Origin of the sequence: Streptomyces camelliae (assembly GCF_027625935.1) — a bacterium.
Lineage (GTDB): Bacteria > Actinomycetota > Actinomycetes > Streptomycetales > Streptomycetaceae > Streptomyces > Streptomyces camelliae.
The window spans coordinates 6,893,811-6,951,481 of sequence record NZ_CP115300.1 but is presented as its reverse complement, the minus strand read 5'-3'; the positions used below and the strand labels follow the sequence as shown (position 1 = coordinate 6,951,481).

Annotated in this window: 48 protein-coding genes (1 of these 48 only partly in view); 19 read left to right on the top strand and 29 right to left on the bottom strand. The window is 71.2% G+C overall.

Annotation, left to right across the window (positions count from 1 at the left end):
- The 3 genes in view from zwf to pgl are tightly spaced (each overlapping or abutting the next) and all read left to right on the top strand, a layout consistent with a single transcriptional unit that may run on beyond the window.
- A protein-coding gene (zwf, locus tag O1G22_RS31805) for a glucose-6-phosphate dehydrogenase (RefSeq protein ID WP_270084461.1) crosses the window boundary here: on the top strand, positions 1-297 show its 3' portion. It extends 1,242 nt beyond the left edge of the window; 297 of the gene's 1,539 nt are visible here — the last part of the coding sequence; its start codon lies off the left edge, out of view; the stop codon is at positions 295-297.
- Positions 294-1,349, top strand: coding sequence for a glucose-6-phosphate dehydrogenase assembly protein OpcA (opcA, locus tag O1G22_RS31800; RefSeq protein ID WP_270084460.1), 1,056 nt, complete (start codon positions 294-296; stop codon positions 1,347-1,349). The genes zwf and opcA overlap by 4 nt, the downstream gene beginning before the upstream one ends.
- A complete protein-coding gene (pgl, locus tag O1G22_RS31795; protein WP_225096493.1) occupies positions 1,346-2,128 on the top strand; it encodes a 6-phosphogluconolactonase in 783 nt (260 codons plus the stop codon). Before opcA ends, pgl begins: the two co-directional genes overlap by 4 nt.
- Before the next feature lie 83 nt (positions 2,129-2,211).
- Here the strand turns inward: pgl and O1G22_RS31790 are convergent, their stop codons facing one another.
- The 6 genes from O1G22_RS31790 to O1G22_RS31765 all read right to left on the bottom strand — a co-directional run bounded on the left by O1G22_RS31790 (position 2,212) and on the right by O1G22_RS31765 (position 13,867).
- Entirely contained in the window at positions 2,212-7,113 is a 4,902-nt protein-coding gene (locus O1G22_RS31790; RefSeq protein ID WP_270084459.1) for a DUF3320 domain-containing protein, read from the bottom strand.
- Positions 7,114-7,274: 161 nt separating this feature from the next.
- Positions 7,275-8,114: a carbohydrate ABC transporter permease gene (locus O1G22_RS31785; protein WP_270084458.1), complete on the bottom strand. Its 840-nt coding sequence runs from the start codon at positions 8,112-8,114 to the stop codon at positions 7,275-7,277.
- Positions 8,111-9,463, bottom strand: coding sequence for an ABC transporter permease subunit (locus tag O1G22_RS31780; protein WP_270084457.1), 1,353 nt, complete (start codon positions 9,461-9,463; stop codon positions 8,111-8,113). Before O1G22_RS31780 ends, O1G22_RS31785 begins: the two co-directional genes overlap by 4 nt.
- Positions 9,464-9,474: 11 nt before the next feature.
- Positions 9,475-10,800 (bottom strand): ABC transporter substrate-binding protein, encoded by a 1,326-nt coding sequence (locus tag O1G22_RS31775; protein WP_270084456.1) that lies wholly within the window; start codon positions 10,798-10,800, stop codon positions 9,475-9,477.
- 28 nt (positions 10,801-10,828) lie between these two features.
- Positions 10,829-12,439, bottom strand: coding sequence for a glycoside hydrolase family 13 protein (locus O1G22_RS31770; protein WP_270084455.1), 1,611 nt, complete (start codon positions 12,437-12,439; stop codon positions 10,829-10,831).
- 156 nt (positions 12,440-12,595) lie between these two features.
- Positions 12,596-13,867, bottom strand: coding sequence for an ABC transporter substrate-binding protein (locus O1G22_RS31765; protein WP_270084454.1), 1,272 nt, complete (start codon positions 13,865-13,867; stop codon positions 12,596-12,598).
- Between the two features lie 123 nt (positions 13,868-13,990).
- Here O1G22_RS31765 and O1G22_RS31760 point away from each other — a divergent pair, with 123 nt between their 5' ends.
- Genes O1G22_RS31760 through O1G22_RS31750 form a run of 3 tightly spaced genes read left to right on the top strand, consistent with a single transcriptional unit; the run spans position 13,991 to position 17,546 of the window.
- Positions 13,991-14,497, top strand: a complete 507-nt coding sequence (locus O1G22_RS31760) for a PadR family transcriptional regulator (protein WP_270084453.1) — start codon at positions 13,991-13,993, stop codon at positions 14,495-14,497.
- Positions 14,494-15,243, top strand: coding sequence for an ABC transporter ATP-binding protein (locus O1G22_RS31755; protein WP_270084452.1), 750 nt, complete (start codon positions 14,494-14,496; stop codon positions 15,241-15,243). The genes O1G22_RS31760 and O1G22_RS31755 overlap by 4 nt, the downstream gene beginning before the upstream one ends.
- Positions 15,244-15,263: 20 nt before the next feature.
- Positions 15,264-17,546, top strand: a complete 2,283-nt coding sequence (locus O1G22_RS31750; RefSeq protein WP_270086606.1) for an FtsX-like permease family protein — start codon at positions 15,264-15,266, stop codon at positions 17,544-17,546.
- 75 nt (positions 17,547-17,621) lie between these two features.
- On the opposite strand, the gene pgi is transcribed toward O1G22_RS31750, so the two are convergent.
- The 12 genes from pgi to O1G22_RS31690 form a co-directional block, all read right to left on the bottom strand.
- The gene (gene pgi, locus O1G22_RS31745) at positions 17,622-19,274 is read right to left on the bottom strand and encodes a glucose-6-phosphate isomerase (protein WP_270084451.1); all 1,653 of its coding nucleotides are present in this window, start codon (positions 19,272-19,274) and stop codon (positions 17,622-17,624) included.
- 179 nt (positions 19,275-19,453) lie between these two features.
- On the bottom strand, positions 19,454-19,789 hold the full coding sequence (locus O1G22_RS31740) for an RNA polymerase-binding protein RbpA (protein ID WP_003957010.1): 336 nt from the start codon (positions 19,787-19,789) through the stop codon (positions 19,454-19,456).
- A gap of 217 nt (positions 19,790-20,006) precedes the next feature.
- Positions 20,007-20,237, bottom strand: a complete 231-nt coding sequence (gene secG / locus O1G22_RS31735; protein ID WP_225096816.1) for a preprotein translocase subunit SecG — start codon at positions 20,235-20,237, stop codon at positions 20,007-20,009.
- A 114-nt stretch (positions 20,238-20,351) separates the two neighbouring features.
- Positions 20,352-21,128 (bottom strand): triose-phosphate isomerase, encoded by a 777-nt coding sequence (gene tpiA, locus O1G22_RS31730; RefSeq protein WP_270084450.1) that lies wholly within the window; start codon positions 21,126-21,128, stop codon positions 20,352-20,354.
- 6 nt (positions 21,129-21,134) lie between these two features.
- Entirely contained in the window at positions 21,135-22,346 is a 1,212-nt protein-coding gene (locus tag O1G22_RS31725; RefSeq protein ID WP_270084449.1) for a phosphoglycerate kinase, read from the bottom strand.
- Between the two features lie 134 nt (positions 22,347-22,480).
- Positions 22,481-23,488 carry a type I glyceraldehyde-3-phosphate dehydrogenase gene (gap, locus tag O1G22_RS31720; RefSeq protein ID WP_270084448.1) on the bottom strand — a complete coding sequence of 336 codons (1,008 nt, stop codon included), beginning with the start codon at positions 23,486-23,488 and terminating at the stop codon, positions 22,481-22,483.
- Between the two features lie 546 nt (positions 23,489-24,034).
- Entirely contained in the window at positions 24,035-24,268 is a 234-nt protein-coding gene (locus O1G22_RS44945) for a hypothetical protein (protein ID WP_428986421.1), read from the bottom strand.
- A 551-nt stretch (positions 24,269-24,819) separates the two neighbouring features.
- Positions 24,820-25,809: a DNA-binding protein WhiA gene (gene whiA / locus O1G22_RS31710; protein ID WP_225096507.1), complete on the bottom strand. Its 990-nt coding sequence runs from the start codon at positions 25,807-25,809 to the stop codon at positions 24,820-24,822.
- A complete protein-coding gene (locus tag O1G22_RS31705; protein WP_225096508.1) occupies positions 25,800-26,867 on the bottom strand; it encodes a gluconeogenesis factor YvcK family protein in 1,068 nt (355 codons plus the stop codon). Before O1G22_RS31705 ends, whiA begins: the two co-directional genes overlap by 10 nt.
- Positions 26,864-27,883, bottom strand: coding sequence for an RNase adapter RapZ (gene rapZ / locus O1G22_RS31700; protein ID WP_270084447.1), 1,020 nt, complete (start codon positions 27,881-27,883; stop codon positions 26,864-26,866). The genes O1G22_RS31705 and rapZ overlap by 4 nt, the downstream gene beginning before the upstream one ends.
- Complete coding sequence (uvrC, locus tag O1G22_RS31695) at positions 27,880-29,967, bottom strand: excinuclease ABC subunit UvrC (protein WP_270084446.1); 2,088 nt, start codon at positions 29,965-29,967, stop codon at positions 27,880-27,882. The genes rapZ and uvrC overlap by 4 nt, the downstream gene beginning before the upstream one ends.
- A gap of 67 nt (positions 29,968-30,034) precedes the next feature.
- Positions 30,035-30,262, bottom strand: coding sequence for a hypothetical protein (locus tag O1G22_RS31690; protein WP_270084445.1), 228 nt, complete (start codon positions 30,260-30,262; stop codon positions 30,035-30,037).
- Between the two features lie 250 nt (positions 30,263-30,512).
- Between O1G22_RS31690 and O1G22_RS31685 the strand changes: the two genes are divergently transcribed.
- On the top strand, positions 30,513-31,460 hold the full coding sequence (locus O1G22_RS31685) for a hypothetical protein (RefSeq protein WP_270084444.1): 948 nt from the start codon (positions 30,513-30,515) through the stop codon (positions 31,458-31,460).
- Positions 31,461-31,524: 64 nt separating this feature from the next.
- Here O1G22_RS31685 and O1G22_RS31680 read toward each other — a convergent pair whose 3' ends face one another.
- Positions 31,525-31,950 carry a QcrA and Rieske domain-containing protein gene (locus O1G22_RS31680; protein ID WP_270084443.1) on the bottom strand — a complete coding sequence of 142 codons (426 nt, stop codon included), beginning with the start codon at positions 31,948-31,950 and terminating at the stop codon, positions 31,525-31,527.
- Between the two features lie 391 nt (positions 31,951-32,341).
- Here O1G22_RS31680 and O1G22_RS31675 point away from each other — a divergent pair, with 391 nt between their 5' ends.
- The gene (locus O1G22_RS31675; protein WP_270084442.1) at positions 32,342-33,472 is read left to right on the top strand and encodes a LacI family DNA-binding transcriptional regulator; all 1,131 of its coding nucleotides are present in this window, start codon (positions 32,342-32,344) and stop codon (positions 33,470-33,472) included.
- Entirely contained in the window at positions 33,469-34,380 is a 912-nt protein-coding gene (locus tag O1G22_RS31670; RefSeq protein WP_270084441.1) for a carbohydrate kinase family protein, read from the top strand. The genes O1G22_RS31675 and O1G22_RS31670 overlap by 4 nt, the downstream gene beginning before the upstream one ends.
- A gap of 170 nt (positions 34,381-34,550) precedes the next feature.
- On the opposite strand, the gene uvrA is transcribed toward O1G22_RS31670, so the two are convergent.
- Positions 34,551-37,577 carry an excinuclease ABC subunit UvrA gene (gene uvrA / locus O1G22_RS31665; RefSeq protein ID WP_270084440.1) on the bottom strand — a complete coding sequence of 1,009 codons (3,027 nt, stop codon included), beginning with the start codon at positions 37,575-37,577 and terminating at the stop codon, positions 34,551-34,553.
- Positions 37,578-37,801: 224 nt separating this feature from the next.
- On the opposite strand from uvrA, the gene O1G22_RS31660 reads away from it, so the two are divergent.
- The 5 genes from O1G22_RS31660 (at position 37,802) to O1G22_RS31640 (ending at position 42,082) form a co-directional block, all read left to right on the top strand.
- Positions 37,802-38,485: a maleylpyruvate isomerase family mycothiol-dependent enzyme gene (locus O1G22_RS31660; protein ID WP_270084439.1), complete on the top strand. Its 684-nt coding sequence runs from the start codon at positions 37,802-37,804 to the stop codon at positions 38,483-38,485.
- A 45-nt stretch (positions 38,486-38,530) separates the two neighbouring features.
- Positions 38,531-39,187, top strand: a complete 657-nt coding sequence (locus O1G22_RS31655) for an MBL fold metallo-hydrolase (RefSeq protein ID WP_270084438.1) — start codon at positions 38,531-38,533, stop codon at positions 39,185-39,187.
- Between the two features lie 347 nt (positions 39,188-39,534).
- Positions 39,535-40,419 carry an ABC transporter substrate-binding protein gene (locus O1G22_RS31650; protein WP_270084437.1) on the top strand — a complete coding sequence of 295 codons (885 nt, stop codon included), beginning with the start codon at positions 39,535-39,537 and terminating at the stop codon, positions 40,417-40,419.
- On the top strand, positions 40,416-41,333 hold the full coding sequence (locus O1G22_RS31645; protein ID WP_270084436.1) for an amino acid ABC transporter permease: 918 nt from the start codon (positions 40,416-40,418) through the stop codon (positions 41,331-41,333). Before O1G22_RS31650 ends, O1G22_RS31645 begins: the two co-directional genes overlap by 4 nt.
- The gene (locus O1G22_RS31640) at positions 41,330-42,082 is read left to right on the top strand and encodes an amino acid ABC transporter ATP-binding protein (protein WP_270084435.1); all 753 of its coding nucleotides are present in this window, start codon (positions 41,330-41,332) and stop codon (positions 42,080-42,082) included. The genes O1G22_RS31645 and O1G22_RS31640 overlap by 4 nt, the downstream gene beginning before the upstream one ends.
- Here O1G22_RS31640 and aroQ read toward each other — a convergent pair whose 3' ends face one another.
- Positions 42,083-42,556 (bottom strand): type II 3-dehydroquinate dehydratase, encoded by a 474-nt coding sequence (gene aroQ / locus O1G22_RS31635; protein WP_270084434.1) that lies wholly within the window; start codon positions 42,554-42,556, stop codon positions 42,083-42,085.
- 209 nt (positions 42,557-42,765) lie between these two features.
- On the opposite strand from aroQ, the gene O1G22_RS31630 reads away from it, so the two are divergent.
- Positions 42,766-44,037, top strand: a complete 1,272-nt coding sequence (locus tag O1G22_RS31630) for an MFS transporter (protein WP_270084433.1) — start codon at positions 42,766-42,768, stop codon at positions 44,035-44,037.
- On the opposite strand, the gene O1G22_RS31625 is transcribed toward O1G22_RS31630, so the two are convergent.
- The 6 genes from O1G22_RS31625 to O1G22_RS31600 all read right to left on the bottom strand — a co-directional run bounded on the left by O1G22_RS31625 (position 44,027) and on the right by O1G22_RS31600 (position 52,220).
- Positions 44,027-45,127, bottom strand: coding sequence for a calcium:cation antiporter (locus O1G22_RS31625; RefSeq protein ID WP_270084432.1), 1,101 nt, complete (start codon positions 45,125-45,127; stop codon positions 44,027-44,029). The two genes, O1G22_RS31630 and O1G22_RS31625, sit on opposite strands and share 11 nt — an antisense overlap.
- A 135-nt stretch (positions 45,128-45,262) precedes the next feature.
- Complete coding sequence (locus O1G22_RS31620) at positions 45,263-46,279, bottom strand: TerC family protein (protein WP_270084431.1); 1,017 nt, start codon at positions 46,277-46,279, stop codon at positions 45,263-45,265.
- A 223-nt stretch (positions 46,280-46,502) separates the two neighbouring features.
- Positions 46,503-48,383, bottom strand: coding sequence for a TerD family protein (locus tag O1G22_RS31615; protein WP_270084430.1), 1,881 nt, complete (start codon positions 48,381-48,383; stop codon positions 46,503-46,505).
- Positions 48,384-48,440: 57 nt separating this feature from the next.
- On the bottom strand, positions 48,441-49,019 hold the full coding sequence (locus O1G22_RS31610) for a TerD family protein (RefSeq protein WP_225096527.1): 579 nt from the start codon (positions 49,017-49,019) through the stop codon (positions 48,441-48,443).
- A 155-nt stretch (positions 49,020-49,174) separates the two neighbouring features.
- Complete coding sequence (gene uvrB, locus O1G22_RS31605; protein ID WP_270084429.1) at positions 49,175-51,313, bottom strand: excinuclease ABC subunit UvrB; 2,139 nt, start codon at positions 51,311-51,313, stop codon at positions 49,175-49,177.
- A 49-nt stretch (positions 51,314-51,362) separates the two neighbouring features.
- Positions 51,363-52,220 (bottom strand): MHYT domain-containing protein, encoded by an 858-nt coding sequence (locus O1G22_RS31600; protein WP_270084428.1) that lies wholly within the window; start codon positions 52,218-52,220, stop codon positions 51,363-51,365.
- 280 nt (positions 52,221-52,500) lie between these two features.
- Here O1G22_RS31600 and O1G22_RS31595 point away from each other — a divergent pair, with 280 nt between their 5' ends.
- Positions 52,501-53,376, top strand: coding sequence for a glycerophosphodiester phosphodiesterase (locus tag O1G22_RS31595; RefSeq protein ID WP_270084427.1), 876 nt, complete (start codon positions 52,501-52,503; stop codon positions 53,374-53,376).
- 41 nt (positions 53,377-53,417) lie between these two features.
- On the top strand, positions 53,418-53,972 hold the full coding sequence (locus tag O1G22_RS31590; RefSeq protein ID WP_270084426.1) for a methylated-DNA--[protein]-cysteine S-methyltransferase: 555 nt from the start codon (positions 53,418-53,420) through the stop codon (positions 53,970-53,972).
- Positions 53,973-54,007: 35 nt separating this feature from the next.
- Here the strand turns inward: O1G22_RS31590 and O1G22_RS31585 are convergent, their stop codons facing one another.
- A complete protein-coding gene (locus tag O1G22_RS31585) occupies positions 54,008-54,439 on the bottom strand; it encodes a VOC family protein (RefSeq protein WP_270084425.1) in 432 nt (143 codons plus the stop codon).
- Between the two features lie 108 nt (positions 54,440-54,547).
- Here O1G22_RS31585 and O1G22_RS31580 point away from each other — a divergent pair, with 108 nt between their 5' ends.
- Positions 54,548-55,456: a pseudouridine-5'-phosphate glycosidase gene (locus tag O1G22_RS31580; RefSeq protein ID WP_270086605.1), complete on the top strand. Its 909-nt coding sequence runs from the start codon at positions 54,548-54,550 to the stop codon at positions 55,454-55,456.
- Positions 55,453-56,376, top strand: a complete 924-nt coding sequence (locus O1G22_RS31575; RefSeq protein ID WP_270084424.1) for a carbohydrate kinase family protein — start codon at positions 55,453-55,455, stop codon at positions 56,374-56,376. The genes O1G22_RS31580 and O1G22_RS31575 overlap by 4 nt, the downstream gene beginning before the upstream one ends.
- A gap of 286 nt (positions 56,377-56,662) precedes the next feature.
- On the opposite strand, the gene O1G22_RS31570 is transcribed toward O1G22_RS31575, so the two are convergent.
- Positions 56,663-57,433, bottom strand: coding sequence for a methyltransferase domain-containing protein (locus tag O1G22_RS31570; protein ID WP_270086604.1), 771 nt, complete (start codon positions 57,431-57,433; stop codon positions 56,663-56,665).
- Between the last annotated feature and the right edge of the window lie 238 nt (positions 57,434-57,671).

Here is a 57,671-nt window from a genome sequence, read left to right as displayed (position 1 = left end):
AAGGTGCCGGGCACCTCGATGGAGATCCGGGACGTGTCGATGGACTTCGCCTACGGCGAGTCGTTCACCGAGTCGTCGCCGGAGGCGTACGAGCGGCTCATCCTGGACGTGCTGCTGGGCGACGCCAACCTCTTCCCGCGCACGGAGGAGGTCGAGCTGTCCTGGAAGATCCTCGACCCGATCGAGGAGTACTGGGACACGCACGGCAAGCCCGCGCAGTACCCGTCGGGCACCTGGGGCCCCGCCGAGGCGGACGAGATGCTCGCACGAGACGGACGGAGCTGGCGCCGGCCATGAAGATAGACCTGACCGACACCACCGCCGGCGACATCAACAAGGCGCTCGTCCAGGGCCGCCGGGCCATCGGCACCCCTGCCGTCGGCATGGTCCTGACCCTCGTCATCGTCACCGACGAGGAGAACGCCTACGACGCCCTGAAGGCCGCCAACGACGCCTCGCGCGAGCACCCCTCGCGCACGCTCGTGGTCATCAAGCGGGTCTCCCGCACCCCGCGCGACCGTACGACGTCCCGGCTGGACGCCGAGGTGCGGGTGGGCGCGGACGCGGGCACAGGCGAGACGGTCGTGCTGCGGCTGTACGGCGAGGTCGCCGACCACGCCGACTCGGTCGTGCTGCCGCTGCTGCTGCCGGACGCCCCGGTCGTGGTGTGGTGGCCGGTGAACGCGCCGCTGGACCCGGCGAAGGACCCGCTGGGCGCGCTGGCCCAGCGCCGGGTCACCGACACCTATGCCGCCGAGCAGCCGGTGCGGGAGCTGTCTGCCCGCGCCGCGGCCTACACGCCCGGTGACACCGACCTGTCCTGGACCCGGATCACGCCGTGGCGCTCGATGCTCGCGGCGGCCCTGGACCAGGTCACGTGCGAGGTGCGGGGCGTCGAGGTGGAGGGTGAGGAGTTCAACCCGAGCTGTGAGCTGCTGGCGATGTGGCTCGCGGACCGGCTGGACGTCCCCGTCAAGCGCCTCCGGTCCTCCGGTCCCGGGCTGACGGCCGTCCGCATGGACACCTCCTGCGGCCCGATCGTCCTGGACCGCGCGGACGGCTCGCTGGCCACGCTGTCCATCGAGGGCCAGCCGGCCCGTGCGGTGGCGCTCAAGCGGCGGGAGACCGCCGAGCTGATCGCGGAGGAGCTGCGCCGGCTCGACCCGGACGACACCTACGCGTCGGCGCTGCGTTACGGCGTGGAGCGGCTGAACCCGGTCCCGGCACAGCAGGCGGCCGAGCCTGTCGCCGAGCCGGAACCGGTGGAGGAGGCGGCCAAGGCGCCCGCGAAGAAGGCGGCGGCCAAGACGGCCAAGAAGGCTCCGGCACGGAAGGCGGCGGCGAAGTGAGCGTCCCCCAGCTGGTCGTCCACCGCGACAAGGAACTGATGGCGCAGGCCGCCGCGGCCCGCCTCATCACGAAGATCGTGGACGCGCAGGCCTCCCGGGGCAGCGCGTCCGTGGTCCTCACCGGCGGCCGCAACGGCAACGGCCTGCTGGCCGCGCTCGCGGCGGCGCCCGCGCGGGACGCCATCGACTGGGGCCGGCTCGACCTGTGGTGGGGCGACGAGCGCTACCTCCCCGAGGGCGACCCCGAGCGCAATGTCACGCAGGCCCGCGCGGCCCTGCTGGACGCCGTACCGCTGGACCCGGAGCGCGTGCACGCCATGCCCGCCTCCGACGGCCCGTTCGGTGCGGACGTCGAGGCGGCGGCGGAGGCGTACGCGGCGGAGCTGGCGAAGGCGGCCGGGCCGGAGAACCATGGCTCGGTACCCACCTTCGACGTGCTCATGCTGGGCGTCGGCCCGGACACCCATGTGGCCTCGCTCTTCCCGGAGCTGCCGGCCGTACGGGAGACCGAGCGCACGGTGGTCGGCGTCCACGGCGCGCCCAAGCCCCCGCCGACCCGGATCTCCCTCACTCTCCCGGCGATCCGCGCGGCCCGCGAGGTCTGGCTGCTCGCGGCCGGCGAGGACAAGGCGGAGGCCGCGGCCATCGCCCTGTCGGGCGCGGGCGAGATCCAGGCCCCGGCGGCGGGCGCGTACGGCCGTTCCCGGACGCTGTGGCTCCTGGACTCGGCGGCGGCTTCGCAGCTGCCGAGGTCGCTGTATCCGCCGGCGTCGCCGTGAGCCTCGGCTGAGCGGGGGGCGGCGGGGTTTCGACCCCGCCGCCCCATTTTTTCGTAAGGGCGCCGACCGGTGCTTTCCTGAGGTCACCAGCCGGCGCGGCGCACGGCGCTGACCCGGTCCGGCCCGCCGTCGAGCTCGCCCCGGCGGCGCAGTTCCGCGAGGTCCGCGGCCAGGCGGTCCCGGATGTCCTTGCCGGTGCGGCGCCAGCCGAAGAACTCGCAGGCCTGCTTGATCAGTTCGTCCTCGGACATGCCGGGGCATTCGGCGGCCAGCTCGTACAGCACCCGGTGCCGCTCGGCCGGTGCGATGTGGAGGACCTTGCGGGGTGGAGTGCCGTCCTCCGGGTGCCGCGCCTTCACCTCGTCCCGGGCCGTCACGTCGTAGAAGGCGTCGTCCGCGCGGACCTGTCCGGAGCGGACCAGGGTGCGGGCCACCTCTCGGACGTTGTCCCGGATGCGGTTGCCGGCGCGGCCGACGCCCCAGGCCTCGCGTGCCCGCTGGACCAGCAGGTCCTCGTGGATCGGGCCCTCGGTGTCGATGATCTGCGCCAGTACCTTGCGCAGCGCGGGCCGGGCCTCCGGTGTGTGCAGTTCATGGCGGGGCACGACCGTGACGGCACTGGTCCGGTAAGGGACGCTCCACTCGCGTGCGGTCCCGGTGTCCACGGGCACGCGTTCGTACTCCACCTTCGTCTGCCGCGGGATGCGGCCGTGCTCGTCGCCGCCCGAGGGCGGTGCGGTGTGCGCCTCCTCCCCCGCGGCGGGCCGCGGCGTGGCCGGCGCCGTGGTGAGCGGACCTTGGGCGACGGCCTGTTCGACCGCTTCCCGCAGACGCAGTTCGGCGGCCGGCCGGCCTCGGTACCAGTCGGTGCCCCAGATGCGGTGCAGCCGCCAGCCGAGCCCGTTCAGGACCTGTTCGCGCAGCCGGTCCCGGTCCCGGGCGGCCTTGGCGGAGTGGTACATGGCCCCGTCGCACTCGACGCCGAGGGCGAAGGCGCCGGGCAGCTCCGGGTGGCGTACGCCCAGGTCGATGCGGTAGCCGGCGACACCGACCTGGGGCTGCACCTGGTAGCCCCAGCCGCGCAGCACCGCGAGGACGGACTCCTCGAAGGGACTCTCCGGCTCGGCGTCGGTCTGCACGACGTCCCGGGCGAGGATCGACGGGCCGTTCTCGGCGTAGTCGAGGTAGCGCTTCAGGTACTGCACGCTGTCGTTGGGGCTGTCCGGCAGGCCGGCGGCGCGGAAGGAGGCCACGACCTCCATGCGGTACCGGGCGCGGGTCACGGCCACGTTGAGGCGGCGCCATCCTCCGCTCTTGTTGATCGGGCCGAAGTTGAGCCCCACCCTGCCGTGTTCGTCGGGGCCGTAGCCCACGGACATGATCATCACATCGCGCTCGTCGCCCTGTACCGACTCCAGGTTCTTGACGAAGAATCCGTCGAGGCGGTCCTCGGTGAAGCAGTGGTCGAGGTCGGGGCGGGCCAGCCGGGCCTGCTGCACGGCCTGGTCGATGGCGGAGGCCTGGGCCTGGGAGAGCGCGACGACGCCGAGGCTCTTGCCGGGGCGGGTGTCGAAGTGGTGCAGGACCCGGCGGGCGACGAACTCCGCCTCCTCGCGGTTGTCCCGGCGCCGTCCCCGGTCGTAGACGCCGTCGGTCTTCAGGAAGGCGACGCCGACGTCGTTGCCCTCGTCGAGGGCCCCGGGGAAGGTGATCATCGAGTTGTCGTAGAACTCGTGGTTGCTGAAGGTGATCAGGTTTTCGTGGCGGCTGCGGTAGTGCCAGCGCAGCGGCAGTTCCCGCATGGCGCCAGCCTTGCAGGCCTGCAGCAGGGACTCGAAGGAGTCCGGGACGTCCTCGGCGTACTCGTCGGAGTCGTCGTCGACGGAGGAGTCGAAGAAGGAGGTCGGCGGCAACTGCCTGTCGTCACCGGCGACGATCAGCGTACGGCCCCGGTAGATGCAGTTGACCGCGTCGCTGGGGCGGACCTGGGAGGCCTCGTCGAAGACGACGACGTCGAACTGGAAGTCCGGTGGCAGGAACTGGCTGACCGTCAAGGGACTCATCATGAAGCACGGCTTGACGGCCTGCACGACTTCGCGGGCTCTGCCGAGCAGTTCACGCACCGGCATGTGCCGCGTCTTCTTCTCGGCCTCCCGGATGACGACGGCCGCACCGCCACCGCCGAAGCTGCGGGGCCGGCGCTTGTTGCACGCCTCGGTCACCGCTCCCCCGGCGGCCGCGATCAGCCGCCGGTCGGCCTCCTGGAAGTCGGCCACGCGCGCGTCCAGGTCCTCGGCGCGGGTGCTGCGCAGGCGCGGGTCGGTGGCGAGGACGCCGTCCGCCCAGGCGCGCAGCAGCGCCTGCTCGACGATGTCCGGCAGGCGCCGCGGGTCGAGGCCGCGCTCGGCCGCGCCCGCGACCAGGCCGTCCGCCCCGTGCCGGGCGAGGACGGCGAGCCCGTCGCAGTGGGCGCGCCACACCTCGGGGCCCTCCGGATCGGCGAGCAGGGTGTCGATGGCCTGCTCGGCCTGGTCCAGGGGACCGAGCAGGGAGGGCGACAGCCGGGTGCGGCCGGCCGTGTCGAAGAGGTCGAGCAGGTCCGTCACTGCTCGGTTCCAGCGCTCGGCCCGGGTCTCGGCGGCCGCACACCAGGCACCGAGCGACCTGCGGACCTGCTCGGCGAGCAGAGCGGGGAGCTGGTCGGGTTCGGCCTGGTCGGCCAGTCGGTCCGCGAGCAGGTCGCGGCGCTGGGCATCCCGGCCGAGCGTCTCGATGCGGTCGGCCGTCGCCAGGGCCCGGTCCAGCTCCTCGTACGCGTCCGGGGTGTGCGGCGTGTACCTGCCGAGCAGGGCGGTGTGCGCCCCGGTCAGGCGCGTCACCTCGGCGGCGGCCTGCTGCCAGGCCAGCGCCTGCTCCAGCCGGCCGGCCAGCGCCTTGTCCCAGGTGCCGGTCCTGGTCAGGTCGGCCACTCGCCGGCGGTCCTCCTTGTACTGTGCCGAGAAGCGGGCCATGAGGCCGCGGTGCTCCTCGGCGAAGCGTCGTACCAGGGCGGGCAGGTCGGTGGCGGTGAGGATCTGTTCGCCGAAGACGTCCTCGGCCGCCGCTCGGGCCGCGGCCTGCGCGTCGAGGGCCGTACTCAGGTCGCGGGCCGCCGCGTGGGCGCGGCGCAGGGTGTCGGTGTCGAACCAGCCGTGGAGCGGGCGGTGGCCGTCCGTCGTCAGGTCGGCCAGCTCGCACAGGGCGTACGCGGTCTCGGCGCGATCGGGCTTCGGCATGCCGAGCAGGTCGGCGAGCTGGGCGACCTGAGTGGTGACGTCCTCCGGCAGGCCGCCGTCCTCCTGCTCTGCCGGACGGCCGGCGAGCCCGGCCCGCAGGCCGCGCACGAGCTGCTGGACCTCACGCACCGAGCGGGGCTCGTCCTGGGTGGCGGCGAAGGGGCGGCGTCCGGCCGCCGTCAGCAGGGCGCCGAGGGCGTCGGCGGCCTCGGCGACCACCTGGTGCGCGGAGCCGCCGGCCAGCCCGCGCCAGGGGAAGGACTCGCCCTCGGCGGCGGGGCGCCAGGCACGGGCGACCGTCTGGGCGGCGGCGGCGAGTTCCTGCAGGGCGCCGGCGGTCAGGGTGCGGACGACCTTGGCGTTCTCCGTGCCCAGCGGCAGGCCGGGGGTGTCGGACTGCTCCAGCAGCACCAGGCGGCCGAGGACGTCGTGCAGGCTGCGCCCCAGGGGTTCGCGGGTCTCGTTCATGGCAGCGGCGTACGCGGACAGGTCCGCGCGCAGCTTCCGGGCGCGCGCCAGCTCGTGCTCGGCGGCTCCGGTGACCCGGGCCTCGGTGGTGAGCACCCGGGCGAGTTCGGTGGCCACCGCCTTCTTGCTCGTGTCACCGCTGTGCAGGGCCATGACGAAGTCACCGAGCCCGACCCCGCGCAGCCGGTTGCGTACGACGTCGAGGGCGGCGGCCTTCTCACTGACGAACAGCACGCTGCGGCCGGCGTGCATGAGTGCGGCGATGAGGTTGGTGATGGTCTGGCTCTTGCCGGTGCCGGGCGGGCCGCTCATGACGAAGGACCGGTCGTCGAGGGCCGCGGCGATGCACTGCCGCTGTGAGGCGTCGGCGTCGAGGACGAGCGGGGTCTGCTCGGGCAGCTGGATGTCGTCGATGCGGTCCGCGTCGGGGGGTTCGAAGTCGATCAGGTCGTCGGGCAGGCCCACGTCGGGCCCGAGGGCGACGGCCCGCACCAGCGGATGGCCGAGGATCCGTTCCTCGTTCTGCTGGAGGTCCTGGTACATCGCCTCGCGGTGGGAGGCGAACAGCCCGAGGACCACGCGCTCCTCGACCGCCCATCCCTGCAGCCCGGCCGCGACCGATCGGGCCGCCGCGAGGACGCCGGGCAGGTCGGCAGCGTCGGTCGCGGTGACGGGTGTCCAGTCGACGCCGAGCCGGTCCAGTTTCACCGCGAGCGCGGGGTTGTGGATGCGCTCCTGGTCCTCCGCCGGGTGCAGGCGGTAGCTGCGATTGCCGTCCCTGCGCAGTTCGACGGGTACCAGGAGCAGGGGCGCGGCGCTGCTCTCGTGGGCGTCGGCCTCGCGCCAGTCGAGTATGCCGACGCCCAGCCAGAGCACCCACAGGCCGTAGTCGTTGTACATCTGGCCGGACTTCTGGCGCAGTTGGTAGAGCGAGGAGTCCAGCGCCGCCTGGGTGGTCTTCTGGGTGACCAGTCCCGGGCGGTGCGGCCGGCCGGTGCTCCCGTCCACCGTGTCGCCGGCCTTCTCCAGGCCCACGCCCTGCGTCTTCTCCGGGACCGGCGCGAACTCCCATCCCCTGGCCAGGTCCGCGAGCAGCGCGTCGGCGCCGGGCGAGTGGATCTCCAGCGTGGCCGTTCTGGTATGCCGGAAGTTCAGCAGCCGGTTGCGCCCGCCCATGTCCAGCAGAGAGTTCCGCCATCCGTCGAGGACGGTCTTCATCATGGTCTGGGGCTGCTGGGCCATGCCGTGGATACCTCCTGAGCGGGCGCAGGGGCGACCACCCTCCCCGGCCCCCCTGGAGGTATCTCCCTATCAGCTCACGCCATCTGACACGCCGGTTGATCACCCAATGGTATGAATCCGTTGTGTAGCAGGCGTGTGCATGATGCGTGATTCCGCTGCGCTCACTTGACGGATCCCGCCATCACCCCCTGTACGAAGTGCCTCTGGAAGGCGAAGAACACCACCACCGGCACGATCAGGGACAGGAACGCGCCCGGGGCCAGGACGTCGATGTTGCTGCCGAACTGGCGGATCTGGGACTGGAGTTCCACGGTCAGGGGCTGGGCGGAGCTGTCGGCGAAGAGCAGGGCGACCAGCATGTCGTTCCAGACCCAGAGGAACTGGAAGATCGCGAGGGAGGCGATCGCGGGGCGTCCCACCGGCAGGACCAGTCGGGTGAAGATACGCCACTCGCTGCCGCCGTCCATCCGCGCCGCCTCCAGCATCTCCTTCGGCATCTCCGCGAAGTAGTTGCGCAGCAGGAACACCGCGAAGGGCAGGCCGTAGGCGACGTGGAAGAGGACGACACCGGGGATGGTGCCGAACAGGCCCAGCGCGCCGAAGAGTTTGGCCACCGGCAGCAGGCCGATCTGCACCGGCACCACCAACAGGGCCACCACCAGCAGGAAGAGCGGCTCCCTGAGCGGGAAGTCCAGCCAGGCGAAGGCGTATCCGGCGAGGGCCGCGAGACCCACGACGAGCGTTGTGGCCGGCACCGAGATCAGTACCGTGTTCCAGAAGGCCTGGGTCATGCCGGAGTTCTTCAGCAGGGCCGAGTAGTTGTCGAAGGACAGCTGCCCGGGGCTCGTCAGGGCCGTCCACCAGCCGCCCTTCGCGGTGTCCTGGGACGACCGCAGCGAGGACACGAACAGTCCCGCCAGCGGGGTCAGCCAGACCAGGCCGATCACCACCAGGAAGGCCTGGACCAGGCCGTTGCCGAGCCCTCTCCTGACCGTGTTCATCGCTGACTCCTTCTGAATCGGCGGACGTTAAAGACCATCGCGGGAATCACCAGAAGCAGGAGCAGGACGCCCAGGGCACTGCCGAGGCCCTGGTTGTTGCCGCCCCCGAAGGACACCAGCCACATCTGGGTCGCGAGGACGGTGGCGTCCTCCTGCACCGGTCCGGGCGCGATGATGTAGACGAGGTCGAAGACCTTCATCACGTTGATCACGAGGGTCACGAAGACGACCGTCAGCACGGGGGCCAGCAGCGGCACGGTGATCCGGCGGAAGATCTGCCACTCGTTCGCGCCGTCCATCCGGGCCGCCTCCAGCGCGTCCCGGGGCAGGGTGGACAGCCCCGCGCCGATCAGCACCATCGCGAAGCCGGTCCAGATCCACAGGTAGGCGCCGATGATCGCCGGTGTGACGAGGGCCGGGCCGAGCCAGGAGACGCCCTGGTAGGGCTGGGCGAAGTTGGACTTCGGCAGCTTCACCGTGTACGAGCCCGCGCGCAGCCCGGACAGGCGGAAGGAGCCGTCGGCGGCGGTCGTGGCGCTCGCGACCGTCCGGCCGTCGCGCAGCGCCTGGACCGTCATCCCGGGCAGGCCGCTCTCCTTCGGGTCGACCTTGCCCGGCCGGCCGCCCCCGCCGGGGGTGAAGTCCAGGTAGACGACTCCGCGCAGTTCACCGGGGGCGGCCTGCCGCGCGGCCGCCGGGTACGCGGGCGCGGCGTGCTTCGGCAGGTCCTTGGGCAGGACGCCGACCATGGGGAGCGCCACGGACCGGCCGGTGGAGGCGGTCGTACGGTACGAGCCGTCCCCGTCCTGGGTCAGCAGTCCGGCGCGCCCGCGGGCCGTCGGGTAGGCCGACGTGCCCTGGAAGGCGTCGTGGACGGAGACGACGGCCGCGTTGAGCACGCCCTTGTTCGGGTCCTCGTCGTAGGCGAGGCGGAAGATGATGCCGGCGGCGAGGAAGGACACCGCCATCGGCATGAAGAGCAGGAGTTTGAAGGCGGTGGCCCAGCGCACCTTCTCCACCAGCACGGCCAGGATCAGGCCGAGGCCGGTCAGCAGGGCCGGGGCCACGACGACCCAGATGGCGGTGTTGCGGATGGCCTTCAGGGTGGCCGGGTCGCGGAACATCTCGGTGTAGTTGCCGGCGCCGACGAACCGGGTGCCGGAGGCGTCGAAGAGGCTGCGGCCGACGGAGAACAGCACCGGGTAGACGACGAGCGCACCGAGCAGGAGCAGCGCCGGGAAGACGAAGAGCAGGGCGATCAGCCGGGCGCGCCGCCGGCCGCGGCGCCCGCGCGCCACGCCGGCGGCCCACGGGCCCGCCTGCTGTTTCAGATGAGTGGTGGCGGTCATGATGCTGCCGTTCAGCCCTGGTAGGCCTTGGCCGCCGCGGCTTCGAGCCGCTCCGCGGTGCCCTTCGGGTCCGACGGGTCGCGCAGGAAGTCCTGGAGCAGCTTCCACTCCCCCGCGCCCTTGGTGCCGCCGAAGGCGGCGGGCGCCTGGTCGGACATGTCGAAGCGGACCGAATCGCCCGCGTCGACCAGGGACTTGGCGGTGGCCCGGGTGACGTCGTCGCCGTACGCCGAGAAGTCGAGCTTCTTGTTCGGGGACAGGAAGCCGCCCGCCTTCGCCCAGACGGCTGCCGCCTCGGGGGTGGCCAGGTACTCCAGGAGCTTCATGCCGGCCGTGGCGTTCTTGCCGTCCTTGAGGACGACGGCCGCGTCACCGCCGCTGACCACCGGTGCCGTGCCGCCGTCGACCGCCGGGAAGGGGAAGAAGTTCGCGTCCTTGCCGATGGTCTTCCCGAACTGGTCGTGGGCGACCCCGGCCACGAAGTCGCCCTCGTAGACCATGCCGGCCTCGGGCTTGGGGCCGAACACCTTCTCCACCGAGCTGGGGAAGTCGGTGTTCAGGGCCTCCTTCTGGCCGCCCGCGACGAGCTGCTTGTCCTTGAACAGCTTGCCGAGGGTGGTGAGCGCCCGGACGACGGAGGGGTCGGTCCACGTGAGCCGGTGGGCGGCGAGGGCGTCGTACTTCTCGGGTCCGGCCTGGGAGAGGTAGATGTTCTCGAACCAGTCGGTGAGGGTCCAGCCGTCCTCACCGGCGACGGAGAAGGCGGCGAGCCCGGAGTCGGAGACGGTGTGCCCGGCCTTCAGCATCTCGTCGTACGTCGTCGGCGGCTTGACCCCGGCCTGGGCGAGCGCGTCGGGGCTGTACCAGACGGTGGACTTGTGGGCGGCCTTGAAGTAGAGGCCGTACAGGGTGCCGTCGACGCTGCCGTACTTCCGCCACACGGGCGCGTAGTCGGCGTCGACGGTCTGCCGGGCAGTGCCGGACAGGGGCTTCAGCCAGCCTTTCTTCGCGAACTGCTGGAGGACGCCGACCTGCGGGACCATCACGACGTCGGGGGCGTCGCCGCCCTCGATCTTGCTGCCGACGACGGTGGAGACGTTGTCACCGGTGGACACGAACCGGGTCTTGGCGCCGGTCTTCGCGGTGAACGCGTCCAGCACCTTCTGGAAGTTCTTCTGCTCGGCTCCGGACCAGACGCCGGCCACGGTGACGGTCTGGCCGCTGAGCGCCTTGTCACCGCCGCCGGCCGAGACCGGCCCGCCGCCACAGGCGGTGGCGCCGAGCGCGAGGGCGAGGGCGGTGCAGCTGGTGAGCAGGGTGGTACGGCGTCGCATCATCGTCGATGTCCCTTCAAAAGGTGGTTGATCAGAGGTCGCTGAGCCACCAGGCGGCCGTGGAGCCGGGCAGGACGCCGGGCGGGCAGGGGCCGCTGGACAGCAGGGGGGTGCCGGAGACCGGCGCGGGGGCGGGGGCCGTGGTGAAGTTGACGGCGCAGACCAGGTCGTCGCCGCGGGCGAAGGCGAGGACCCCGGGCGGGGTGTCCAGCCAGCGCAGCGTTCCCTCGCCCAACTGCGGGAGAGAACGCCGTAGTTGCAGGCCTTCGCGGTACAGGTGCCAGAAGGAGCGGGTGTCGGCGAGGGCGCGGTCGGTGGCGTGCTCGGCGAACCAGTCGGGCTGCGGCAGCCAGGGCCGCACGCCCTCCGCGCCGGAGGTGAAGCCGAACGGCGAGGCCTGCCCGGACCAGGGCAGCGGCACCCGGCAGCCGTCCCGGACGCGGGCACGGCTGCCGGTGCGCCGGAAGATCGGGTCGGTGAGGACGTCGTCGGGCAGGTCGACGACCTCGGGCAGGCCCAGTTCCTCGCCCTGGTAGATGTACGCGGCTCCGGGCAGCGCCAGCATCAGCAGCGCGGCGGCGCGGGCACGGGCGGCGCCGAGGCCGCTGCCCTCGGGAGCGGGTTCGCCGTAGCGGGTGACGGTGCGGACCTGGTCGTGGTTGTTGAGGACCCAGGTGACCGTGGAGCCGGTGCCGGCGATGTCCTGCATGGCCTCGGAGATGACCTTGCGGAAGGCGTCGGCGTCCCAGGGGGCGCCGAGCAGGTCGAAGAAGAAGGCCTGGTGGAGTTCGTCCGGGCGGACGTACAGGGCGTGTTCGCGGGCGGTGGGCACGGAGACCTCGCCGACGAGGAGGCGTTCGCGGCCGTCGCGCTCCCGGTACTCCTCGCATGTCGCGCGCCAGCGCCGCCATGTGCCATGCACCTCGGGCTGGTTCCAGGCGAGCGGGTTGACCGAGTCGCGGGTGCGGGCGTCGGCCTCGGGGTCGTCGGAGTCGGGCAGTTCGGGGTGCTTGAACAGGCCGGCGGCGACGTCGATGCGGAAGCCGTCCACGCCCCGGTCGAGCCAGAAGCGCAGGGTCCGGTCGAACTCGGCGGTGATCTCGGGATTGCGCCAGTTCCAGTCGGGCTGTTCGGGCGTGAACATGTGCAGGTACCACTGGCCGTCGCCGACCCTGGTCCAGGCGGGGCCGCCGAACATGGCGTGCCAGTTGTTGGGCGGCTCGCTGCCGTCCGGGCCGCGCCCGTCGGCGAAGTGGAAGCGGGCGCGGGCCGGGCTGCCGGGCGCACTGTCCAGCGCCTCGCGGAACCAGGGGTGCTCGCTGGAGCAGTGGTTGGGGACGATGTCAAGGAGCACCTTGATGCCGAGCCGGTGGGCGGCCGCCATCAGCAGGTCGAACTCGGCGAGGTCGCCGAAGAGCGGGTCGACCCCGCGGTAGTCGGCCACGTCGTAGCCGTGGTCGTGCTGCGGCGAGGGATAGAACGGGCTCAGCCAGATCCCGTCCACGCCCAGCTTCTTCAGGTACGGCAGCCCGGCCCGGACGCCGGCCAGATCGCCGACGCCGTCACCGGTGCTGTCGAGAAAGCTGCGGACGTAGACCTGGTAGATCACCGCGTCACGCCACCAGTGGTACTTACTCAGCATGCATGCATGTTAGGTAGGCGTGTCGCGAGGGTGTCAATGAAAAGAACGGAAGCTACTGGACAGTTGGGGTCGTAAATACGGACTTATCTGTGCATCCTGAGCAGAGATGAGACGTCCGCGTTACTTAACAAGTAACTAGCGCGAGGGGTCGAGAGACTATCGGCGGGCGATGGCGTCGAGCTCGCGCGCCAGCCGTCGTACGGCCTGCTCGGGCGTCTCGCGTCCGGTCAGAGCGCCGTGCACCACCGCCTGCACCACCAGACTGACCTGGTCGTAGTGCGCGCTCTTGGGGCGCGGCGCGGCGGTGAGCACGGCGGTGCGCAGGGTCTGCAGATAGGGGAACTGCCGGATCAGCGCGGGATCCTGGTACAGCGCGGCGCGTACGGGCGGCAGCGCGCCCCGGACGAGCACCTGGCGCTGCACCTGCGCGCTGGTGAGGTAGGCGATCAGGCGTGCGGCCGAATCGGGATGCCGGGCATGGGTGTTGACCGCGAGGTTGGAGCCGCCGAGGACGCTCGTCCCCGGTCCGTCGGGCCCGGGCAGCGGTACGGCGCCGATCTTCCCGGCGACCTTGGAGCCCTTGGCGGAGGCCACGGCGTAGGCGTAGGGCCAGTTGCGCAGGAAGAGCAGCTTTCCGTCCTGGAAGGCCTGCTTGGACTCCTCTTCCTTCCAGGTCAGCGCCTGTTTCGGGATCCAGCCCTCGCGGACGCCGCGGGCGAGGAAACCGATGCCCTCGCGGGCGGCGGCCGAGTCGACGGTGACGCGGGTGCCCTCGTCGCCGAGGATGCTGCCGCCCGCCGAGTACACGGCCTCGGCCGCGTTGACGGTGAGGCCCTCGTAGGGCAGGAACTGGCCCGCGTAGCCGTCGAGGTGGTGCTTCGGCGCGACGCTCTTCGCATCGCGCTCCAGCTCGGTCCAGGTGCGCGGCGGCGGCACGCCCTCCTCGGCGAGGACGTCCTTGCGGTAGAGGAGGAGTCCGGCGTTCGTGACGTACGGGACCGCGTACAGGCGTCCGTCGTAGGTCGCCGTGTCCACGACCGGGGGCAGGAAGCTCTTGAGGGGGAAGCGGTCGCGGGGCAGCGGGCGGATCCAGCCGGCCGCCGCGAACTCCGAGGTCCAGTTGACGTCGATGTTGAGGACGTCGAAGCGGCTCCGGTCGCCGCCGCGCAGGTCGGTCGTCATCTGCGCATACGTCTCGTCGGCCGAGTCCGGCAGCTCGACGAGGGTGACTTTCTCGCCGGGGTGGGTGCGGTTCCAGCCCTGGAGCAGCGGGCCGAGATAGCCGGTGAGGTCGCCGGCGGTGGCCAGGGTGAGCGGGCCGCGCCCACCACCCGCGCCCTCGTCGGCGCCGATGCCGGAGGTGACGTACCCGGTCATGATCACGACGAGGACGAGGAGGCCCCTACCGGCGGCGCGTATCCACCGCATAGGTTCCTCCTTGCACACCGGCTCCGGGCACCCTCGCCCGGGGTCAGAGGCCATGTATACCTGTTAGGTATGCGGGATACTAGGGCCTGGAGCACATGGTGACAGGACAGGAGGACAGCTCGCGTGCGCCTTGCCCTCCTGGCACTCCTCGCCCGCGGCCCGGCCCACGGCTATGAGCTGAAGCAGGACCTTGAGCAACTGCTGGGCTCCGCGTACCCTCAGCCGAACGTCGGCCAGATCTACGTCACCCTCGGCCGCCTGGAGAAGTCCGGGCTCATCGAGGGCGAGGACGTCGAGCAGTCCAGCCGGCCCAACAAGAAGGTCTACCACCTCACCGACGCCGGGCGGGAGGCGCTGCACGCCTGGTTCGAGGAGACCGAGGACGAGCCGCGGGTGCGGGACGAGTTCTTCATGAAGCTCGCCCTCGCCTCGCAGACCGGTCTCGCCGACCAGATCGCCCTCATCAACAAGCAGCGGCGCCAGTACCTCAACACCATGCGCACCCTGTCGAAACTGGCCGCGGCCGAGGACCGGGACAACCGAATCGCCCATCTGCTGATCGAGGGCGCGATGCTGCATCTCCAGGCCGACCTCGACTGGCTGGAACGGTGCCAGGAGGAACTGGAATGAGCGAGGACACTGTCCCGGTCCTTCGGGCCGCGGGCCTGGTCAAGACCCACCACGGCGAGGGCGCGCCCGCGCACGCCGTCCGCGGGGTCGACCTGAGCGTGGCCCGGGGCGAGTTCGTGGCGATCACCGGCCCGTCCGGCGCCGGGAAGTCGACGCTGCTGCACCTGCTGGGCGGGCTGCAGCGGCCGGACGAGGGCAGCATCTGGCTGGACGGCCGGTGCACGGACTCCTTCAGCGAGGCTCGCTGGGCGGTGGAGCGACGGAAGTCCATCGGTTTCGTCTTCCAGTTCTTCAACCTGGTGTCGAACCTGTCCGTCGCCGACAACGTCGAACTGCCCGCCCTGCTGGCCGGAGTCCCACCGAAGCGGGCCCGTGCCGAGCGCGAGACGCTCCTGGCCGAGCTGGGGCTGGAGGGCAAGGAGCGCAGCATGCCGGGCGAGCTGTCCGGCGGTGAGCAGCAGCGGGTCGCCCTCGCCCGGGCGCTGGTCAACCATCCGCCGCTGCTGCTGGCCGACGAGCCCGCGGGCAGCCTCGACAGCAAGGGCACGCGCGAGGTGATGCGGCTGCTGTCCCGCTTCCACGGGCGCGGCCAGACGATCGTGCTGGTCACGCATGACGCCCGGTTGGCGAGCGCCGCCGACCGGGTGGTCAGCTTCTTCGACGGCCGGATAGCCGACGACGCCACCCTGGACGACACGCCGGCCCGCCCGAGCGGCATCTCCGGTGTGCTGGAGCTGAAGGACTGACCGTGCTGGATCTCAGGGACGTGCGGGCCACCCTGCGCTGGGCACACTCCGATCTGCGCACGCATCGCGGCGAGGCGCTGTTCCTCGTGCTGGCCACCGCCGGCATCGTAACTTCGCTGCTGCTGGCCGCCGCCCTGTTCGGCTACGCCACCAACCCCTGGCAGCGGACCTTCGCCGAGGCGCGCGGGGCACATGTGTGGATCCACACCGCGTCGTCCGCGGACACCGGCGCACTCGCCCGGCTGGACGGCGTCACGTCCGTCGCCGGTCCCTATCGCACCGAGTCCGTCACCGTCGCCTCGCGCGGCACCCGCGCCTCCGTGGAGCTGCGCGGCACCCCGAAGCTGCCCTCCGTCGGACGGCCGCTGCTCACCGCCGGGCACTGGCTGGATCCGGCCGAGCCGGACGGCGTGGTGCTGGAGAGCGGCCTGGCCCGCGCCCTGCTGGCCGAGCCCGGAGACACCCTCGCGCTGCCCGGCACCGCCCGCACGCTGACCGTCGAGGGCATCGCCGACAGCGCCGAGCCCGGCTACAGCCCCGGTGAGCAGCCCGGCCTGGTCTGGGCGCTGCCGTCGGCGGTCCGGGCGCCCGGCGGCCAGGTCATCGGGCTGCGGCTCGGCGATCCGGCCGACACGGACTACGCGGTGCAGCGTGCCGTCACCGTGCTCGGCGCGGGCGCGGTCGGCCAGGTCTCCACCTGGCAGCAGGCGCGCGCCGCGGCACAGGGCGACAACCGGCTGCTCGGGCAGGTGCTCGGCCTGTTCGGGCTCGGCGCGCTGATCGCCGCCGGACTCGCCGTGCACGGGGCGATCGCCACCCGGATCCGCGGTCATCTGCGGGACCTGTCGGTGCTGAAGGCGATCGGCTTCACCCCTGGCCAGGTCGTACGGATCTTCCTGCTCCAGCACCTCGCCTACGCCCTGCTCGGTGCCGTGGCCGCCGCGGCGCTCACCGAGACGCTGGGCAGCCGGATCCCCGGGCGGCTCGGCGATGCCGTGGGCGTGTGGCAGGGGCTGCCGGGGCACGCCGTGGCGCTGCTGGTGGTGCCCGTGGGCGCGGTGCTGTTCATCGGTCTGACCACGGGCCTCGCGGCCTGGCGGGCCGGCCGGGTGCCGCCGGTTCCGGTGCCGCGCCCGGCCGTGGCAGCGGGCGGCCGGTTCACCGGCCCGGCCCGGCGGGCGCTCGGGCTGCGGCTGCCGGCCGCGCTGGTCCTCGGCTGCCACAAGGTCGTCACCGGGCGCGGACGGTCGCTGGCCACCGTGGCCCGGCTGGCCCTGCCGATGCTGCTGATCGTGGTGGCGCTCAGCGCGTGGACCACGATCGACCGCTTCCACACCAGCCCGGCCCGGGTCGGTCTGCCCACCTCGCTCACCGTCCGCACGGACGGGGTGCCGGCCCCGGCGCAGCTGCGGTCCCTACTGGCCGGCGACCCCCGCGTGGCCGCCGCCTATCCCGGGGTCGAGCTGGCCGCGCTGGTGCCCGGCCAGACCGGGACCATCGCCCTGCGCGGCCTCGGCACCGACACCCGGCCCTACCCCTGCGCCCTCGCCGAGGGCCGGGCCGCGCACGGACCGGACGAGGCGGTGGCCGGGCAGGGGCTGCTGGACCTGCTGCACGCGCGGGTCGGCGACTGGGTGCGGATGATGGTCGGCGACCGGCCGCAGATCCTGCACATCGTCGGCCGCAGCATCGAACCGCAGAACACCGGCCGGGTCGTGACGGCCTCCCTGGACACCCTCCGCGAGAACGACCCGGGACTCGCCCCGGCCTTCTACGAGCTGCGGCTGCGCCCCGGCACCGACCCGCACCGCGTGGCCGCCGCGCTCACCGCGGCCGGCCGGGGCCACCTGGACGTGCACGCCGTGCCGAACCCGGCCGACGGGCTGTCCCCGCTGCGCGGTGTCGTCGCCGGCCTGATCGCCGTGCTCGCCCTCATCGGGCTGGTCGAGCTGCTGACCGCGATCGGCGGCAGCGTCCGCGAGGGCGAGCGGGACGTGCTCGCCCTGAAGGCGATCGGCATGTCCCCACGGCAGATCACCGCCATCACCGTGACGGCGACGAGCTGTACGGCCCTGGCCGCGACGCTCGCCGCCACGGCCCTCGGCCTGCCGCTGGCCCGCCGGCTCATCGACGCCCAGGGCGCCTCCAGCGGCATCGGCGCGGGGATCGCCCAGTCACCGTCGCCCGGGCTGCTGCTCGCGCTGGGCTCGGCCGCCGTGCTGGGTGCGGCCGCGCTCGCCGCACTCCCCGCCGCCCGCGCGGCACGCGGACGGCTCGCGGACACGCTGAGCGCGGTGGCCTGAGCGGGGCCCGGCCGTGCGCGGACCCCGCGGTCGACGACCGTGAGAGTTCCGGCCGTCCCAGGGCTTGCGTGCCGGTCAGCTACGGCCGCGCAGCTCGCGGTACTTGGCGACCAGTTCCCTGGTCGACGCGTCCAGGCCGGGCACCTCCGCGCCTTCCGTCAGCGCCGGTTCCACCCGCTTGGCGAGGACCTTGCCGAGCTCGACGCCCCACTGGTCGAAGGAGTCGATGTTCCACACGGCGCCCTGGACGAACACCTTGTGCTCGTAGAGGGCGACGAGCTGGCCGAGGACGGACGGGGTGAGTTCCCGGGCCAGGATGGTCGTGGTCGGCCGGTTGCCCTGGAAGGTCTTGTGCGGGACCAGTTCCTCGGCGACGCCCTCCGCGCGGACCTCCTCGGCGGTCTTGCCGAAGGCGAGGGCCTGGGTCTGGGCGAAGAAGTTGGCCATCAGCAGGTCGTGCTGCGCCTTGAGCCCGCCGCTCAGCTCGGCCACCGGTTCGGCGAAGCCGATGAAATCCGCCGGGATCAGCTTGGTGCCCTGGTGGATCAACTGGTAGTACGCGTGCTGCCCGTTGGTGCCGGGCGTGCCCCACACCACCGGCCCGGTCTGCCAGTCGACCTGCTTGCCGTCCCGCGCCACGTACTTGCCGTTGGACTCCATGTCCAGCTGCTGGAGATAGGCGGTGAAGCGGGAGAGATAGTGGCTGTACGGCAGCACCGCGTGCGACTGGGCGTCGTGGAAGTTGTCGTACCAGATGCCCAACAGGCCCAGCAGTAGCGGGACATTGGTCTCGGCGGGGGCGGTGCGGAAGTGGTCGTCGACCAGCCGGAAGCCGTCCAGCATCTCGCGGAAGCGGTCCGGGCCGACGGCGATCATCAGGGAGAGGCCGATCGCGGAGTCGTACGAGTAGCGCCCGCCGACCCAGTCCCAGAACTCGAACATGTTGGCCGTGTCGATGCCGAACTCGGCCACCTTCTCGGCGTTCGTGGACAGCGCCACGAAGTGCTTGGCCACCGCCGACTCGGCACCGAGCGCGTCCAGCACCCACTGCCGGGCGGAGGTGGCGTTGGTGATCGTCTCGATGGTGGTGAAGGTCTTGGAGGCGATGATGAACAGCGTCTCGGCCGGGTCGAGGTCGCGGGTGGCCTCGTGCAGGTCGGCGCCGTCCACGTTGGAGACGAAGCGGACCGTGAGGGCGCGGTCGGTGAAGGCGCGCAGCACCTCGTAGGCCATCGCGGGGCCGAGGTCGGAGCCGCCGATGCCGACGTTGACGACGTTCTTGATGCGCTTGCCGGTGTGGCCGGTCCAGGCGCCGGAGCGGACGCGGTCGGCGAAGTCGCTCATCTTGTCGAGGACGGCGTGCACCTTGGGAACGACGTTCTCACCGTCGACCTCGATCACCGCGTCCCGCGGGGCGCGCAGCGCGGTGTGCAGTACGGCGCGGTCCTCGGTGACGTTGATCTTCTCGCCGCGGAACATGGCGTCCCGCAGACCGAACACGTCCGTGGCGGCGGCCAGCTCGCGCAAGAGCCGCAACGTCTCGTCGGTGACCAGGTGCTTCGAGTAGTCGATGTAGAGGTCACCGACCTGGAGCGTGTACCCCGCGCCGCGCCCGGGATCGGCGGCGAACAGCTCCCTCAGATGGGTGTCGGCCAGCTCTTCGCGGTGCTTGGCGAGAGCGGCCCACTCGGGCGTCTGGTTGAGCCTGGTCCGGCCGTCTGCGTTCATGTGCGACCTCAGCCTTCCTTCGTGCACCTGTCCTGCTGCGTTCCTTGTCCCGCTGCCCGTCCCAACCTAGTTGATCAGGGCAGGGGAGGAGCGGACGCGACGCTGTCCACAGGGACAACAACAGGTACGTCCGGACGACTCCGGCCAGGCACCCTGGGGCGCCTGGCCGGCCGTAACTCCTAGATCTCGCCCCGCAGTTTGGCGAGCGCCTCGGCGAGGATCGCCTCGCCGTCCGCGTCGCTGCGCCGCTCCCGCACATAGGCGAGGTGCGTCTTGTAGGGCTCGGTGCGCGGCGGGTCCGGCGGGTTGTCCCGGTCCTGGCCGGCGGGGAAGCCGCAGCGCGGGCAGTCCCACGTGTCGGGCACCTGTGCGTCGCTGGCGAAGCTGGGCTGCGTCTCGTGCCCGTTGGAGCACCAGAAGGAGATGCGCAGACGCGGCGCGGACTCGCCACGCTCGGCCTCGCCCATCGGCCCCGCCCCGACCCGGCTTCCTCGGATCGCGTTGCCACTTGCCACGGTCGTAACTCCCTGCGTGATGGTGCCGCGAAGCGAGTCGGCGTTTCGCTTCGCTGCGAGCGCCTCAGTCTACGTAAGGCCCAACGCGCGTCCAGTCATTGGAGTTACAAGCCCCACACCCAGACGCAAGCCCCATGATAGGCCGCGCTCAGGAGCGCGTACCGAACATGGGGCCTTACGTACCGAATATGCGTGATGTGTGCGCTGTGCGGAAGCGTCAGCCGTTCGACTTCATCAGGATGCCGAGGACGATGATGCACGCGAACCACAGCAGGCCGATCACGATCGTGATCCGGTCGAGGTTGCGCTCGGCGACCGAGGAGCCGCCGACGGACGACTGCATGCCGCCACCGAACATGTCGGAGAGGCCGCCGCCCTTTCCCTTGTGCATCAGCACCAGCAGCATCAGCAGCAGGCTGAAGACGATCAGGGCGATCGAGAACCCCAAAACCACGGCTGGACCAACTTCCTCGGATTCGGATGGACGACGGGGGCACAGCACCTCGGCTGTGCCCCCGCAAGAGTACGACGTATCGCCGCTACCGCCTACTCACCGCGGGCGTCACTGATCGCGGAAGCGCACGATCTTGACGAACTCGTCGGCGTCCAGCGAGGCACCGCCGACCAGGGCGCCGTCGATGTCGGCCTGCGCCATGATCTCGGCGACGTTGCCCGCCTTGACGGAGCCGCCGTACTGGATGCGGATCTTGTCCGCCACGTCCTGCGAGTACAGCTCGGCGAGCTTGGCGCGGATGGCGGCGCAGACCTCCTGGGCGTCCTCGGCGCCGCAGACCTTGCCGGTGCCGATGGCCCACACGGGTTCGTAGGCGATCACGACGGTCTCGGCCTGCTCGGCCGGGAGGTCCTTCAGACCGCCCTCGACCTGGGCGAGGGTGTGGTCGACGTGGTTGCCCGCCTCGCGGACGTCCAGCTCCTCGCCGACGCACAGGATCGGGGTGATGCCGTGCTTGTAGGCGGCCTTGACCTTGGCGTTCACGAGCTCGTCGGTCTCGTGGTGGTACTGACGGCGCTCGGAGTGGCCGATGGCCACGAACGTGCACTTCAGCTTGGCGAGCATGGCACCGGAGATCTCCCCGGTGTAGGCGCCGGACTCGTGCTGCGAGATGTCCTGGGCGCCGTACTTGATCTTGTACTTGTCGCCCTCGACCACGGTCTGCACGGAGCGCAGGTCGGTGAAGGGCGGCAGGACGGCGACCTCGACGGCCTCGTAGTCCTTGTCGGACAGGGCGAAGGCGAGCTTCTGGACGTGTGCGATGGCCTCAAGGTGGTTGAGGTTCATCTTCCAGTTGCCCGCCATCAGCGGCGTGCGAGTGGTCATGCGGGGTCAGTCCTCCAGTGCGGCGAGGCCGGGGAGCGTCTTGCCCTCAAGGTATTCGAGGGAGGCGCCGCCACCGGTCGAGATGTGTCCGAACGCCTTCTCGTCGAAGCCGAGCGTACGCACGGCCGCGGCCGAGTCGCCGCCGCCGACGACGGTGAAGCCGTCCGAGTCGAGGAGGGCCTGGGCCACGGCCTGGGTGCCTCCGGCGTAGTCGGGGTGTTCGAAGACGCCCATGGGACCGTTCCAGAAGACGGTCGCGGCGTCGGTGAGCTTCGAGGCGTAGAGCTCTCGGGTCTTCGGGCCGATGTCCAGGCCCTCCTGGTCGGCGGGGATCTTGTCCGCGTCGACCACGGTGTAGTCGGCCGGCGCCTTGGTCTTCAGGTCCGGGAACTCCCGGGCGACCAGGACGTCGACGGGGAGCACCAGCTCGACGCCGTTCTTCTCGGCGCGCTCCATGTACTCCGTGACAGCCGGGATCTGGTCCTCCTGCAGCAGGGAGATGCCGACCTCGTAGCCCTTGGCCTTGAGGAAGGTGTACGCCATGCCGCCGCCGATGAGCAGGCGGTCGGCCTTGCCGAGCAGCTGGTCGATGACGGCGAGCTTGTCGGAGACCTTGGCACCGCCGAGCGCGACGACGTAGGGGCGCTGGACGTCCTCGGTGAGCTTCTTCAGGACGCCGACCTCGGTGGCGATGAGGTGACCGGCGTAGTGCGGCAGCCTCTTCGGCAGGTCGAAGACGGAGGCGTGCTTGCGGTGCACGGCACCGAATCCGTCACCGACGTAGACGTCGGCGAGGGCGGCGAGCCGGTCGGCGAACTCGCCGCGCTCGGTGTCGTCCTTGGACGTCTCGCCGGCGTTGAAGCGCAGGTTCTCGATGACCGCGACCTGGCCGGGCTGGAGGCCGTCGACGGCGTCGTGGGCGGCGGGGCCGACGGTGTCCTGGGCGAAGGCGACCGGGGCGCCGAGCAGTTCACCGAGGCGTTCGGCGGCGGGCAGCAGCGAGAACGCGGGGTCCGGGGCGCCCTTCGGGCGGCCCAGGTGCGAGGCGACGACCACCTTGGCGCCGGCGTCCGCCAGGGCCTTGACGGTGGGCAGGACGGCGCGGATACGGCCGTCGTCGGTGATGGTGGTGCCGTCCAGCGGCACGTTGAGGTCGGCGCGGACGAAAACCCGCTTACCGCTCACGCCGTCGGCGAGAAGTTCGTCGATCGTCTTCATTGAGTGGACTCCTGAGGAGGGCTCGTGGTGCACCTGATCGTAAAAGGACGTGGTCCGGGCGCAGGACAGGGCCCGGACAGCGCGGCGGTGCGCTGCCCGAGCCCTGCTCTCACTTCAAGACCTTGCTACGACGATCAGAGCTGGCCACCGACGAAGACCGTGAGGTCCACGAGGCGGTTGGAGTAGCCCCACTCGTTGTCGTACCAGCCGATGACCTTCACGTTCTTGCCCTCCTGGACCATGGTCAGGGAGGAGTCGAAGGTGCAGGACGCCGGGGCGTTGACGATGTCGGAGGAGACGATCTGGTCCTCGGTGTAGTCGAGGAGACCCTTCAGCTCGCCCTCGGCGGCCTTCTGGAAGGCGGCGTTGACCTCTTCCTTGGTGACCTCGCGGCCGAGCTCGACGACCAGGTCGGTGACCGAGCCGGTCGGGACCGGGACGCGCATGGCGATGCCGTCCAGCTTGCCCTTGAGCTGCGGCAGGACCAGGGCGGTGGCCTTGGCGGCACCGGTGGTGGTCGGGATGATGTTCTCGGCGGCGGCGCGGGCGCGGCGCAGGTCCTTGTGCGGGAAGTCCAGGATGCGCTGGTCGTTGGTGTACGCGTGCACCGTGGTCATCAGACCCTTGACGATGCCGAAGTTCTCGTCCAGGACCTTCGCCATCGGGGCCACACAGTTGGTGGTGCAGGAGGCGTTGGAGATGACGTGGTGGTTCGCCGCGTCGTACTTGTCCTGGTTGACGCCCATCACGATGGTGATGTCCTCGTCCTTGGCCGGAGCCGAGATGAGGACCTTCTTGGCGCCGCCGGCGAGGTGCTTCTCGGCGTCCGCCTTGTTGGTGAAGATGCCGGTCGACTCGATGACGATGTCGACGCCCAGCTCGCCCCAGGGGATGTCGGCCGGGTTGCGCTCGGAGAGCACCTTGATGGTGTGACCGTCGACGGTGATGGTGTCGGCGGTGTGGGAGACCTCAGCCTTGAGGCGACCCAGGATCGTGTCGTACTTGAGCAGGTGCGCGGTGGTCGCCGTGTCACCCAGGTCGTTGACAGCCACAACCTCGATGTCAGCACCCTGCTCCAGCAGCGCGCGGAAGTAGTTACGCCCGATGCGGCCGAAGCCGTTGATGCCTACGCGGATCGTCACGAACCGATCTCCTCGTTGGTACGCCGGCCATGCGGTGCCGGCGAGCTCTGTTTGGGATGTCCCCGACCACCACCGACCCTACCCCGCTGAGGGCCCCGGGGTGACATCGAGATGGCCCATACACGGGCAGGCGGTCCGTACCCGCCAGTAGAGGTACGGACCGCCTCGGATCGGCAGTTGATTCACCCATATTCGGTAGGGAATGCCCGGCGGTTTTTACGCTCCGTTCACTCGTTCGTGAGCGCGTCGGCTCACTTGATCAGGGCTCGACGGGGTCCGTTTCGCGCACTGTTGAGAGGCCTCCCGCTCACCTGTTGGAACAAGGCGAGCAGGATCTGTCAACGTGGCGCCCCTCACGCGCCCGGCGCGGCGAACGCCGTCCGCAGCAGGGCCGTCCGGTCGGCCGCCGACGGCACCTGCTCCGGACCAAAAACCGAGCAGCACGGCGTCGTCCGCGGCGACCGCCGCATAGGTCCGGTACAGCGCCCCGGTGCCCCTCCAGTCCTTCAGTGCGGCCGGGCTGCCCGGGGGCGGTCCGGGCCCGTGTCAGGCGCCCAGGAAGGTCTCGAAGCCCTCGCTCTGCTTCGCCGTGCCGCCGGTCATGAGCGCGACGTCGTCGCCGGGCTCGGTGCCCCACATCAGCCCGGCGCTCAGGGCCGGCTCGTCGGCCGCGTCGACCCCGGTGAGGTCGACGGTGCGGGTGAGCCGCTGGTAGGCGTGGCCGGTGTGCGCGGCGGCGGCCCACCGCTTACGGTCGGGGCTCTCGGCGTCGTCGTACATCCGTGGGCGCCCAGGTAGGAGTGGGTCAACCGCTCCGTCACCGGAGTGACGGAACGTGCGCTACGGACACCGCCGGCTGCGCTGCGTCGTACGCGTCCGACTGCCGAGGCAGTAGAGGCGGTGGCGGTGCGCGCAGGTACCGTGGACCGGCGCGCCCCGAACGGTCTTGGGCGCACCGGTCATCCGCTTTCGCATCCCGGGCGGCGACGCGGATCGCGGCCGTGGTCCGAGCCGGGCGGGCGGAGTCCCTCACGACCTGACCACGTGGGCGCGGCCGGAGGCGGCGGAGAGGCCCTGACCCATCTCGCCGGTGAAACACGGGCCCCGCTCGCCGGCGCCGAACCCAACGTGCCAGATCGCTCAGCGATGCTGTCCCGGCCCAGTCGAAGCCCCGCAAGCTTCTGATGCAGGCCATCACACGATCGGGCTCACGCGGCCTCGCACACGCACGTGCGCCTCATGGACTCGCCACCGGAGCCTGGGCAGGCGTGAAGAAGCCGGCGCCGAAGCCTCAACCGGGCCTCCGCACTGGCCTGTTCACACGGGGTCGGTCAGCCGGCCAGGTTGTCCGCCAGCTCCTCGGTGAGGTTGGCCTCCGTGCCCGGGATGCCCAGGTCGGTGGCGCGCTTGTCGGCCATCGCCAGCAGGCGGCGGATCCGGCCCGCCACCGCGTCCTTGGTCAGCGGCGGGTCGGCGAGCGCGCCCAGCTCCTCCAGCGAGGCCTGCTTGTGCTCCATGCGCAGGCGCCCCGCGGCCGCGAGGTGCTCGGGCACCTCCTCGCCGAGGATCTCCAGCGCCCGCTGCACCCGGGCACCGGCGGCCACGGCGGCGCGGGCCGAACGGCGCAGGTTGGCGTCGTCGAAGTTGGCGAGCCGGTTGGCCGTGGCCCGCACCTCGCGGCGCATCCGGCGCTCCTCCCAGGCCAGCACCGACTCGTGCGCCCCGAGCCGGGTCAGCAGCGCGCCGATCGCGTCGCCGTCGCGGACGACCACCCGGTCCACGCCCCGCACCTCACGGGCCTTCGCGGCGATCGACAGCCGGCGGGCGGCGCCGACCAGCGCGAGCGCGGCCTCCGGACCCGGGCAGGTCACCTCCAGGGAGGAGGAGCGGCCGGGCTCGGTCAGCGAGCCGTGCGCCAGGAAGGCCCCGCGCCAGGCCGCCTCCGCGTCGCAGGTGGCCCCGGAGACCACCTGCGGGGGCAGCCCGCGGATCGGGCGGCCCCGGCCGTCGACCAGACCCGTCTGGCGGGCCAGCTGGTCACCGCCCGCCACGACCCGGACGACGTACCGCGAGCCGCGACGCAGCCCGCCGGGTGCCATCACGATCAGCTCGGAGCTGTGGCCGAAGATCTCCAGGATGTCCCGCTTGAGGCGACGGGCCGCCATCGCGGTGTCCAGCTCCGCCTCGATCACGATGCGCCCGCTCACCAGGTGAAGGCCGCCGGCGAACCGCAGAATGGCGGAGACCTCCGCCTTCCTGCAGCAGGTCCGGGTGACGGGGAGCCGGGAGATCTCGTCCTTCACCGCTGCCGTCATCGCCATGGGCCGATCCTTCCATGCATCCGAAAAATACGGTCGTACGCGGCGGCCAACAGCTCCGGGTCGTGCCGGGGAGTGCCGTCGGTCCGGGCCACCGGCGCCAGCTCGACCGCGGCTCCCAGCCGCTCGGCGGCCTCGGTGAGCGAGTCGCGGTCGGGCACGGCGGCCTCGTCGGCCAGCACCACGTCCAGGGCGAGTTTAGGGGCGTGTCGCCCCAAAACCTCCAAATGACGCTGCGGTGAGAAGCCCTCTGTTTCTCCGGGCTGCGGGGCGAGGTTCAAGGACAGCACCTTGCGTGCCTTGGTCTCGGTGAGCGCGTCCAGCAGCTCGGGGACGAGCAGGTGCGGGATCACCGAGGAGAACCAGGAACCGGGGCCGAGCACCACCCAGTCCGCGTCCAGTACCGCGGCGACGGCCTCCGGGACGGCCGGCGGGTCGTTCGGCACCAGGTGCACCGACTGCACCTCGCCCGGCGTGAGCGCGACCGTCGCCTGTCCGCGCACCGTGTCCACGTCGTCCGGGCGCTCCGGGTCGTGCCCCTTGACCAGGGCCTGCAGCTCCAGCGGTACGGCGGACATGGGCAGCACTCGGCCGTGCGCGCCGAGCAGCTTGCCGACCAGGTCCAGGGCCTGCACATGGTCGCCGAGCTGCTCCCACAGGGCGACGATCAGCAGGTTGCCGACCGCGTGCTCGTGCAGGTCACCCTGGGACTGGAAGCGGTGCTGGATGACCCGGGCCCAGGTCTGGCCCCAGTCGTCGTCGCCGCACAGCGCGGCCAGCGCCTTGCGCAGGTCGCCGGGCGGCAGCACGCCCAGCTCGTCCCGGAGCCGGCCGCTGGAACCGCCGTCGTCGGCCACGGTGACGACGGCGGTGAGGTCGCCGGTGATCCGGCGCAGCGCGGCGAGCGAGGCGGACAGGCCCATGCCGCCCCCGAGCGCGACGACCTTGGGCTGGGCTCCCCGGCGGCGGGGCCGGCCGCCGCGGGGCTCGGCCGGGCGGCCGGCGCGCGACTCGGGCACCATCCGGCGCAGCCTGCTCAGCCGCGGTGTACGTTCCGTCATTCCCGTCCCATGTCCCGGTGTACGACCACCGTCTCCACGCCCTCGGCCGCGAGACGCGCGGCGAGCTTCTCCGACATCGCCACCGAGCGGTGCTTACCGCCGGTACAGCCGATGGCGATGGTCACATACCGCTTGCCCTCGCGCCGGTAGCCGGCCGCGATCAGGCGCAGCAGCTCGGCGTAGCGGTCGAGGAACTCCTTCGCGCCGGGCTGGTTGAAGACGTAGGCGGCGACTTCCTCGTTGAGCCCGGAGTACGGGCGCAGCTCCGGGACCCAGTGCGGGTTGGGCAGGAACCGCATGTCCGCGACCAGGTCGGCGTCGACCGGCAGGCCGTACTTGAAGCCGAACGACATGACGGTGGCCCGCAGCTCGGGCTCCTCCTCGCCGGCGAACTGGGCGTCCATCTTGGCGCGCAGCTCGTGCACGTTGAGGCTGGAGGTGTCGATCACCAGGTCGGCGTCCCCGCGCAGCTCGCGCAGCAGCTCACGCTCGGCGGCGATGCCGTCCACGATGCGGCCGTCGCCCTGGAGCGGGTGCGGGCGGCGCACCGACTCGAAGCGGCGCACCAGGGCCTCGTCGGAGGACTCCAGGAAGACGATCCGTCGGGTGACGCCCCGGGTGTCCAGGTCGGCGAGGGACTCGCGCAGGTTGTCGAAGAAGCGCCGGCCGCGCACGTCCACGACGACGGCGATCCGCGCCACGTTGCCCTGCGAGCGGGCGCCCAGCTCCACCATGGTGGGGATGAGGGCGGGCGGGAGGTTGTCCACGACGAACCAGCCGAGGTCCTCCAGACACTTCGCCGCCGTCGACCGGCCCGCTCCGGACATGCCGGAGATGATCACCAGTTCGGGGATGGCCGCTTCGGGGGCCGCGGCCGCCGTGACGTCCGTACTCACCTGTGCTCCGTTTTCCTGGACCGCGTGCTGATCGCCGGCCGCCGCCTGGGGCCGGTCCTGGCCCCCTTCCTCGGGCGCCGTATCTCGCTCTGTCGTGGGCTGTGCGTCGTGCTCGGTCATGTCTCCTGCCCCCGTCGTTCGTCCGGGAGACCCGCGGATACGGGCTCCCCCGAGGAACCGCCCGTCGTGTCGGGTTCCTCGTCTTCAATGATCTCTCCGGTCGCCGTGTTCACGGCGGGTGCGGCCGGGGCCGCCTGGGCGAGGGCCGCGGCGATGGTCTCGGCCGTCTTCCGGCCTATCCCGGGCACCTCCTGGATCTGTTCGATTGTGGCGGCCCGGAGCTTCTTCACCGAGCCGAAATGCTTGATGAGCGCCTGTTTGCGGGTCTCGCCCAGGCCGGGGACGTCGTCCAGGGGGCCGGCGCGGAAGCGTTTGGCCCGTTTGGTGCGCTGGTAGGTGATCGCGAAGCGGTGGGCCTCGTCCCGCACGCGCTGGAGCAGATAGAGGCCCTCGCTGGTGCGCGGCAGGACCACCGGGTCGTCCTCGCCGGGCACCCAGACCTCCTCCAGGCGCTTGGCGAGGCCGCACACGGCGATGTCGTCGATGCCCAGCTCGTCCAGGGCGCGCCGGGCCGCCGCGACCTGCGGCTGGCCGCCGTCGACCACGACGAGCTGCGGCGGGTAGGCGAACTTCCTGGGGCGGCCGTCGTCGTCCTTGAGGGAGTTCGTGATCTCGTCCGTGCCGGTCAGCACGGACTCGCCACCGGCCATGGCCTCCTCGCCGTCGGCCCACTCCCCCGTCCGCTCCTTCTCGGCGAGGTAGCGCCGGAAGCGGCGGCTGATCACCTCGTGCATGGAGCGGACGTCGTCCTGCCCGGCGAAGCTCTTGATCTGGAAGCGGCGGTACTCACTCTTGCGCTGCAGGCCGTCCTCGAAGACGACCATGGAGGCGACCACGTCGTCCCCCTGGAGATGTGAGATGTCGTAGCACTCGATCCGGAGCGGGGCGCTGTCCAGGTCGAGGGCCTCGGCGATCTCCTCCAGGGCACGCGAGCGCGTGGTCAGGTCGGAGGCGCGTTTGGTCTTGTGCAGGGCGAGGGCCTGCTGGGCGTTGCGCTGCACGGTCTCCATGAGCGCCTTCTTGTCGCCGCGCTGCGGGATGCGCAGCGATACGTTCGCCCCACGGCGGCCGGTCAGCCACTCCTGGACCGGCTCGACCGGCTCGGGCAGGGCCGGGACCAGCACCTCCTTCGGCACGGCGTCCCCGGTCTCCTCGCCGTACAGCTGCTGCAGGGCGTGCTCGACCAGTGCGCCGGTGGTGACGTCCTCGACCTTGTCGGTCACCCAGCCGCGCTGGCCGCGCACCCGGCCACCGCGCACGTGGAAGATCTGGACGGCCGCCTCCAGCTCGTCCTCGGCGACGGCGATGAGGTCGGCGTCGGTCGCGTCGGCGAGCACGACCGCGTTCTTCTCCATGGCCTTCTTCAGGGCCTCGATGTCGTCGCGCAGCCGGGCGGCTCGCTCGTACTCCATCTCCTCAGCCGCCGCCATCATCTGCTTTTCCAGCCGGCGCAGGTAGGTGCCGGTGCGTCCGGCCATGAAGTCGCAGAACTCCTCGGCCAGGTCCTGGTGGTCCTCGGGGCTGATCCGGCCGACGCAGGGGGCCGAGCACTTGCCGATGTAGCCGAGCAGGCAGGGCCGGCCGGTGCGGGCGGCGTTCTTGAACACGCCGGCCGAGCAGGTGCGCACCGGGAAGACGCGCAGGAGCAGGTCGACGGTGTCCCGGATGGCCCAGGCGTGCGCGTACGGCCCGAAGTACCGCACGCCCTTCTTCTTGTGACCGCGCATCACCTGCACGCGCGGGAACTCCTCGTTCATCGTCACCGCGAGGTACGGGTAGCTCTTGTCGTCGCGGTACTTGACGTTGAACCGGGGGTCGTACTCCTTGATCCAGGAGTACTCCAGCTGGAGCGCCTCGACCTCCGTGGACACCACGGTCCACTCCACGGACGCGGCGGTGGTCACCATCGTCCGGGTGCGCGGGTGCAGGTTCGCCAGGTCCTGGAAGTAGTTCGCCAGGCGGTGGCGCAGGCTTTTCGCCTTTCCGACGTAGATCACCCGGCGGTGCTCGTCACGGAACCTGTACACCCCCGGAGAGTCCGGGATCTCACCCGGCCTGGGGCGGTAGCTGGAGGGGTCGGCCATGTCTCACACCCTACTGGCGAGCACCGACACCGCGTCGGGCCTGTGGACAACGCCCGCCCCGCGCCGCTCACCCGTCCCCGCACCACCCCGTATCGGCCGACGGCACACCGTTGTCGATCACCTGCTGGACGATCCGGAGCGCCGCGCCGAGCAGCACGGTGTCCTCGTCGGGGTACGTGTCGCACTGCCCGTTCGCGAGCCGGAAGCCCCCGCTCACGCCCCCGGCTCCGGCTCCGGCTCCGGCTCCGGCGGTGATCGCGCGCCCGCCCGGGTCGTCGTCCCCGTCGAGCAGCATCACCAGAGCGCGTGCGACGGTTCCGGCGGCGCGCCATGCCCCGGCCGGGTGGGGTCATGGCGGGTTCGGGGTGTTGTCGGGGTCTGGTCAACACGCTTCAATGCGGGGGAACTCGGGGCCGAGCACGTCCGCACAACGGGACGCGGCTTGTGCAGCCACGGGCGTCCACAGCGCCCACGAGGGTGACCCCGCACACCAGCGCAGACGGTCTGACCAGCCGTAGCGACACCTCACAGAAAGGCGCCTCGGCATGCGGCATGCCACCGAGCACGCGGACGTCCCCACCGCGGAACTGGACACGGCCCTGCGGGGCGGCCCCTTCCACGTGGCGCTGCGCGCCGCGATCGCCGCTCGCGGACTGCCGCTCCAGCGCGTCCAGCACCATCTGTCCCGGCACGGGGTCAAGGTCGGGGTGACCAGCCTGAGTTACTGGCAGCAGGGCGCCCGCCGCCCCCAACGCCCCGAGTCGCTGCGGGCTGTACGAGCACTGGAGGAGATCCTCCAGCTGCCGGACGAGTCACTGATCCGGCTGCTCACCGACGCCCACGAACGCACGGCCGCCGGCCACCCGGGGACCCGTTCCTACCGCGCCCTCATCGAGGCATCCGACGTCCTGAACCGGCTCCGGGCCGATCTCGGCAGGCCCTGCGACGACGGACTGCACACCCTCGGCCATCACGAACACGTCCGGATCGGCGCCCGGCGCGAGCTGGCGGGCCGCGAGGCTCACCACATCGTGCGGGCCCACCGTGACGGCGTCGACCGGTTCCTCGCCGTGCACCACGGCGACCCCGGCTGCCGGCCGCAGGACATCAGGGTGCGGGCCCTGGAGAACTGCCGCACAGGACGCATCCGCTGGGACCAGGACACCGGCGTACTGGTCGCCGAGCTGCTCTTCGGCAACCGGCTGCGCTCCGGCGAGACCTTCCTCTTCCGGTACGGCATCGAGGACGGCACGGCCGGGCCCTCCCGCGAGCATCTGCACCGCTTCTGCGCGCCCGGCGGCCAGTACGCGCTCCAGGTCCGCTTCGACCCGGCCGCGCTCCCGGCACACTGCCACCGCTTCACCCAGCCCTCGACGGCGGCCCCTCGCAGCGGCCGCCAGGAACTGCCGCTCACCGGACCCCACCACTGCGTCCACGTGGTCGAGCCCCGCATCCGGCCGGGCATCGTCGGCATCGCCTGGGCCTGGGAGTGAAGCCCCTCGCGCCGCAGGCCGGTTGACGGCAGGCGGGGCCTGCAGGGGCCGCGTCGGCCTTCGGTCAGGCGCCCGGCCCGGCGATGATCCTGCCGCCCGCCGCCTTCACCGGCAGCTCGGCGAGGGGCTCGGTGGCCGGCTGCTGGACCACCTTGCCCGACGTGGCGTCGAACTGGCTGCCGTGGCAGGGGCAGATCAGGGTCGTCCCCTGCAGCTTGTTGATGGCGCACCCCGCGTGCGTGCAGATGGTGCTGTACGCCTTCAGGGCACCGCTCTTGTCACGGCTGACGACCACGTTGTGATCCCGGTACAGCTTGGCGCCGCCCTCCGCGATCTCGCTCTCGGCACCGAGATCGACCGGCGCGGTCGGGGTGGCCGAGGCCGAGGCACCGCCCGGCCCTGAGCACGCGGCCAGGCCCAGCCCGGCGACCGGGGCCACGGCGGCCCCACGAAGGACGGTACGACGGCTCGCGGACGGTCGGGCGGGCATCTGGAACTCCAGTGGTCAAGGGCTGTGCAGGGCGACCATACCCGGGCAGAAGGGCCGGTCCTGCGGCGGGGGCGGGGAGCTGGACGGACAGGGGCGGGGAGGGGCGGGGAGGCGGGCGTGTGAGCGATGAGGAGCGCGGAGGGCGCGGGGGCAGGGGTGCTGTGGCGGGGCGCGGTGGTGGAGAGCGCGATGGTGCGAGGCGTCACGTGCGCGCTGGGGGCGAAAGTGCGGTGCGGTGCGGGCCCGGGCGATGGGCCGGAAGCTGTCCGGGCGGAGGACGTAAACGCTTGCGCAAGCGTTTACGCGGAGGTGCTCGATGGGATACGTTCCGGGCCGGAGCCCCAGCAGGGGCCGGTAATGCCAGCCTTGACGGTTCAGAGAGGGGAACGCGATGGCCACCATGGCGGACGTCGCTCGCCGTGCCGGTGTCTCCGTGGCGACCGTCTCCCACGTCCTCAACGACACGCGCCCGGTGCTGCCCCACACCCGCCAGGCCGTGCTGGACGCCATCGACACCCTGGGCTACACGCCCAACACCCTGGCCCGCTCCCTGGTGACCTCCCGCACCCGCTCCATCGGGCTCGCAGTGTCGGCGATCAGCAATCCCTACTTCACGGAGATCCTGCAGGGCGTCGAGGCCGCCGCCCTGGACGCGGGATACAGCCTGCTCATCGCCGACCCGCACGACGACCCCGGACATGAACGCAAGGTCGCTCAGCTCCTCCATGAGCGCCGGGTGGACGGCATGATCGTCGCCCCCTCCGCGCGTCCGCACGCCCTCGTCGGCTACCTCCGCCGCCACACCGTCCCCACCGTGTTCCTGGACCGGATGATCGACACCCAGGTACTGGGCGCCGTCCCGGCCGGTGGCGAGGAGGGCACCGCGCCCGGCCAGGACGTGCCGTGGTGCGACCAGGTCTGCGCGGACGGCGCTGGACCGACCGCCCGCCTCGTCACCCATCTCGCCGGAATGGGACACCGGCGGATCGGGATGGTCGCGGGCCTGCCCGGGCTGAGCACCACCGAAGAACGCGTCGCCGGCTATCTGGACGGCCTCACCGCCGCCGGTCTGGCGCACGACGAACAGCTTCTTGTGTCCGGCGACTCCGAGTCCGCCGGTGCCGAGCGGGTCACGGCGGCCCTGCTCGCGCTGCCCGATCCGCCCACGGCCCTGGTCACCGCCAACAACGCGATGACCATCGGCGCGCTGCGCACTCTGCGCCGGCACGGACTGTCCGTCCCCGACGACATCGCCCTGTGCTGCTTCGACGACTTCGCCTGGGCGGACCTGTTCTCGCCCCGGCTCACGGCCATCGCCCAGCCCAGCAGGGAGCTGGGCGCCCAGGCCGTGCGGGTGCTGCTGGACCGGCTGGGCGAGCCTGGCAGGCCGACCCGGACGCTGCGGCTGTCGTGTGCGTTCGTGCACCGCACGTCCTGCGGCTGCCCGGAAGAGCCGGTCGGGGCCGGGAGAACCGAGCACACCGACCCATCCACGCTGTCCGAGAAGGGAACCGTCTCGTGATCGTCGTCGCCGGTGAGGCACTGATCGACCTGGTACCGCAGGGCCCCGGCGCCCTCGCGGACCTCAAGCCGGCGCTCGGCGGTGGCCCGTACAACACCGCCGTCGCCCTGGGCCGGCTCGGCTCCCCCACCGCGTTCTGCTCGCGGACCTCGCGCGACGCCTTCGGTGAGGCCCTGCTCGACGGGCTGCGGCGGGCAGGCGTCGAGGTGTCGGGTGTCCAGCGCGGGCCGGAGCCCACGACCCTGGCGGTGGCCACGCTCGACGCCGGCGGCTCCGCCGCCTACTCCTTCTACGTCGACGGCACGGCCGACCGGCTGTTCACCGCGCCCGCCGTGCTGCCCGCCGGCACGCGCGCGGTGTCCTTCGGCACCTGCTCGCTCGTCCTGGAACCGGGGGCGAGCGCCTATGAGGAGCTGATGCACGCGGCGGCCGGGCAGGGGCTGTTCACCGCGCTCGACCCCAACATCCGGGCGGGACTGATTCCGGACGCGGACGCCTACCGGGCGCGTTTCAAGAGCTGGCTGCCCTCGGTGACGCTGCTGAAGCTCTCCGCGGAGGACGCGGAGTGGCTCGGCGGCACTCCGCGCGAGTGGCTGGCCTCCGGGCCGTCGGCGGTCGTGGTGACCCGGGGCGGAGACGGTCTGACGGTGTTCACGCGGGACGGCGGGGAGTACTCCGTGCCGGGTGAGCAGGTCGCCGTGGTGGACACCATCGGCGCCGGTGACACGGTGAACGCGGCCTTGCTGCACGGGCTGCACGCCCAGGACGCGCTGTCCGCGGAAGCGCTGGCCACCCTCGGGACGGAGGGCTGGAGGCGGCTGCTGCGCTTCGCGGCCAGGGCGGCGGCGATCACCTGCTCGCGGGCGGGGGCCGAGCCGCCGTACGCGGCCGAGCTGGGTGAGTGGTGAACCGTCTGTCTTCCCTGTGCTGTTGACAAGGTGCGGCCGGACCTGCGGTGTGCGTAGGTCTGTCGCACCGCGGAGCCGGGCTGGCTGATGGATGAACGAACGGCGCCCCGTGGGGAGTTCCCACGGGGCGCCGATTTCTTGATGTCGCGGCAGATCTTTTCGATGTGGTGTCAGGCCTTGCGGGTCCGGGTCGTCTTCTTCGCCGGGGTGGCCTTCGTCGTGACCGCGGCGGCCTTCTTGGTGGCCGTGTTGTTGGCCTTGGCCGTCACCGTCTTCTTCGCCGTCGACTTTGCCGCGGCCGTCTTCCTGGCGGTGGTGGTGCGCGGCGCCTTCACCGACTGCGCGTCGCTGATGCGGTCGGCGCCGAGGATCTCGCGCAGGAACTTGCCGGTGTGGCTGGCCGGGACCCCGGCGACCTCCTCGGGCGTGCCTTCTGCGACCACGAGGCCACCGCCGGCGCCGCCTTCGGGGCCCATGTCCACGACCCAGTCGGCGGTCTTGATCACGTCGAGGTTGTGCTCGATGACGATGACCGTGTTGCCCTTGTCGACGAGGCCACCGAGGACCGTCAGCAGCTTGCTGATGTCCTCGAAGTGCAGACCGGTGGTCGGCTCGTCCAGGACGTAGACCGTCCGTCCGGTGGACCGCTTCTGCAGCTCGCTGGCGAGCTTCACCCGCTGTGCCTCACCACCGGAGAGGGTGGTGGCGGACTGGCCGAGGCGGACGTAGCCGAGGCCGACGTCCTTCAGCGTCCGCAGGTGCCGGGAGATGGCCGGGACCGCCTCGAAGAAGTCGGTGGCCTCCTCGATCGGCATGTTCAGCACGTCGGCGATGGACTTGCCCTTGTAGTGGACCTCCAGGGTCTCCCGGTTGTACCGGGCGCCGTGGCAGACCTCGCACGGGACGTAGACGTCCGGGAGGAAGTTCATCTCGATCTTGATCGTGCCGTCGCCCGCGCAGTTCTCGCAGCGGCCGCCCTTGACGTTGAACGAGAAGCGGCCGGGCTGGTAGCCGCGGACCTTCGCCTCGGTGGTCTCGGCGAACAACTTGCGGATGTGGTCGAAGACTCCGGTGTACGTGGCCGGGTTGGACCGCGGGGTGCGGCCGATGGGCGACTGGTCGACGTGCACGACCTTGTCGACCAAGTCGTCGCCGTCCACGCGCGTGTGCCGTCCGGGGACGTTCCTCGCGCCGTTCAGCTCGCGTGCCAGGTGCGTGTACAGGATGTCGTTGACCAGCGTCGACTTGCCGGAGCCGGAGACGCCCGTGACGGCCGTGAACACGCCCAACGGGAAGGACACGTCGATGTCCTGAAGGTTGTTCTCCCGGGCGCCGTGCACCGTGAGCCGGCGGGACGGGTCGTGGGGACGGCGGATGTCGGGCAGCGGGATCGACTTGCGGCCCGAGAGGTACGCGCCCGTCTGGGACTCGGTGTTCGCGAGCAGTTCCTTCAGGGAGCCGCTGTGCACGACCTTGCCGCCGTGCTCGCCGGCGCCGGGGCCGATGTCCACGACCCAGTCGGCGACCTTGATGGTGTCCTCGTCGTGCTCCACGACGATGAGTGTGTTGCCCATGTCGCGCAGCCGGACCAAGGTCTCGATCAGCCGGTGGTTGTCCCGCTGGTGCAGGCCGATGGAGGGCTCGTCGAGGACGTACAGCACGCCGACGAGGCCGGAGCCGATCTGGGTGGCCAGGCGGATGCGCTGGGCCTCGCCGCCGGAGAGGGTGCCCGCCGCGCGGTTGAGCGAGAGGTAGTCCAGGCCGACGTCGACCAGGAAGCGCAGCCGCTCGTTGACCTCCTTCAGCACCCGCTCCGCGATCTTCTTGTCGCGGGCGTTCAGCTTCAGCTCGCCCAGGAAGTCCGCGCAGTCGCTGATCGACATCGCGGAGACCTCGGCGATCGACTTGTCCATGATCGTGACCGCGAGGACGATCGGCTTCAGACGCGTGCCCTCGCAGGTGGGGCAGGGCACCTCGCGCATGTAGCCCTCGAAGCGCTCGCGGCTGGCGTCGCTCTCGGACTCGCTGTGCCGGCGCTTGACGAAGGGCACCGCGCCCTCGAAGGGCGTGGTGTACACGCGCTCGCGGCCGTAGCGGTTGCGGTAGCGCACCTCGATCTGGGTCTTGTGGCCGTAGAGCAGGGCCTTCTTGGCGCGCTGGGGCAGGCCCGCGAAGGGGATGTCCGTGCGGAAGCCGAGCGCGTCGGCGAGGGCGCCGATCAGCCGGCCGAAGTAGTCCTTGGTGTGCCCGTGCGACCAGGGGTGGATGGCGCCCTCGTCCAGCGTCTTGTCCGGGTCCGGGACGATCAGCTCGGGGTCGACCTCCATGCGCGTGCCGATGCCGGTGCACTCGGGGCAGGCGCCGAAGGGCGAGTTGAAGGAGAAGGAGCGGGGCTCCAGCTCCTCGAAGGACAGGTCGTCGTACGGGCAGTACAGGTGCTCCGAGTACATGCGCTCGCGCTCGGGGTCGTCCTCGGGGAGGTCGACGAAGTCGAGCACGATCATGCCGCCGGACAGGCCGAGCGCGGTCTCCACGGAGTCGGTGAGGCGGCGCTTGGCGGAGTCCTTGACCGTGAGGCGGTCGACGACCACCTCGATGGTGTGCTTCTCCTGCTTCTTCAGCGTCGGCGGGTCGGAGAGCTGGATCGTCTCGCCGTCGACGCGCGCGCGGGAGTAGCCCTTGGTCTGGAGGTCGGCGAAGAGATCGACGAACTCGCCCTTGCGCTCGCGCACGAGCGGCGAGAGCACCTGGAAGCGGCTCCCCTCCGGCAGCTCCAGGACCTTGTCCACGATGGCCTGCGGCGACTGGCGCGAGATCGGGCGGCTGCACTCGGGGCAGTGCGGCTTGCCGATGCGCGCGAAGAGCAGTCGCAGGTAGTCGTAGACCTCGGTGATGGTGCCGACCGTCGACCGCGGGTTGCGCGAGGTCGACTTCTGGTCGATGGAGACCGCCGGGGACAGACCCTCGATGAAGTCGACGTCCGGCTTGTCCATCTGGCCGAGGAACTGCCGGGCGTACGAGGAGAGGGACTCCACGTAGCGACGCTGGCCCTCCGCGAAGATCGTGTCGAAGGCCAGGGAGGACTTGCCCGACCCGGACAGGCCCGTGAAGACGATGAGCGAGTCACGAGGCAGGTCGAGCGAGACATTCTTGAGGTTGTGCTCGCGCGCGCCACGGACGATGAGACGGTCGGCCACGCCGGTCCGCACCTTTCTTGAGAGAAGTGACAGGGGCGGGGCCCCCGTGCTTCTTCAGACTAGGGGGAGCCACTGACAACGTCGGTCGGATTGCCCGGTTGCATAACAACCCCCGGCCATCCAGCATGCCCGACGCCACCATCGACGATATAGCACGTGCTTTCGATTTGCGGACGAGCTTCACCACCTTCACCCAAAGGTGTGGCGGGGCTAGGGTCAGGCCCATGACTGATCACGCTCATGACCTGGCATGTGTACGTGAAGCGACCGGACGACTCCTCGACGCGGTCGCCGAACTGGACAACGCCTCGCTCGCCGAGCCGTCACGGCTTCCGGGCTGGAGTCGCGGGCACGTTCTCGCCCACCTCGCCCGCAACGCCGACGCACTCGTGAACGTTCTTGAAGGCCGACCCATGTACGCGAGCGCCGAGGTGCGCGACGCCGACATCGAACGCGACGCCCCGCGCCCCCTCGACGCCCAGCTCGCCGACCTGCGGGAAAGCGCGGCCCGCTTCCAGGCTGCGGGCGACGCGCCGGCGGACTGGTCGCGCACCGTCGAGCTGCGCAACGGGGTCACCGACTCCGCGTCCCGGGTTCCGTTCCGCCGGTGGGCCGAGGTGGAGCTGCACCACGTGGACCTCGGGATCGGGTACGAGCTGGAGGATCTTCCGGCGGAGTTCACCGAGCGGGAGATCGACTTCCTGGCGCGGCGCTTCGCCGGGCACGCGGAGGTGCCCTCGACCGGCCTGTCCGCCCATGGCCGGAACTGGACCACGGGCGGTGGCGCGCAGGGTGAGGCGGTCGCCGCCGAGGGGACGCCCGCCGACCTCCTGGGCTGGCTCGCCGGGCGGCGCGACGGCTCCGGCCTGACCGTGAAGGGCGCGCTGCCGAAGCTGCCTCCGCTGTAAGCCGTCGGCGGTCCGCAGGACCTGTCCCGCTATAGGCTGATGACCATGACGTACACCGGAGAGGTCAAGGTCGGTGGAGCGGCGCAGGTGCACGAGCTCAAGGACCTGATGATCACGAAGATCGCGGTCGGCTCGATGGACAACAACGCCTATCTGCTGCGCTGCCGCGCCACCGACGAGCAGCTCCTGATCGATGCCGCGAGCGAGCCGAGGACGCTGCTCAACATGATCGGTGACGACGGCATCGCGTCCGTCGTCACCACCCATCAGCACGGTGATCACTGGCAAGCGCTCGCGGAGGTCGTCGCGGCCACGGGCGCGCGTACGTACGCGGGCCGCGAGGACGCCTCCGGTATCCCGGTGCCCACCGACGTGCTCGTGGACGACGGCGACGTCATCAGGGTGGGCAACGTGGAGCTCATCGCGCGGCATCTGGTGGGGCACACCCCGGGTTCGATCGCGCTCGTCTACGACGACCCGCACGGCCACCCGCACGTCTTCACCGGCGACTGCCTCTTCCCGGGCGGCGTCGGCAACACGCACCGCGATCCGGCGGCGTTCGCCAGCCTGATCCACGACGTGGAGACGAAGATCTTCGACGTGCTGCCCGACGAGACCTGGGTCTATCCCGGGCACGGCAACGACACCACGCTGGGCGCGGAGCGCCCGCAGCTGCCGGAGTGGCACGCGCGCGGGTGGTGAGGGCGGCTCGGATCACGCGCGCCGGGCGTACGTCTCGCGCGTGCGCCCGGCGCTTCCTCGCTTGTGCGCGCCCCGTGTGAACGCTTCACACGCACCCGACTCCCGTGCGCGCTCCCGGACTTGGGCGTCGCGCAGTCAACTGGTGGCAGCCCCGCACGGGATGACGGCTCCTGTGCGGAGGGGCCGCCGGTCCTCCCACCCCGCCCTCGACCGGCGGCCCAGGCCGGCGGCCGACGCGTGGCAAGGTGCACGAGGGATGTTCACACAGCCGCAACACCCGTTCCCACCATGCGGACAGTTACCGCTGTGACCTGGACAAACAAGGGCTCCGCTGCCAATCTCCCGCCATGTACCCTGCCCCGCGCACCCTGCGCCGCGCGATGACCGCCGCCACCGTAGCCCTGCTCGCCACCGCCGTCGGCTGTGCTCCGCAGCCCGACGAGAAGGCCTCGGCCGCTCCGTCCGGCTCGGCCGCAAAGAGCTGCGCCCCGGGCAAGTTGGCCACCAAAACGTCCGGGAAGCTCACGATCGCGACGGACGAACCGGCGTACGAGCCCTGGTTCAAGGACGACAAGCCCGCCAACGGCAAGGGCTTCGAGTCGGCGGTCGCCTATGCGGTCGCCCAGCAGCTGGGATACGGCAAGAACGCGGTCGTGTGGCAGAGCGTGCCGTTCAACAAGGCGTTCGCGCCCGGTGTGAAGACCTTCGACTTCGACATCAACCAGGTGTCGATCAGCGACGAGCGCAAGAAGGCCGTGGACTTCTCCTCCGGCTACTACGACGTGCGCCAGGCCGTGATCGCGCTGAAGGGCAGCAAGGCGGCGAACGCGCGGAGCATCGCCGACCTCAAGAAGCTGAAGCTGGGCGCCCAGGTGGGCACCACGAGCCTCAACTACATCACCGATGTGGTGAAGCCGTCGCAGGACCCCGCCGTGTACGGCAAGAACGACCAGGCCAAGTCCGCGCTGAAGAACGGTCAGGTGGACGCCATCGTCACCGACCTGCCGACCGCGTTCTACATCACCGCGGCCGAGGTGACGGACGCGAAGATCGTCGGCCAGTTCGAGAACCAGGGCGGCACGCCCGAGCAGTTCGGGCTGGTGCTGGACAAGGGCAGCGCGCTGACGTCGTGCGTGAGCGGCGCCGTGGACGCCCTGCGCAAGGACGGCACGCTGGCCGGGCTGGAGAAGCAGTGGCTCTCGGACGCCGTCGGCGCCCCGGTGCTCAAGTGACGGTCACCAAGGGCGATTCGGCCCGGGAGGGGGCCGACGACAAGGGAGACATGACCGGCGCCGGTGACGGCTATGCGCCCTCCGCGCGGCGGCTGGAGCGCGAGCGCTACAAACGCGCGCGTGCCCGCCGCGCCACGGCCGTCGCGGCGCTCTCGACGCTCGTCACGGCCGCCGTGCTCTATCTGGTCGTGGTCGACGCGCCGGGCTGGCCGCGCACCAAGGAGACGTTCTTCAGCGCGCAGTACGCGCGCGAGGCGCTGCCGAAGGTCCTCGAAGGGCTGTGGCTGAACGTCCGCCTGCTGGTGATCTGCGGCGCCGCCGTCCTGGTCCTCGGCATGCTGATCGCCATCGCGCGCACCCTGCGCGGCCCGGTGTTCTTCCCGCTGCGTGTGCTCGCGGCGGCGTACACGGACTTCTTCCGCGGGCTTCCGCTGATCATCAACCTGATGATCGTGGTCCTGGGCGTGCCGGCGCTGCGCCTGCAGGGCGTGACGGTCGATCCGGTGCTGCTCGGCGGGACGGCGCTGACGCTGACGTACTCGGCGTACGTGGCCGAGGTGTTCCGCGCCGGCATCGAGTCCGTCCACCCCTCGCAGCGGGCCGCGGCCCGCTCGCTGGGCCTGACCAACCGGCAGGCGCTGCGCTACGTGGTGCTGCCGCAGGCGGTGCGCCGTCAGGTGCCGCCGCTGCTCAACGACCTGGTGTCGCTGCAGAAGGACACCGGTCTGGTGTCGATCGGCGGCGCGGTGGACGCCGTACGCGCGGCCGACATCATCGTGGGCCGCAGTCTGAACTACACGCCGTACATCGTCGCCGGGCTGGTGTTCGTGGCGCTGACCATTCCGATGACCCGCTTCACGGACTGGGTGACGGCCCGGATGGACCGGCAGCGGGCGCAGGGAGGATCCCTATGAGCGACGCGCCCGTGCTGCGCATGGAGTCCGTCCGCAAGACCTTCGCCGGCTCCGTCGTCCTGCGCGATGTCGACCTGGAGGTCGCCCCGCACACGGTGACCGCGCTGATCGGCGCCTCCGGTTCGGGCAAGTCGACGCTGCTGCGCTGCGCCAACCTGCTGGAGGAGATCGACGACGGCGCGATCTGGCTGGACGGCGAGGAGATCACCGATCCCCGCACCGACCAGGACGCGGTGCGGCGCCGGATCGGCGTCGTCTTCCAGGCGTACAACCTCTTCCCGCACATGACCGTGCTGGACAACGTCACGCTGGCGCCGCGACGGGTGCACGGCGTCTTCCGCGAGGAGGCCGAGGAAAGCGCCAGGGGGCTGCTGGAGCGCCTCGGACTGGGTGACAAGGCGAATGCCTATCCGGACCGGCTCAGCGGCGGTCAGCAGCAGCGTGTGGCGATCGTACGGGCTCTCGCGGTGCGGCCCCGGCTGTTGCTGCTGGACGAGATCACGGCGGCGCTCGACCCGGAACTCGTCGGGGAGGTGCTGGAGGTGGTCCGCGGCCTCAAGGACGACGGCATGACCATGGTGCTGGCGACGCACGAGATGGGCTTCGCGCGGGACGTCGCCGACCAGGTCTGTTTTCTGGACGGCGGCGTGGTCCTGGAGCGCGGCACCGCCGAACAGGTCTTCGGCGATCCGCAGCAGGAGCGCACCCGGCGCTTCCTGCGGCGGATCGTGGAGGCGGGCCGGCTGTAGCTACGCTTCGGCCTGGACCGCGCCGGCCAGGGCGGCCACACGCTCGACGCCGAACACGTATCCCTGCACTCCGCATCCGGCGATCACGCCGTCGGCGCGCAGCGAGACGTAGGAGTGGTGCCGGAACGACTCGCGCTGGTGGATGTTGGAGATGTGCACCTCCAGCACGGGCATGCCGTCGCAGGTGTTGAGCGCGTCCAGAATCGCGACCGAGGTGTGCGAGTAGGCACCGGGGTTGATGACGATCCCGCAGTGGCTCAGGCGCGCCTCGTGGATCCAGTCGACCAGTTCGCCCTCATGGTTGGACTGCCGGAAGTCCACCGTGCCGCCGTGCGCGGCCGCCGCCTTGGCGCACAGCGCCTCCACATCGGCCAGCGTGTCCTTGCCGTAGATCTCGGGCTGGCGCTGGCCGAGCAGGTTCAGGTTGGGCCCGTTGAGGATCATGATCGGGGCGTTGGCCAGGGTGCGGGGCACGGTTCCTCCGGTCCGTTCGGGGCGGTGCGTCGACGACCGCCGCTCGCACCCGGTCTATCACGGTGGCCGGAGCGGACGGCGAGGCGTGCGCTCCGTCGCGTGGGCGCACACTCCGGTGGCTTGATCACTCCATGCGCTCCCCGTAACCCTTGATCACGATGGGTAGTTGACGCGACATGGAGCCTGTACGCACCGTAAGCACACCCTCGATGCCCCGGCTCGCCGCGGCCTCGCTGGCGGGGACCGCGATCGAGTTCTACGACTTCTTCGTCTACGGGACGGCGGCGGCCCTGATCCTGGGGCGGCTGTTCTTCCCGACGTTCTCGCCGCTCGCGGGGACGCTGGCGGCGTTCGGGACGTTCGGGGTGGGGTTCGTGGCGCGGCCGCTGGGCTCGGTGCTGTTCGGCCACCTCGGCGACCGGCGCGGACGGCGGCCGGTGCTGGTTCTGTCGCTGCTGCTCACGGGCGCCTCGACGGTCGCGGTCGGCTGCGTGCCGTCGTACGGGTCGATCGGCGTCGCCGCGCCGGTCCTGCTGCTCCTTCTGCGCTTTCTGCAGGGTCTGGGGCTCGGCGGAGAGTGGGGCGGGGCGGTGCTGCTGACCGCCGAGCACGCGCCGCCCGGCCGACGCGCCCTGTGGTCGAGCTTTCCGCAAGTGGGGCCCGCGATCGGGTTCGTGCTCGCCAACGGGGTGATGCTGGCGCTGTCGGCGACGCTGTCCGACGCGGAGTTCGCGCGCTGGGGATGGCGGGTGCCGTTCTGGGCGGCCGGCGCGCTGGCGCTGGGCGGGCTGTGGCTGCGCTCGTCGCTCGCCGAGAGCCCCCGGTTCCTGGAGATCGACGACCACGCGCGCGTGCCGTTCGTCGAGGTCGTACGGCATCACGGGCGGCTGGTGCTGCTGACGGCCGGGGCGCTGGCCGCCGGGTACGCGATCTTCTACGCCGTGACGACCTGGTCGCTGGCGTACGCGACGGAGCGGCTCGGGGTGAGCCGGACGGTGATGCTGACCTGTGTCATGGCCGCGGTGGTGGTGAAGGCGGCCCTCACGCCGTTCATGGCGCTGCTCGGTGACCGCTACGGGCGCCGGCCGATGTGCCTGACCGGGTGCGCGGCCTGCGGTCTGTGGATGCTCCCGATGGTCGCGCTGCTGGCCACCGGCCAGCCGCTGCTGATGTTCCTCGGCATCCTGGGCGCCCTGGTCTCCTTCATCACCATGTTCGCGGTGATCGCCGCCTATCTGCCGGAGCTGTACGAGGCACGAGTGCGCTGCACGGGCGCCGCTGTCGGCTACAACCTCGGCGGTGTCCTGGGCGGCGCCCTCACCCCGATCGTGGCCACGGCGCTCGCGGAGCACAGCGGGCGGGTCCCCTGGAGCGTGGGCGTCTATCTCACGGGTGTTGCGCTGCTCAGCCTCGTGTGCTTCGCCCTGCTGCCCGAGACCCGCCCGGTGCCCGTACCGGTGGTGGAGCCCGTCACGGGTTGATCGCCAGCTCCAGGTAGGCCGCGAAGACAACCAGATGGACGCCGCCCTGCAGCGGGGTGGCCCGGCCCGGCACCACGGTCAGGGAGCTGACCACCACGGTCAGCGCGAGCAGCAGCATGTGGGTCGACCCGAGGCCGAGGACGAGCGGACCGGACAGCCAGACGGAGGCCAGGGCGACAGCGGGGATGGTCAGGCCGATGCTGGCCATGGCGGAGCCGAGCGCCAGGTTGAGACTGGTCTGGACCCGGTCGCGGCGGGCGGAGCGCAGCGCGGCGATCGTCTCGGGCAGCAGCACCAGCAGGGCGATGATCACACCGACGACCGCCTGCGGCAGACCGGCCGCCTCCACGCCCGACTCGATGGTGGGCGACACGCCCTTGGCCAGACCCACCACACCGATCAGGGCCAGGCCGAGCAGGCCGAGGCTGAACCGGGCGGCTCGCGCGGACGGCGGCTGGGCGTGGGTGTCGGCGGTGATGACCTCGCCCTGCCGGGTGATCGGCAGGAAGTAGTCGCGGTGGCGCATGGTCTGTGTGGCCACGAACAGGCCGTAAAGGATCAGTGAGGACAGCGCGGCGAACGTCAGCTGCACCGGGGAGAACTCGGGTCCAGGCTTGCTCGTGGTGAAGGTGGGCAGCACCAGGCTGAGCGTGGCCAGCGTCGCCACGGTCGACAGGGCGGCGCCGGTGCCCTCGGGGTTGAAGACCGCGGTGCCGTGCCGCAGGGAGGCGACGAGCAGGCAGAGCCCGACGATGCCGTTGCAGGTGATCATCACGGCGGCGAAGACGGTGTCCCGCGCCAGGGTGGAGCTCTTGTCGCCGCCGTCGGCCATCAGTGTCACGATCAGGGCCACCTCGATGACCGTGACGGCGATGGCCAGAACGAGGGAGCCGAAGGGCTCGCCGACACGATGGGCGACCACTTCGGCGTGGTGCACGGCCGCGAGGACGGAACCGGCGAGCACGACGGTGACCAGGCCCACGACCGCGCTCGGCAGGTCACGGCCCCAGGTGAAGACCAGGAGGACGACCGCGAGCACCGGCACGAGTGTCGTCCATTGCCGGATGAGCGGCCGGAGCCCAGTGATCATGCGGCGATCGTCGCAGAGACCTACGGGATTCGCATTCTGCTCTTTTCGGATACCTTGCGTCCTTTCTGTTCCACCCATACCGCCGGCGGGAGGGGGACCTGCTCCGCGCAGTACCACTCCCGCCGGGAGACGCTGTCACCGCCGGCCGGGTCGGGCATCGACGCCGTCCTTCGCGGCGCCTTCACCCTCGACGCCCGCCGCCTCGGCGGCCGCCTGCTTCCTGCTCGCCATCAGGCTGGTGATGGTGGTGACGATCAGGACGGCGCAGATCACGCCGAGCGAGACCGGAATGCTGATCTCGGGGACGTGGACACCGGACTCGTGCAGTGCGTGCAGCACCAGCTTGACGCCGATGAAGCCGAGGATCACCGACAGGCCGTACGAGAGGTGGACCAGCTTTTTCAGCAGGCCGCCGATGAGGAAGTACAGCTGGCGCAGGCCCATCAGGGCGAAGGCGTTGGCGGTGAAGACGATGTACGGGTCCTGGGTCAGACCGAAGATCGCGGGGATGGAGTCCAGGGCGAACAGGACGTCCGTGGTACCGATGGCGAGCATCACGACCAGCATCGGGGTCATGACCCGCTTGCCGTTCTCCTGGATCCACAGCTTCGTGCCGTGGTAGCGGTCGGCCACACCGAACCTGCGCTCCGCGGCCTTCAGAAGCTTGTTCTCCTCGAACTCCTCGTCCTCCTCGTCCGCGCGGGCCTCCTGGATGAGCTTCCAGGCGGTCCAGATCAGGAAGGCGCCGAAGAGGTAGAACACCCAGGAGAAGCTGGCGAGGATCGCGGCTCCCGCGGCGATGAAGGCCGCCCGCAGCACCAGGGCTATGAGCACGCCGACGAGCAGGACGCGTTGCTGGTACTGCGTGGGCACCGCGAACTTCGCCATGATCAGGACGAAGACGAAGAGGTTGTCGACGCTGAGCGACTTCTCGGTGATGAATCCGGCGAAGAACTCACCGGCCGGCTGACCGCCACGGAAGACGAAGAGACCGACGCCGAAGAGTCCGGCCAGGGCGATCCAGACGACGGTCCAGACACCGGCTTCCTTGATCGACACCTCATGCGGCTTGCGCCCGATGAAGAAGTCGACCGCGATCAGGGCGGCCAGGCCCACGATGGTCAGGACCCACAGGGTCACGGAAACGTCCACTGCACCTCCGGCATGACGTAACGGCAAACACTTTCAGCGTTGTCGCTGCCGGAGGTCTCTTCCACCCGCGCGGGGTCGGCGCCCCGGGACCGGACCGGTCCGTACTGACGGGTGCGCCGCAGTCAGGGAGTACTCCCCTCCGTACGGAAGACCATACCCCAATCACCAAGGAAAGGTAAAGCAAAAAGCAAAAGGAAGGTCAAATGACCTGATGGGAAGCACTTTACCTGTGCTTGGCTCGGGCTCTGGTCACCTCGGTGAGCACCTGCTGCACGATCTGGCTCCCGGTCGGCACCAGCGCGGGTTCATACGTCCAGGCGTGCCCGACCCAGGGATCGGCAAGATGGTCGTCGGGTACGGGTGTGAGTCGCATCAGCGAACGCCACAGCGGGTCGAGCAACGGGCCATAGGCGGCGGCATCCTCACGGTCCGCCACCAGCAGCAGATGCACGCCCACCGCGGGGCCCTCGTCGGCGAGGTAGCGCAGTCGGGTCACCGCGCGGTCGTCGAAGCCGTGCGGGAAGTCGTTGACGATCAGCAGCTGCCGCGCGGTGTCGACATCGGCCGGAAGCGACTCGGGCGTGCCGCCGCGCAGCGCCATCTGCACCAGGTCGACCCGCCGGGTGAGCCTCTCCAGCACCTCCGCCACACCCGCCGCCCCAGCTGCGGGCGGCGTGGTGAGCGCACCGGTCCGCGTCAGCACCCCGAGCGCCGCGGCCCCGGCCCCGGCCGGGTCGATGGCCTGCACGGCGAAGTCGCCCGGCGGATGCACGGCGAGCAGCCGCGCCGCCAGCGCGACCGCCGCCTCCATGGCCAGCTGCCGCAGCTCGGCGGCGTCCGGGAGGCCGTCGGCCGCCACCGGGCCGCTGTCCAGCCACAGGCCCCGCTCCAGCGGCAGCCTGACCAGCAGGGGGACGCGCAGCGGCACACTCTCCGGAAGATGCAGATCGCCCAGCCGCAGGGCCATCGGCGGCTCGGCCGGCACCCGGTAGGCGTGCCAGACGGGGTTGTCCCAGCGGGCGTAGGCGGGCGGGAGTGCGGGCTCGACCACGTCGGACTCGGCGGCGAGCTGGGCGAGGTCGCGATCGAGGGCCGCGCGGGCCTGGTCGACCAGCTGCGTCCGGCGGGCGTGGGCCGCCTCGCGCGCGGTGTCGCCTGCCGTGCCGAGCCGGCCGCGGGGGTCGGCCAGCGCCTGGTCGAGCTCCTTCTCCAGACGGGAGTCGGCGAATTCGACGGCGCTGCGGTACGCGGCCGTGGTGCGGGCCAGGTCCTCGAACATGCCCCAGACCTGGTTGTACAGGCGCTCCTCCATCGACCAGCCGACGGCGTCTCCCGCGACCGGTTGCGCGGGCTGCTCCTCGGTGGCCGGAGAGGGCGTCGGTTCGGTGCCGTGCGGGCGGCGGGGGTGGGTGTAGTCCACCGGGGTGCCTGGGGCGCGCGGCGCGGCGTCGGGGGCCTGGGTGTCGTACGGGTTCTGCGCGTCGTAGGAGGGTGCGGGCGCCGGTGTGTGCGGGCGCGCCGGCGCCGCCGTGCCATGAGCGGCTGTGGGGGCCGGGGCGAGGGCCGCCGAGTGCTGGACGGCGGCCGCGAGGTCGGCGGCCGCGGGCAGTCCCTGGTCGGCCAGGAGTGCGGGCAGACCGGCCGCGTAGCCCTGGCCCATCGCGCGGACCTTCCAGGCGCCCTGTCTGCGGTACAGCTCCAGGGCGATCACCGCCGTCTCGGTGTCCAGGCCGGTCAGGGTGTAGCTGACGAGTTCGCTGCCGTCGGGGCCGTCGACCGCGGTGTGCGGGGCTGCGACGGCACCGAACCGGAGCGGCCCGGCGGACCCGGTGGGCAGCGCGAGAAACACGGCGACGCGGTGCACGGTCTCGGGCAGGGTGCCCAGGTCGACGGTCAGCCGGTGCTCGGCGGCGGCCTGCCGGGGCACCTCGACGCCGGGCAGGACGGGGGTGCCGGGATGGGCCACCCACGGGGGGCCGTGCACCGTGCCGTTCTCGTCGCCGAGCGTGGCTCCGGCGAGGACCGGGGCCCCCGCCGAGATCCGGATCGTCAGCCGGACCTCGGACAGCGGGTGGTTCTGCCCCCGCACCAGCTCGGCCGTCATCGCCGTGCCCCCCGTGGTGTCGTTGTGTCGTACGCGCTGCCGGTCGAGCGGGCGGTCCTACAGGTGCGGCAGGATCGCCGGCATCAGGTCCTGGAAGGTGCGGCCGTTGGCCGGGGTGCCCAGGGCGGTCATCGTCCAGCCCGAGCCCGCGCGGTGCACCTTCGCCATGATCTGGGCGGTGTAGTCGCCGCCGCCGTCCAGCGTGTAGCGGGCCAGTTCCTGGCCGTTGGTCTCGTCCACGAGGCGGCAGAACGCGTTCTGCACCTCCTGGAAGGTCTGGCCCGTGAAGGAGTTCACGGTGAAGACGATCTGGTCGATGTGGACGGGGACGCGCTGCAGGTCCACCAGGATCGATTCGTCGTCCCCGCCCTGGCCGGCGCCGCCGACCAGATTGTCGCCGGTGTGGCGCACGGAACCGTCGTCGCTCACCAGGTGGCGGAAGAAGACGACGTCGACCGGCTGCTTCTCGGCGAAGAGCACCGCCGAGGCGTCCAGGTCGATCTCCTTGGTGCGCGAACCGAACAGGCCGCGCCGCTTCGCCGCCTGCCAGCCGAGCCCCATACGGACCGCGGTCAGGGTGCCTCCGTCCTTCTTCTCCAGGCTGATGGCCTGACCCTTGCTCAAATTGACGGACACCCTGAATCCCCTCTCGATGGTCCCCTGTTGCCGCGCAGTGCGCGGTTGTCCAAAACCCTACGCAGGCGCGCCGACAGTGCCGAACCCCGGCCCGCGCTTTGTGTCGGTGTTGCAACACTTGGCGCGTATGCCGAGGTCCGGCAGGGGGCCGCAGCTCAGGCGAGGCCCGCCTCCCGCATCTGGCGCAGCTCCTTCTTCATCTCCGAGACCTCGTCGCGCAGCCTGGCCGCGATCTCGAACTGCAGCTCTGCGGCGGCGGCCCGCATCCGCTCGGTCATCTCCTCGATCTGCTCGGCGAGTTCGGCCGCCGGACGGTCCGTGGGCACCGCCTGGCCCTTGGCGGCCTTGCCGACCTTCGCGCCCTTGGCCGCCTTGTCGCCGAGTGCCGGGACGGGTGCCTTGGCGCCCTTGCCGTCCTTGGACTTGCGGTAGCCGCTGCCGAGGAGCTGCTCGGTGTCGACCTCCTCGCGGGCGATCTGCGCGACGATGTCGTTGATCTTCTTGCGCAGCGGCTGCGGGTCGATGCCGTTCGCCTTGTTGTAGGCGACCTGCTTCTCCCGGCGGCGGTTGGTCTCCTCGATGGCCTTCTCCATCGCCGGGGTGATCTTGTCGGCGTACATGTGGACCTGGCCGGAGACGTTGCGCGCCGCGCGGCCGATGGTCTGGATCAGCGACGTGCCGGAGCGCAGGAAGCCCTCCTTGTCGGCGTCCAGGATCGCCACCAGGGACACCTCGGGCAGGTCGAGGCCCTCGCGCAGCAGGTTGATGCCGACCAGGACGTCGAACTCGCCGCTGCGCAGTTCGCGCAGCAGCTCGACGCGGCGCAGGGTGTCGACGTCGCTGTGCAGATAGCGCACCTGGATGCCCAGTTCCAGGAAGTAGTCGGTGAGGTCCTCGGCCATCTTCTTGGTGAGTGTGGTGACGAGGACGCGCTCGTCCTTCTCGGTGCGCTTGCGGATCTCGTGCACCAGGTCGTCGATCTGGCCCTCGGTGGGCTTGACGACGACCTCGGGGTCGACGAGGCCGGTGGGGCGGATGATCTGCTCGACCGCGCCGTCGGAGCGCGACAGCTCGTACGGTCCCGGAGTGGCCGACAGGTAGACGCTCTGGCCGATGCGCTCCTGGAACTCCTCCCACTTCAGGGGGCGGTTGTCCAGGGCGGACGGCAGGCGGAAGCCGTGTTCCACGAGGGTGCGCTTGCGGGAGGCGTCGCCCTCGTACATGGCGCCGATCTGCGGGACCGTGACGTGTGACTCGTCGATGACGAGCAGGAAGTCGTCCGGGAAGTAGTCGAGCAGGGTGTTCGGCGGGGAGCCGGGCGAGCGGCCGTCGAAGTGCATCGAGTAGTTCTCCACGCCGGAGCAGGTGCCGATCTGGCGGAGCATCTCGATGTCGTACGTGGTGCGCATCCGCAGCCGCTGGGCCTCCAGCAGCTTGCCCTGCTTCTCCAGCTCGGCGAGGCGCTCCCCCAGCTCCTTCTCGATGTCGTTGACGGCCCGCTCCATGCGCTCCGGGCCGGCGACGTAGTGGGAGGCGGGGAAGACATACAGCTGCTGGTCGTCGCTGATGATCTCGCCGGTGAGCGGGTGCAGCGTGGACAGCGCCTCGATCTCGTCGCCGAACATCTCGATACGGACGGCCAGCTCCTCGTAGACCGGGAAGATCTCGACGGTGTCGCCGCGGACCCGGAAGGTGCCGCGAGTGAAGGCCATGTCGTTGCGGGTGTACTGGATGTCGACGAAGCGGCGCAGCAGCTCGTCCCGGTCGATCTCGTCGCCGACCCTGAGGGGGACCATCCGGTCCACGTACTCCTGCGGCGTGCCGAGGCCGTAGATGCAGGAGACCGAGGCGACCACGACGACGTCGCGGCGGGTGAGCAGCGAGTTCGTCGCCGAGTGGCGCAGGCGCTCGACCTCCTCGTTGATCGAGGAGTCCTTCTCGATGTAGGTGTCCGACTGCGGGACATAGGCCTCTGGCTGGTAGTAGTCGTAGTACGAGACGAAGTACTCGACCGCGTTGTTCGGCAAGAGCTCGCGGAATTCGTTGGCCAGCTGGGCGGCCAGCGTCTTGTTCGGCGCCATCACGAGCGTGGGGCGCTGGAGCTTCTCGATCATCCACGCCGTGGTGGCGGACTTGCCGGTGCCGGTCGCGCCCAGCAGGACGACGTCCTTCTCACCGGCCTCGATGCGCTTGGCCAGCTCGGCGATGGCCGCCGGCTGGTCTCCGCTGGGCTGGTAGGGGCTGACGACCTCGAAGGGCGCCACCGTGCGTTCGATGTGGGAAACGGGCCGCATGCCATCCACCGTACGACCCCCCACTGACAACGGGCCCCGATCAGGTGTTTTACCTGGTCCGGGAGCCGTGGTGCTCGGGTCGGCGCTCGTTGTGGAGCGCGGGCCGGCGGTCCAGGTGGGAGGCGACGGCGGCGGCCGGGACGCCCGGTTTGTGCTCGGCGATCCTGCGGACGGGCCGGCCCATCACCATCAGTGGGTCGAAGACCACGACGACCGCCGCGAGGAGCAGGAAGGCGAGCGGGCCGATCAGCATGGGCGCGAGCACGGACGGCTCCGGCGCGCCTCCGGTGGCATGAGAGGGGCCGTCGAGGTGGACGCGCAGGGCTGCCATGCCCATGTAGTGCATGCCGCTCACCGCGAGCCCCATGACGAGGCTCGCCCCCACGCTCCACAGGAAGCCGCGCACGCGTCCGGCAGCCCACAGGGCGGCGGTCGCGGCCACCACCGCTATGACGACGGAGGCGGCGACGGTGAGGGTGTTGTAGGTGAACCGCCCGTGGAAGTGGACGCCGGCCATGCCGAGGTAGTGCATCGAGGCGACGCCCAGACCGGTGATCGTGCCGCCGGTGAAGAGCGCGGTGCCGGTGGCGCCCCGGTAGCCGACGACGAAGATGCCGACGCCGACCATGACGATCGCGAGGCCGAGGCTCGCGTAGGTGATCGGTTTGTCGTAGTGGATCGGTGTCTCCTTGATGGCGAAGCCCATCATGGCGACGAAGTGCATGGTCCATATGCCGGAGCCGATCGCGGCGGCGCCGAGGGCCAGCCAGGCGGGCCGCCAGGAGTGCGTGACCAGCAGCGCCCGGGTGGTGCAGCGCAGGCCGAGGGCACCGCCCAGGCAGGCCATCAGATAGGCCACCAACGGGGTGACGGCCCCGTAGCTGAATCCGTCGACCGTGCCTTGCATCCGTGGCTGCCCTTCCGCCCTCTTGCGTCCCGGAATACCTCAAACGTTCCCCCGGCCCAGGACCGCGCGGGCGGTCAGGGTTGTCGCAGAGAGTATGACTCCCACCGGAATGGTCGAACGATTTTCCGGCAAAGAAACACGGCGTTGCCGCACTTGTGCGGCAACGGTGAGCGCACGTCGACATCTGCCTGCGATGTGTGACCGTCATGCGCGTGCGTACCACTGACGATCTGCTGTCACTCTTGTTGCATTCGGTATTCGCTGGACGCGAGGAGTCTGCATGCACGCGCGCGTAGTGGTGGCCGTCACGGCCGTCGCGGCTCTGGGGATCGCGGCGGTCCTGCTGAGCCCGTCTTCCGACGCCCGGGCCGGCGATTCCGGCGAGCCCACGGTGATCGCTCACCGGGGTGCCTCCGCCTACGCACCCGAGAACACGCTGGCCTCCATCGACAAGGCCGCGCAGCTGGGCTTCACCTGGGTCGAGAACGACGTCCAGCGCACCAAGGACGGCGAGCTGGTCGTCATCCACGACGACAGCCTCAACCGCACCACGAACGTCGAGCAGGTCTTCCCCGGCCGGGCGCCGTGGAAGGTGAAGGACTTCACCGCGGCCGAGATCGCCCGGCTGGACGCGGGCAGCTGGTACTCCCCCGCGTACACGGGCACGCGCGTGCCGACCCTCACGCAGTACATGCGCCGGATCGAGCACAACCACGAGAAGCTGCTCCTGGAGGTCAAGAACCCGGAGCTGTACCCGGGTATGGAGCAGCAGATCCTGAAGCTCCTCGGCAACGAGGGCTGGCTCGATCAGGACCATCTGGGGCGGCTGATCGTGCAGAGTTTCAGCGCCGACAGCATCCGGACCGTGCACGAGCTGAAGCCCGCCGTCACCACAGCCCTTCTCGGCTCGCCCAAAGTGGCACAGCTGCACCAGTACGCGCGCTTCACCGATCTGGTCAATCCCTCGACCGGGTCGCTCTCCCTGGGCTACGTCGCGGCCGTGCACGCCTTCAAGGGGGCGCACGGCAAGCGGCTCGGCGTGTTCGCCTGGACGGTGAACGACGCGGCCGCCGCCCGCAGGGTCGCGAGTTACGGCGTCGACGGAATCATCACCAACAAGCCCGACGTGGTGCGGGAAGCGCTGGGCTCGGACTGAGCCGGGCGGGCGTTGTCAGTGGCGGGCCGTACCGTGGTCGCATGGACAGCCAAGGGCAGGATGAGCAGCGGGTCGTGTGGGCCGTCGTCGGCAGCGACATCGGTCCGCTGATGCTGGCCGCGAGCCGCGACGGCCTGGTCAACGTCGTCTTCCACGCCACGGACGCGGTGCGCGACCGGGCCCTGGAGCGGCTGGCGTCCCGGCTCGGCGTCACCCCGGTCGAGGATCCGGACTCGCCGCTGCTGGCCGAGGCGATACGCCAGCTGCGCGCGTACTTCGCGGGCGAGCGGCACGGCTTCGATCTGCCGCTGGACTGGTCGCTCATCTCCGGCTTCAACCGGCAGGTGCTGCGCGAGCTGGCCTCCGGGGTGCCGTACGGCACGGTGGTGGGGTACGGCGATCTCGCGGGGCGGGTCGGACAGCCCGGCGGGGCGCAGGCGGTCGGCGCGGCGATGGGCGCCAATCCACTGCCGGTGGTGGTGCCGTGTCACCGCGTGGTGGAGAGCGACGGCGGTATCGGGGGTTTCGGGGGCGGGCTGGAGACCAAGCGGAAGCTGCTCGCGCTGGAGGGCGTGCTGCCCGAGCCGCTGTTCTGACCGCTGACTTGTGGCCCTCTGATCCGGTCCAGGGTTCAGTCGTCGTAGTGCCGGGCCTCGAAGACGTTGCCGTCGGGGTCCCGGAAGTAGAACGTGCGCGGGGCGTTGCCGCGGGCTCCGAACGAGTCGTGGCCGATGTCGGACAGCGGTACGCCGTGGTGCTCCAGCCGGGCGCGCAGGGCGTCGAAGGCCTCGGCCGGCAGGGACAGGCAGACGTGGTTGACCGGATGGCCGGCGCTGTCGGCGGCACCTGGCAGCATTTTCATGTGGTCCACGAAGGTGCGCGGCGCGAGGTCCAGGAGGGTCTCCTCGTTGACGCGCACAGAAGGGAACGGCACCTTCCCCTCGATGAACTCGGTGAGTCTCACGGGCTCCAGACCGACGACGTCCGCGTGGAAGCGGGCCGCGGCCACCGGGTCGGTCACCCACAGGACGACGTGGTCGAGACGCATGCTGTTCTTCGTCATGCCGCCCAGGCTGGTGGCGTCCCCCACAGGCCGCAAGCGTTTAGCCGTGGCCGGCACCCGCCAGAGATCCAGAGACGAGGCAAGGCCGACGGACAGGAGGCGATGCGCGTGGTGCTCGTGGTGTCGGAAGAGGTCCGGGAAGCGATCGACGCACGGCGGCCGGTGGTGGCCCTGGAGTCCACGATCATCGCGCACGGCCTGCCCCGCCCGCGCAATCTCCAGGTGGCGCTGGAGCTGGAGGACGCGGTGCGGCGGGAGGGCGCCGTACCTGCGACCATCGCCGTCCTGGACGGCCGCCCCCGGGTCGGGCTGGACAAGGAGCAGCTGGAGCGGGTCGCGAACGAGGACGGCATCCGCAAGCTGGGCCACCGCGATCTGCCGCTCGCCGTGGCCGGGGGCGTGAGCGGGGCGACCACGGTGTCGGCGACGGCGCAACTGGCGGCGCTCGCGGGCATCCGGGTGTTCGCCACGGGCGGGCTGGGCGGTGTGCACCGCGAGTGGACGGTGACGCAGGACGAGTCGGCCGACCTGGGGCTGCTGGCGCGTACGCGGATCACCGTGGTCTGCGCGGGCGTGAAGTCGATCCTGGACGTGCCGGCGACCCTGCAGCGGCTGGAGACACTGGGCGTGGCCGTCGCCGGGTACGGCACGGACCGCTTCCCCGGCTTCTATCTGTCCGACTCGGGGCATCCGGTCGACTGGACGCTGGACAGTCCGGAGCAGGTCGCCGAGGTCATGCGGGCCCAGGACGCGCTCGACGCGCCCGCATCGGCGCTGATCGTCGCCCATCCCGTCCCCGAGGCTGAACAGCTCGATCCCGAGGTGCACGCGCGCGTGCTCGCCGACGCGCTGCACGCATGCGCGGAGCAGGGGATCAGCGGGCAGGCGGTCACGCCGTTCCTGCTGGACTACCTGGTCCGGCACACGGAGGGTGCCTCCCTGAGCGCCAATCTGGCGGCCGTACGCGGCAACGTACGGCTGGCGACGCGGATCGCCACCGCCTGGACCAGGGGGTGACCACGGGCCGGAACGGGGCTCTGCTGGTCGTCGGGGACGTGGTCACGGACGTCGTCGCCCGGCACCGAGGACCGCTCGCGGCCGGCACGGACACGGTCGCCGCGATCCGGACGCTGCCCGGCGGCGCGGGCGCGAACGTGGCCTGCTGGGCAGCCCACGCGGGCTGCGCGGACGTACGGCTGCTCGGGCGGGTCGGCACGGACACGGCCGCGTGGCACGAGCGGGAGCTGGTCGCGGCCGGGGTGCGGCCCCGGCTGGTGGTCGACCCGGAGGCGGCGACCGGGACGGTGATCTGTCTCGTCGACACCGGGGCGGCGGCCGAGCGCACGTTCCTCACGGACAGCGGGGCGTCCCTGCGGCTCGAACCCGCCGACTGGTCCGACGCGCTCCTCGACGGGGTCGCCCGGCTGCATCTGTCGGGCTATCTGCTGTTCACCGAGCCGAGCCGGGCACTGGCGGCCACGGCACTCACGGCGGCACGCGCGCGTGGTGTGCCGGTCAGCCTGGATCCGGCGTCGGCGGGCTTCCTGGTACGGCTGGGGGTGGACCGGTTCCTCGCGTTCGCGGAAGGGCTGGACGTGCTGCTGCCCAGCCGGGACGAGGCATGCCTGCTGACGGGCCTGTCGGACCCGGCGGACGCCGCGGTCAAGCTGAGCCGTCTCGTGCCACTGGTGGTGACCAAGGCGGGCGCCGACGGGGCGCTGGTGGCCCGGACCGGCGCCCCGCCGACCAGGATCCCCGCGACACCGGCGGTCCCGCAGGACACCACGGGCGCCGGCGACGCCTTCACCGGCGCGTTCCTCGCCGCACTGCTCGCGGGCGCGGATCCCCGGGAGGCGGCAGCCTCGGGCTGCCGGGCGGGGGCGGAGGCGGTGGGTCGGGTGGGGGCCAGACCGGCGGTTCCGGGCAGGGAGAGCTAGACGGAGAACTGGGCAGGCGGTCGGTGGTGGGTCGGGGGGCCGGACCGCCGGTTCCGGGCAGGGGTGGCTGGGTCGAGGGCGGGGTCGGCGGTCGGCGGTGACCGTGGGAGGCGGGCGGACGCCCGGCACGGTCGGAGCGGCTGAGCCCCCTGCGTGCGTCCGCCGAGCCCTCCTCTCCGTACGCCCGGCCGGTGCCGACGGCCCCGAGGCCACGGCCCGAGCGGCCGAGCCGATGCCGAGGGCACCCGGCTCGCGCCGGACCTGTCCGCCTCGCCCGGCCCGGCCCTTACGCCTTCTTCCCCCACGCCGAGAACATCGGTGCGGTGGCCAGGTCCATCGAACCGGCCTCGACGTTGGCCAGGTGCTGGTCGATCTCCTCGTCGGTGGCGAGGTCGGCGGCGACGAGGCGGGCACGGATCTGACGGACCGTCGCCGCCTCCAGCGCGGTGCAGGCGGGCGAGGTCACCGGGAAGTAGGCGTCGGCCTCCACTTCGCTCAGCCCGGCCTCGCGCAGCAGGCGCGGAAGCTTGCGGCCGTAGGACAGATCGGCGCCTCGTTCGGCCAGGAGCTTGCGGAAGCCCTGGCGCAGCCGGTTGGCCAGCCGCTGCTCGGGGCCGTACTCGTCGGGGCAGGTCAGAGGCTGGAGGGCGGGGTCGGCGTCCTCCAGCAGCAGCCGTCCGCCGGGCCGCAGTGCCTGGAGCATGGAGCGCAACGCCCTTTCCCGGTCCGGGACATGGACGAGGACGAGCCGGGCGTGGACCAGGTCGAAGCCCTCGTCCGGGGGCTCCTCGGTGCCCACGTCGTGGACGCGGACCTCCACCGGCGGGTGGGCCACGGCGCTGAGCAGCGAGGTGTCGATGTCGGTCGCGACGACCTTGCCGGTGGGGCCGACCTTCTTGGCGAGCCAGGACACCACGGACGTGCCGCCCGCCCCGACTTCCCAGCAGCGCCAGCCGGGTCCGACGCCGCATCCCTCAAGGTGCCGGAAGGTCGTGGGGTCGAAGAGCGCGGCGAAGGCGTCGAAGCGCTGTGCCGCCTCGTTCTGCCGGTTGTCCAGGAGGTACCCGTCGGAGCGCGCATGTGAGGATCATCCCAGCCACCGGCTCGTCCGGATCTGCCGACGCTCCGCACACGGGAGAGGCCAGGCCGGGGGCCGGGCCGACGACCGGGCACGACGCTCTGTCCACAGGCGGGAACCAAGCGGAACATCCTGTTCCCACAGGCTTACCCGCGTTTTGCTCTCGGCTGGCACACTGCTCGGACGAGGCGCGAAAAGCGTTACGCGGGGGATCCAT

Coding starts and splice junctions, on each gene's coding strand:
- opcA (WP_270084460.1), top strand. CDS start 294: ATGAAGATAGACCTGACCGACACCACCGCCGGCGACATCAACAAGGCG.
- O1G22_RS31790 (WP_270084459.1), bottom strand. CDS start 7,113: ATGGCCCAGCAGCCCCAGACCATGATGAAGACCGTCCTCGACGGATGG.
- O1G22_RS31785 (WP_270084458.1), bottom strand. CDS start 8,114: ATGAACACGGTCAGGAGAGGGCTCGGCAACGGCCTGGTCCAGGCCTTC.
- O1G22_RS31780 (WP_270084457.1), bottom strand. CDS start 9,463: ATGACCGCCACCACTCATCTGAAACAGCAGGCGGGCCCGTGGGCCGCC.
- O1G22_RS31775 (WP_270084456.1), bottom strand. CDS start 10,800: ATGATGCGACGCCGTACCACCCTGCTCACCAGCTGCACCGCCCTCGCC.
- O1G22_RS31770 (WP_270084455.1), bottom strand. CDS start 12,439: ATGCTGAGTAAGTACCACTGGTGGCGTGACGCGGTGATCTACCAGGTC.
- O1G22_RS31765 (WP_270084454.1), bottom strand. CDS start 13,867: ATGCGGTGGATACGCGCCGCCGGTAGGGGCCTCCTCGTCCTCGTCGTG.
- O1G22_RS31755 (WP_270084452.1), top strand. CDS start 14,494: ATGAGCGAGGACACTGTCCCGGTCCTTCGGGCCGCGGGCCTGGTCAAG.
- pgi (WP_270084451.1), bottom strand. CDS start 19,274: ATGAACGCAGACGGCCGGACCAGGCTCAACCAGACGCCCGAGTGGGCC.
- tpiA (WP_270084450.1), bottom strand. CDS start 21,128: ATGACCACTCGCACGCCGCTGATGGCGGGCAACTGGAAGATGAACCTC.
- O1G22_RS31725 (WP_270084449.1), bottom strand. CDS start 22,346: ATGAAGACGATCGACGAACTTCTCGCCGACGGCGTGAGCGGTAAGCGG.
- O1G22_RS44945 (WP_428986421.1), bottom strand. CDS start 24,268: ATGTACGACGACGCCGAGAGCCCCGACCGTAAGCGGTGGGCCGCCGCC.
- whiA (WP_225096507.1), bottom strand. CDS start 25,809: ATGGCGATGACGGCAGCGGTGAAGGACGAGATCTCCCGGCTCCCCGTC.
- O1G22_RS31705 (WP_225096508.1), bottom strand. CDS start 26,867: ATGACGGAACGTACACCGCGGCTGAGCAGGCTGCGCCGGATGGTGCCC.
- rapZ (WP_270084447.1), bottom strand. CDS start 27,883: ATGACCGAGCACGACGCACAGCCCACGACAGAGCGAGATACGGCGCCC.
- uvrC (WP_270084446.1), bottom strand. CDS start 29,967: ATGGCCGACCCCTCCAGCTACCGCCCCAGGCCGGGTGAGATCCCGGAC.
- O1G22_RS31690 (WP_270084445.1), bottom strand. CDS start 30,262: ATGCTGCTCGACGGGGACGACGACCCGGGCGGGCGCGCGATCACCGCC.
- O1G22_RS31685 (WP_270084444.1), top strand. CDS start 30,513: ATGCGGCATGCCACCGAGCACGCGGACGTCCCCACCGCGGAACTGGAC.
- O1G22_RS31680 (WP_270084443.1), bottom strand. CDS start 31,950: ATGCCCGCCCGACCGTCCGCGAGCCGTCGTACCGTCCTTCGTGGGGCC.
- O1G22_RS31675 (WP_270084442.1), top strand. CDS start 32,342: ATGGCCACCATGGCGGACGTCGCTCGCCGTGCCGGTGTCTCCGTGGCG.
- O1G22_RS31660 (WP_270084439.1), top strand. CDS start 37,802: ATGACTGATCACGCTCATGACCTGGCATGTGTACGTGAAGCGACCGGA.
- O1G22_RS31655 (WP_270084438.1), top strand. CDS start 38,531: ATGACGTACACCGGAGAGGTCAAGGTCGGTGGAGCGGCGCAGGTGCAC.
- O1G22_RS31650 (WP_270084437.1), top strand. CDS start 39,535: ATGTACCCTGCCCCGCGCACCCTGCGCCGCGCGATGACCGCCGCCACC.
- O1G22_RS31640 (WP_270084435.1), top strand. CDS start 41,330: ATGAGCGACGCGCCCGTGCTGCGCATGGAGTCCGTCCGCAAGACCTTC.
- O1G22_RS31630 (WP_270084433.1), top strand. CDS start 42,766: ATGCCCCGGCTCGCCGCGGCCTCGCTGGCGGGGACCGCGATCGAGTTC.
- O1G22_RS31625 (WP_270084432.1), bottom strand. CDS start 45,127: ATGATCACTGGGCTCCGGCCGCTCATCCGGCAATGGACGACACTCGTG.
- O1G22_RS31615 (WP_270084430.1), bottom strand. CDS start 48,383: ATGACGGCCGAGCTGGTGCGGGGGCAGAACCACCCGCTGTCCGAGGTC.
- uvrB (WP_270084429.1), bottom strand. CDS start 51,313: ATGCGGCCCGTTTCCCACATCGAACGCACGGTGGCGCCCTTCGAGGTC.
- O1G22_RS31600 (WP_270084428.1), bottom strand. CDS start 52,220: ATGCAAGGCACGGTCGACGGATTCAGCTACGGGGCCGTCACCCCGTTG.
- O1G22_RS31595 (WP_270084427.1), top strand. CDS start 52,501: ATGCACGCGCGCGTAGTGGTGGCCGTCACGGCCGTCGCGGCTCTGGGG.
- O1G22_RS31590 (WP_270084426.1), top strand. CDS start 53,418: ATGGACAGCCAAGGGCAGGATGAGCAGCGGGTCGTGTGGGCCGTCGTC.
- O1G22_RS31585 (WP_270084425.1), bottom strand. CDS start 54,439: ATGACGAAGAACAGCATGCGTCTCGACCACGTCGTCCTGTGGGTGACC.